Source organism: Mariniphaga sediminis, assembly GCF_003573545.1.
In the GTDB taxonomy this organism is placed as follows: Bacteria; Bacteroidota; Bacteroidia; order Bacteroidales; family Prolixibacteraceae; genus Mariniphaga; species Mariniphaga sediminis.
In genome coordinates this window covers 57,672-115,342 of record NZ_QWET01000014.1, presented here as the reverse complement: position 1 = coordinate 115,342, position 57,671 = coordinate 57,672, and the positions used below count along the sequence as shown (strand labels likewise).

General features: G+C 42.7%; 33 protein-coding genes (2 of these 33 cut by a window edge). 32 read left to right on the top strand and 1 reads right to left on the bottom strand.

The annotated features are described in order from the left end of the window. Nucleotides 1-2,758, top strand: the 3' portion of a protein-coding gene (gene porW, locus D1164_RS16960; protein ID WP_147372213.1) for a type IX secretion system periplasmic lipoprotein PorW/SprE. 923 nt of this gene lie to the left of the window's left edge; 2,758 of the gene's 3,681 nt are visible here — the last part of the coding sequence; the start codon falls outside the window, past its left edge; it ends in the stop codon at nucleotides 2,756-2,758. 83 nt (nucleotides 2,759-2,841) lie between these two features. Next, entirely contained in the window at nucleotides 2,842-4,398 is a 1,557-nt protein-coding gene (gene porX, locus D1164_RS16955; protein ID WP_119351085.1) for a T9SS response regulator signal transducer PorX, read from the top strand. A 97-nt stretch (nucleotides 4,399-4,495) separates the two neighbouring features. On the opposite strand, the gene D1164_RS16950 is transcribed toward porX, so the two are convergent. Beyond that, entirely contained in the window at nucleotides 4,496-5,191 is a 696-nt protein-coding gene (locus D1164_RS16950) for a hypothetical protein (protein WP_119351084.1), read from the bottom strand. Nucleotides 5,192-5,797: 606 nt separating this feature from the next. Between D1164_RS16950 and D1164_RS16945 the strand changes: the two genes are divergently transcribed. The 30 genes from D1164_RS16945 to D1164_RS16800 all read left to right on the top strand — a co-directional run. After that, a complete protein-coding gene (locus D1164_RS16945) occupies nucleotides 5,798-6,394 on the top strand; it encodes an RNA polymerase sigma factor (protein ID WP_119351083.1) in 597 nt (198 codons plus the stop codon). 64 nt (nucleotides 6,395-6,458) lie between these two features. Continuing rightward, on the top strand, nucleotides 6,459-7,646 hold the full coding sequence (locus D1164_RS16940) for a FecR family protein (protein ID WP_119351082.1): 1,188 nt from the start codon (nucleotides 6,459-6,461) through the stop codon (nucleotides 7,644-7,646). A gap of 93 nt (nucleotides 7,647-7,739) precedes the next feature. Beyond that, on the top strand, nucleotides 7,740-11,027 hold the full coding sequence (locus tag D1164_RS16935) for a TonB-dependent receptor (protein WP_119351081.1): 3,288 nt from the start codon (nucleotides 7,740-7,742) through the stop codon (nucleotides 11,025-11,027). A gap of 28 nt (nucleotides 11,028-11,055) precedes the next feature. After that, nucleotides 11,056-12,663 carry a RagB/SusD family nutrient uptake outer membrane protein gene (locus D1164_RS16930; RefSeq protein ID WP_147372212.1) on the top strand — a complete coding sequence of 536 codons (1,608 nt, stop codon included), beginning with the start codon at nucleotides 11,056-11,058 and terminating at the stop codon, nucleotides 12,661-12,663. A gap of 131 nt (nucleotides 12,664-12,794) precedes the next feature. After that, nucleotides 12,795-15,074: a GH92 family glycosyl hydrolase gene (locus D1164_RS16925; protein ID WP_119351079.1), complete on the top strand. Its 2,280-nt coding sequence runs from the start codon at nucleotides 12,795-12,797 to the stop codon at nucleotides 15,072-15,074. A 415-nt stretch (nucleotides 15,075-15,489) separates the two neighbouring features. Continuing rightward, entirely contained in the window at nucleotides 15,490-17,751 is a 2,262-nt protein-coding gene (locus tag D1164_RS16920; protein ID WP_172594501.1) for a GH92 family glycosyl hydrolase, read from the top strand. Between the two features lie 160 nt (nucleotides 17,752-17,911). Continuing rightward, entirely contained in the window at nucleotides 17,912-20,953 is a 3,042-nt protein-coding gene (locus tag D1164_RS16915; protein ID WP_119351077.1) for a DUF4091 domain-containing protein, read from the top strand. Nucleotides 20,954-20,992: 39 nt separating this feature from the next. Further along, a complete protein-coding gene (locus D1164_RS16910) occupies nucleotides 20,993-22,552 on the top strand; it encodes a glycerophosphodiester phosphodiesterase (RefSeq protein ID WP_119351076.1) in 1,560 nt (519 codons plus the stop codon). A gap of 35 nt (nucleotides 22,553-22,587) precedes the next feature. Continuing rightward, entirely contained in the window at nucleotides 22,588-23,637 is a 1,050-nt protein-coding gene (locus tag D1164_RS16905; RefSeq protein ID WP_119351075.1) for a metallophosphoesterase family protein, read from the top strand. 42 nt (nucleotides 23,638-23,679) lie between these two features. After that, a complete protein-coding gene (locus D1164_RS16900; protein ID WP_119351074.1) occupies nucleotides 23,680-25,260 on the top strand; it encodes a solute:sodium symporter family transporter in 1,581 nt (526 codons plus the stop codon). 67 nt (nucleotides 25,261-25,327) lie between these two features. Continuing rightward, nucleotides 25,328-26,116 (top strand): SDR family oxidoreductase, encoded by a 789-nt coding sequence (locus D1164_RS16895; RefSeq protein ID WP_206611046.1) that lies wholly within the window; start codon nucleotides 25,328-25,330, stop codon nucleotides 26,114-26,116. A gap of 188 nt (nucleotides 26,117-26,304) precedes the next feature. Next, nucleotides 26,305-27,648: a glycerol-3-phosphate transporter gene (glpT, locus tag D1164_RS16890; protein ID WP_119351073.1), complete on the top strand. Its 1,344-nt coding sequence runs from the start codon at nucleotides 26,305-26,307 to the stop codon at nucleotides 27,646-27,648. Then, complete coding sequence (locus D1164_RS16885; RefSeq protein ID WP_119351072.1) at nucleotides 27,645-28,427, top strand: glycerophosphodiester phosphodiesterase; 783 nt, start codon at nucleotides 27,645-27,647, stop codon at nucleotides 28,425-28,427. Before glpT ends, D1164_RS16885 begins: the two co-directional genes overlap by 4 nt. A 109-nt stretch (nucleotides 28,428-28,536) precedes the next feature. Then, nucleotides 28,537-29,376, top strand: a complete 840-nt coding sequence (locus tag D1164_RS16880) for an endonuclease/exonuclease/phosphatase family protein (RefSeq protein WP_119351071.1) — start codon at nucleotides 28,537-28,539, stop codon at nucleotides 29,374-29,376. 160 nt (nucleotides 29,377-29,536) lie between these two features. Continuing rightward, on the top strand, nucleotides 29,537-31,750 hold the full coding sequence (locus tag D1164_RS16875; protein WP_147372211.1) for a hypothetical protein: 2,214 nt from the start codon (nucleotides 29,537-29,539) through the stop codon (nucleotides 31,748-31,750). Nucleotides 31,751-31,860: 110 nt separating this feature from the next. Beyond that, nucleotides 31,861-32,517 (top strand): DUF2490 domain-containing protein, encoded by a 657-nt coding sequence (locus tag D1164_RS16870; protein WP_119351069.1) that lies wholly within the window; start codon nucleotides 31,861-31,863, stop codon nucleotides 32,515-32,517. Next, nucleotides 32,514-33,872, top strand: coding sequence for a hypothetical protein (locus tag D1164_RS16865; protein WP_147372210.1), 1,359 nt, complete (start codon nucleotides 32,514-32,516; stop codon nucleotides 33,870-33,872). Before D1164_RS16870 ends, D1164_RS16865 begins: the two co-directional genes overlap by 4 nt. 41 nt (nucleotides 33,873-33,913) lie before the next feature. Continuing rightward, entirely contained in the window at nucleotides 33,914-34,585 is a 672-nt protein-coding gene (locus D1164_RS16860) for a lysoplasmalogenase (protein ID WP_119351067.1), read from the top strand. A gap of 10 nt (nucleotides 34,586-34,595) precedes the next feature. Further along, nucleotides 34,596-37,337: a glycosyl hydrolase gene (locus D1164_RS16855; RefSeq protein ID WP_119351066.1), complete on the top strand. Its 2,742-nt coding sequence runs from the start codon at nucleotides 34,596-34,598 to the stop codon at nucleotides 37,335-37,337. Between the two features lie 2 nt (nucleotides 37,338-37,339). After that, nucleotides 37,340-39,109: a beta-L-arabinofuranosidase domain-containing protein gene (locus D1164_RS16850; protein WP_119351065.1), complete on the top strand. Its 1,770-nt coding sequence runs from the start codon at nucleotides 37,340-37,342 to the stop codon at nucleotides 39,107-39,109. Between the two features lie 9 nt (nucleotides 39,110-39,118). After that, nucleotides 39,119-41,950 (top strand): alpha-L-rhamnosidase, encoded by a 2,832-nt coding sequence (locus D1164_RS16845; RefSeq protein WP_119351064.1) that lies wholly within the window; start codon nucleotides 39,119-39,121, stop codon nucleotides 41,948-41,950. An 18-nt stretch (nucleotides 41,951-41,968) separates the two neighbouring features. Continuing rightward, nucleotides 41,969-44,155 (top strand): MGH1-like glycoside hydrolase domain-containing protein, encoded by a 2,187-nt coding sequence (locus D1164_RS16840; protein ID WP_119351063.1) that lies wholly within the window; start codon nucleotides 41,969-41,971, stop codon nucleotides 44,153-44,155. Nucleotides 44,156-44,213: 58 nt separating this feature from the next. Continuing rightward, nucleotides 44,214-46,376, top strand: a complete 2,163-nt coding sequence (locus D1164_RS16835) for an MGH1-like glycoside hydrolase domain-containing protein (protein ID WP_119351062.1) — start codon at nucleotides 44,214-44,216, stop codon at nucleotides 46,374-46,376. Nucleotides 46,377-46,446: 70 nt separating this feature from the next. Then, on the top strand, nucleotides 46,447-47,754 hold the full coding sequence (locus tag D1164_RS16830; protein WP_119351061.1) for a glycosyl hydrolase family 28-related protein: 1,308 nt from the start codon (nucleotides 46,447-46,449) through the stop codon (nucleotides 47,752-47,754). A 33-nt stretch (nucleotides 47,755-47,787) separates the two neighbouring features. Next, nucleotides 47,788-50,358, top strand: a complete 2,571-nt coding sequence (locus D1164_RS16825; RefSeq protein WP_119351060.1) for a DUF4838 domain-containing protein — start codon at nucleotides 47,788-47,790, stop codon at nucleotides 50,356-50,358. Between the two features lie 21 nt (nucleotides 50,359-50,379). Continuing rightward, the gene (locus tag D1164_RS16820; protein WP_119351059.1) at nucleotides 50,380-50,712 is read left to right on the top strand and encodes a hypothetical protein; all 333 of its coding nucleotides are present in this window, start codon (nucleotides 50,380-50,382) and stop codon (nucleotides 50,710-50,712) included. Between the two features lie 17 nt (nucleotides 50,713-50,729). Beyond that, on the top strand, nucleotides 50,730-54,065 hold the full coding sequence (locus D1164_RS16815) for a family 78 glycoside hydrolase catalytic domain (RefSeq protein WP_119351058.1): 3,336 nt from the start codon (nucleotides 50,730-50,732) through the stop codon (nucleotides 54,063-54,065). A gap of 18 nt (nucleotides 54,066-54,083) precedes the next feature. Beyond that, nucleotides 54,084-55,487: a Gfo/Idh/MocA family protein gene (locus tag D1164_RS16810; protein WP_119351057.1), complete on the top strand. Its 1,404-nt coding sequence runs from the start codon at nucleotides 54,084-54,086 to the stop codon at nucleotides 55,485-55,487. A gap of 568 nt (nucleotides 55,488-56,055) precedes the next feature. Further along, complete coding sequence (locus D1164_RS16805) at nucleotides 56,056-56,652, top strand: RNA polymerase sigma-70 factor (RefSeq protein ID WP_172594500.1); 597 nt, start codon at nucleotides 56,056-56,058, stop codon at nucleotides 56,650-56,652. Between the two features lie 205 nt (nucleotides 56,653-56,857). Then, nucleotides 56,858-57,671 carry the 5' portion of a FecR family protein gene (locus D1164_RS16800; protein ID WP_119351055.1) on the top strand. Its footprint extends 197 nt past the window's final position, so only the first 814 of its 1,011 coding nucleotides appear in the window; the start codon lies at nucleotides 56,858-56,860; its stop codon lies off the right edge, out of view.

Here is a 57,671-nt window from a genome sequence, read left to right as displayed (position 1 = left end):
CGACAAAAAGAATGTGGAATTTCGTGACCAGATTTATTATGCGCTGGGGAATATATTTTTCAGGGAAGGCAGCCGCGATTTGGCCATTGAAAATTACAGTAGTTCGGTAGCCAGTAGTTACAATAACCCGTTTCAAAGGGCGCAGTCGGCCATTACCGTGGCTGGTATTCATTTTGAAGATCAAAATTACAGGGATGCACAGGCGTACTACGACAGCGCCATGATTATCATTGACGATACGTATCCGGATTATCCCAAACTTTATTCCCAGTACCGCAGTCTTACAAATTTGGTTGAGAATGTGCTGACTGTGGAACGCGAGGACAGTTTGCAACGCATTGCGAAAATGCCGGAAATGCAAAGGGAGGCTTTGATTGCGAAGTTGATGAGGGATGAGCAGGAGAAACAGCGTAATCTGGAAAGCCTGGCGCTACAGGGACAGAGAGAGCAAGGGTATTACCGTTCCAACCGCTACCGGATGGGTATGGGAACCGACCAGCAGGGAGCTGGATGGTATTTTTACAATCCGCAAACAGTGGCCTACGGGCAGGTGACTTTCCAGCAGCGTTGGGGAAAACGGACTTTAGCGGATAACTGGAGGAGATCAAACAAAAGTACCATTTCAATGGATGACATGGACGAAATGGGCGAAGCCGTTGATTCTTCTCTAATAGTTCAGCGTGTGGAAGACCCGCTTCAAAAAGAATATTACACCCAGGATTTGCCGCTTACCGACTCATTGATGAAGATTTCTCATGATCGGATAAGAGACGCCCTTTATAACGCCGGGAAAATTTACAAGTCGGAATTCTCCAACTACGAACGTTCGGCCAAATCATTCGAGGAACTAATGGAGCGCTATCCCGGTAATATTTACCAACTTTCGGCTTATTTCGATCTTTATGACTTGTACGAATTGATGGGGGATAAGCAAAAATCGAATTACTACCGGGATCTCATCATTTCCAAATTCCCCGAAAGTAAATATGCGCAATACCTGGTGAATCCCAACTTTTTTATTGAGATGGAGGCCCGCACCGACAGCCTGAACCGTCTTTACGAAGAAACGTTCCGGAATTACCGTTCCGGCCATTACCAAAATGTAATTGGACTTACAAAATCAATGAAGGGAATGAAACCCGACAGTCTGATCATCCCCAAAATTGATTTTATGGAAATGATTGCATGGGGGACTCAAACTGATATTCATAACTTTGAAAGGTCTCTGAAAGAGTATATCGAAACATGGCCCAAGGCGGAACCCACTCCTCTGGCAACGGAGATTCTGACCCTTATTCAGGATAGTACACTGGCCGATTACCAGAAACTGGTGGATATGGGATACATTAACGAAGAAATTCAGAACGAAGAGATTCTGTTGGCCGAACGGATGGAGAATGATGAGTTTGGAGGTAGATTTTCGTATGATGAAGATTTACTTCACTATTTTGTTATTGCATTCCCCCTCCGGGCTGAAGTGGATTTGGACAGGTTGAAATTCGATATTGCCAACTACAACATCGACCACTACACTAAAATAGATTTCGACATTGAAACCGAAGCATTGAACGAAAAAACCAACCTGGTGGTGGTACGTTCGCTCAATAACAAGGAAGACGGGGTTATTTACCATCGGGCTATTATTCGAAATGCTCCTGTTTTCAGGACTTTAAATGGGATTGATTATGTGAATTTTGCCATTTCTTCAGCCAACTACCGGCAAATTCTTTCGGAAGGTTCGATGGCCGATTACCTGAAATTTTTCGTAAAAAATTACAGCCGCTATGTGGGTCCCGACTTTAGCGATGAGGAACCGGAGATTTCGCCGGAAGAATTGATGGCACGGGCCCGGGAAGAGGAACAAATGTTGCGCGAACGGGGTGAGTTCAGGGTTGTGGAGACCGGTGCAAGCTCGCTGTTTGAGACTGATATTGATACAACGCAGAATTTTGTATTGGCAGTAAAAGATAAGAAACTTTCCCTTCGTCAGGCGATGAACGGATTTGCCCAGTTTAACCGCAGTGAATTCAGGGTGTGGAACCTTGCACTCCAGATAAAACAAGTTGGTGATTACCAGTTAATGGTGGTACAGGGAATACCTTCTCTGAACGAAGCCATGTCATATTTCAGGAAAGTGGTAATTACGCGCAGCCTTTTTGAACCGTTAGGGCAAACTACCTACCGGAATTTCCTTATTACAGGGGAAAATCTTCAAAAGCTTATCGAAGAAAATAAGGTGGAAGATTACATCAACTTCTTCCGTAGTAATTACATTCAGCGGGGTACTGCCCCGCAACCAGCCACCCCCCGGCAGGAGGGGCAAACGGCTCCGGCAGAAAGCCAGTCCGGGGTAGAAGAGGAACAGGAGACGGCAGAATCGTATTCGGGTCCTTACAGCACGGACATAGAGAAACCTCACTATTTTGTTTTTGTGATTCCTGCTGAAGGAGTTGATAAAGCATCGTTTATTAGCGGAATAGAGCAGTTCAACACGGCAGGCGGAGGAACATCCATGAAAATAGAAGAAATGCCTGTTGATGAATTTAGGGTTGCCATTGTAGTTTCAGGCCTTCCGGACAGGGAAGCGGCTACCCGCTATTCACAAACGGTGGTGCAAAACCGTGATCTCTACGCACCGCTTGGATCGGCCAGCTACCGTAATTTTCTGATTTCGACCGGGAATTTTGAGGTGTTCCTGCGCGAAAAGAATATTACTGACTACATGAACTTTTACAAACTTACCTATTTGAACGAGTAACGGGTTAAAGTTTGTTAAGCCTTGCCCCCACTCTTATTTTGTTTGTAATTTTACCACAATCGAAAACAATTAATAATGTGAATATGAGGAAGCCACGAATACTTTGGGTTGATGACGAGATTGATTTGCTGCGTGCACACATCATTTTTCTGGAGAGTAAAGATTATGAAGTGGAAACAGCAAACAACGGGCTGGATGCAGTGGAACGGGTGAAGGAGAAGTTTTTCGATACTATTTTTCTTGATGAAAATATGCCGGGAATGACCGGGCTGGAAACACTCACTCAAATAAAGGCCCTGGCACCTAATACACCGGTGGTAATGATTACCAAGAGTGAGGAAGAAAATATAATGGACGAAGCAATCGGTTCAAAAATTGCCGATTACCTCATCAAACCGGTTAATCCCAAACAGATTCTCCTTTCTCTCAAAAAAAATATCGACCAGAAACGACTGGTTACACAGCAAACAACTTCGGCTTATCAAATGCAGTTTTCACAAATTGGCATGCGAATTAATGAAAGGCTCAATTTCGATGAATGGCTGGATGTTTACAAAAAACTGGTTTTCTGGGAACTTGAACTGGCCGGTTCGGAAGACAATGCAATGGACCAGGTGCTGGCCATGCAAAAAGACGATGCCAATAAAGCATTTTTTAAATTCATTAAAGAAAATTACCTCCAGTGGTTGAACAAAGATTTGGGTGAAAGACCGATGCTTTCTTACGACGTATTTCAGCATAAGATATTTCCCCTGCTTGATAACGGGCAAAAGGTTTTTGTACTTGTGATAGATAACCTGCGTTTTGACCAGTGGCGCACCATTAGTCCTGTGTTTGAAGAATATTTCAGGATTGATTCGGATGAACTTTACCTGAGCATTTTGCCCACAGCTACCATGTATGCGCGTAATGCCATGTTTTCCGGCCTTCTGCCGGCAGAAATCGAAAAAGTATATCCTGAGTTATGGGAAGATGACGACAACGAAGGGAATAAAAACCGGCATGAGGAAGAATTGCTGCGAAAACAGTTGGAACGCCATCGCCGGAAAGAAAAGCTTTATTTTGAAAAAGTTTCGGGAATCCGACGTGATAGGCAGACCTCCGAAAGCCTCAACAATATTCTGGACAGCGACCTTTCGGTGATGGTTCTCAACTTTGTGGATATGATTTCGCATGCACGAACCGAAATGGAAATGATCCGTGAGCTGGCCAACAACGAAAAAGCTTACCGATCGCTGACACTAAGTTGGATCAATCATTCTGCATTACGCGAACTCATCCGCAGCCTGGCCGGGAATAATATTAAACTGGTGTTAACCACCGACCATGGCGCTATCAGGGTCGATAACGCGGTGAAAGTGATTGGCGACCGGGAGACCAATACCAATCTGCGTTATAAGCTGGGAAGAAATTTAAATTTCAAATCGAAACACGTGTTTGAAGTGCGCGATCCGCGGTTGGCGTTTCTGCCTTCACGTAATGTAAGCACCAGTTACATCTTTGCCCACAACAGCGACTTTTTCGCTTATCCGAACAATTATAACTATTACGCCAACTATTATAAAGATACATTTCAGCATGGGGGCATTTCCCTGGAAGAGATGATTGTCCCGCTTGTTACCATGGTGCCAAAAGGGTGAAACGAGCCATGAGAGAAAGGGGCACTTTCGCAACATTATTTATGGTGCAGGGTTCATATTTTTCCGTTGAAAGCCGGCAGTTATAAAGAAATGAGAATTAGTAAAATTCGACCGTTACTGAATTATAATAGATGGTGGTGGTCGCTTCAAACCCTGATTCGGTTCCTACGATGACCCACAGTGTTCCGTTTTCGTCAGTACTTATACCGAAGGGATTTTCGTTGGTAACGGTTTTTAATGTGTAAACCGCTTCTTCGGTGTCGTTGGAGAAATCGCCGATTACCTTCATGTTCTCGCCGTCTTCGTTTTGGTTGGCCTTATCGATGTTCATGCGGTAATGATTGTTGTCTTCAATCATTTTTTTGGGTTCTAATGGTGCTCCTCCGACTTTAATATAAACCGATTCCCCCGGACTGCCACCTACGCCTGCCATTCCATCAGGGATATTGGAAGCAAATTCGACGGTAAACGTTGTATAATAAACCGTGTTTGGCTCCAGGCCTGTTACCTTCTTTTTAACGAACATAAAAAGATCGTCGCTATGGTTATTGCCCGACAATTTTAGCGCCCATTGGTTTTGTTCGAGTGGCCCGGGAAGGGTGTCACGTTCAAACGTCAACTCATAAAATGCTTCTTCTCCCGCCGGGTAATCGGCAAAATCACCGATCCATCCATCGCTGTCGGCTTCAAAGTCCGAGGTAAAACTCATGGGGTCAGGTTGGTTCATGTTTTTATCGTTGCAGGAAAACAGGGCAAACAACATGGTTAATGTTATTAATACCAGATTTTTCATAAATGTCAGTTTTATTCAATTTTTTCAGGTATTCTGCATTCCTTGAATGTAACATAGAGGTTTGAAAACAAAAAATGAATACGCCGAAATTACGAAAATTTGCCTTATCTAAAACCATTCACAGGATCAATGCATCAAAATTATCAAGTATCTTTTTTTGACTTTTGTATGTACGGTAGTGTTTTTAGGAGAAGTAAACAAATTAATCAAAAGTGGTAAAAGCACTGGTTAATTATTTTTTGAACGGGAATACTGTGAATGAATGTAACGGAAGTGTCATATTTCTGTAGCTGCCATTTAACAGCATTGGCGTACTTTTGTATTGAGGAAACCATTTAATTATTTGAAAATGAGAAGAATTAATTTGAGTGTAAATGATGATGAAGGAAGGGAAGCTTTTAAAAATCAGATGCACAGATACTGAGTATGAAAATGAGATTCTTTTAAAAATCGTGTATAATTTCTGTTTTATTTGCGTTGTTATTCATGAAAATATGGATACAAACGTTGAATAAAATGCTTTTTGATTAATATTGAAGGATATTTTCTGACAGGAAGGTTTTTTACTAATTTTGAATTCAAGGAATTATTCTAATGGCCTAAACGATGACATTGATACATTCGGAGAAGCACGACTGGAAAACAATTTGGGAAGAGTTCAGAAAGGGAGACAAGGGAGCCTTTCAAAAAATGTACAATGCATTTCTGGATAAACTTTTTGCTTATGGTTCAAAACTTACATCCAATACATCGGTAGTTGAAGATAGTATTCAGGAATTATTTCTGGAAATGTATACCCACCGGAAAAATCTTTCAGAAACGGATAATCTGGAATATTACCTGCTTAAAGGATTACGCCGGATAATTTTTCACAGACTAAGAAAAGAAAATCGTTTTCACTCTCTGGAAGACGACAATACGGCAGCTCAAAATATTGTTTTTGAAGTAGAAGAAAATACCCCTGTTGATTTCAAAGAAGAAAAAATAGAACGTGTCAAAAGATTATTGTCTGCATTAAGTCCGAAAAATCGTGAAATTCTTTACCTGAAGTTTTACCAGGGACTCAGCTATCATCAGATTGGGGAAATGCTTAAAATAAAGCCAGATTCGGTAAAGAAACAGGTGTATCGGGTTATGTCGGGTTTAAAGGATCATGTAAAGAATAAACTATGGGAATTTTTCCTTTTATGTTTTAGAGCATAAAAAAAAAGAATTTTTATTGTCCACTTTTCAGGTCTGTGTCCCATTATATAGAAACGTGAGCCTGATGAATAAATGGGAAGACTATATTGAAGATCAAAAGTTTGTCAAATGGGTATTTGAACCCGACGAAAATATAAACAGGTATTTTGAAGATTATTTAAGAAATCACCCTGAACAAAAGGAGGAACTGTTCCGGGCTAAAGAAGAACTTCACCTGTTATCAATTTCCAACCCCAAAATCTCTTTTGAAAAAGGTTTACAACTCTATCAATCCATAATGAATCAGGTAAGTGTTAAGGATAAACGTACATTCAGGATTCGCCGGATGGGAGTTTTTATGCGGTATGCAGCTATCGCTATTCTGTTTTTAGCGATTGGGTCAATGCTGGTATATTTTCCAACACGAGGCAGAATGGACTTAAAACTTGCAGAAGAACTTTTTCTGAGGGACGCACAATATTACCCGGTTTTGTATTTTGAGGATGGCTCCAAACAGGAGGTTCTTTCAGAGAATAAATACATTGACCTTTCTGTACCAGGGAAATTGATTATTGGAAACGATACACTCAGTCAAAACAATGTAACGGCTGAAAAAAAGCTTCCCAATTTATTTATTGTTCCGAACGGACAAAGGCTGAAGGTTTGTCTCAACGACAAAAGCGAGGTTTGGCTTAATGCCGGAAGCCGTTTAATCTTACCCAAATCATTCAGTAAAAAGAAACGTGAGGTTTACCTGGCGGGGGAAGCATTTCTCGATGTATCCACAGATCTTCACAATCCTTTCATCGTGAATACTTCTACGATTGCAGTTAAAGTATTGGGTACAAAGTTTAACGTTTCGGCTTATCCTGAAGATAATGAGGTGTTAACAGTATTGCAGGAAGGGAAAGTTCAGATTCTGGATAACAATGCATTTTTTTCTGAAGTGAAAGCTGAATTGTCTCCAAATGAGATAGCCCGTTATAATAAAACGGACAAGCAACTGGATGTTCATGTCACTAATCATGAGCTATATACTCAATGGAAAGATGGCTCTCTGCGGTTTGAATACCAGCAGGCCAGTGATATGATTCGAAAGGTTGAAAGGTATTTTGATATCCGGATTTTATTAAAAGATCCGGCAAAAGGGGATGAAAAAATAAACGGGAAGCTGGATTTGAACGTAAATATGGATGAAGTATTGGAATATATAACAAAAATTACGCATGCAGAAATAAGGCAAATTGATAACAAAACCTATCTCTTGGAATAGAAAAAGAACCGGGAAATGGTGGCACATTTCCCGGCTTAAGTCAAACTGTTTCAAGAGTTGAACCAGTTTTATTAATTATAAACATTCAAAAGTATGAAAAAAAAGTTATTAAAGCATTTTCCTTCGTGGGAAAAGGGTAAACAATTATGGAGGATTATGAGACTAACCGTATTACTATCATTTTGTTTTGTTGTTTATGTGTCAGGTAATACCTACTCGCAGACAACAAAATTGAGCTTGAAACTAACGGACTCAACCATCAAAGAGGTGTTAGACCAGGTTGAGAAAAAAAGTGAGTTCTTCTTTCTGTACAATATCGATGAATTAAATGAAAAACAGAAGGTAGATATTGACGTGAAGAATGCCGGTATCCGGGAGATCCTGGATAAAGTATTAAAAGGACAAAATGTTGTCTACGATATTTATGACCGTCAAATCATCATTCGCAGAGAGATGAGAGATCGGCAACTGGCATTAGGGGACTTTGGGATGATTGAAGTTGTTCAGAACCAGGCAAAACAAATTACAGGAAAGGTTACCGATAAAGACGGACAGCCATTGCCCGGCGTAACGGTGGTGGTAAAAGGCACCACACAGGGAACCGTAACCAATGCCGACGGGGAATATTCGCTGATGAATGTTTCCGGGGATGCTACGCTGGTATTTTCGTTTGTAGGGATGCAAACACAGGAGGTAGCTGCCGGGGATCAGACCAACATTAATGTAACCATGGTAGAAGATCTAATCGGGATTGACGAGGTGGTTGCAATTGGGTATGGTTCTTTAAAGAAAAAGGATTTGACCAGTTCGGTTGTAACTATTACCCCCGAAGAAATGAATAAAGGGGTTATCCAGGATCCGGTTTTGGCGCTTCAGGGGAAAGTTCCCGGGTTAAATATTTCGAAGGATGGTAGTCCTTATGGGGGAACAGCCGTTCTTTTGCGAGGGGCTTCAACGTTGCGTGGTTCCCAGTCACCTATTTATGTTGTTGACGGGATGACAAACGCTGTTATGCCACCTATTGACGATATTGCTTCAATTGACATTCTGAAAGATGCGTCGGCCACAGCCATCTACGGATCGCGTGCGGCCAACGGGGTAATATTGGTTACAACTAAGAGTGGGAAGTCAGGAAAGCAGGTTATTTCATACAATGCCTATGTGGGCGTTGAAACCATTTCAAATAAAATCGATATGCTTTCGGCTGACGAGTATCGTTCTTATTTGTCAAGTAGCGGTTTGAGCCTTAACCCGGAAGATGAGATGGATGCCAATACAGACTGGCAGGACGAGATGACCAGAATGGGGATCTCCCATAAAAACAATATATCAATCAGTGGAGGTAATAACAAAACAACTTATATCTCAAGTATTGAATATTTGGAACAGGAAGGGATCATTATTGGTACCAGTAACAACCGGCTCAATATGCGCGGAAGGATTGAACAGTACGGGTTTAATGACAAGCTGAAATTACAATTCCAGTTGGGTGGAGTGATAAGCAATTCAGAGAGGCTTCTTGACGAAGATGAAACATTACTTAATATGCTTCAGTTCCAGCCAACCTATGCGGTTACAAACCCGGATGGTACCTACGCCGAAAGAGTATCAACCTCTCCGTACAATCCTGTGGCTATGGTCAGGCAGCATGATTATGATGTTATCAGTAAATCGATTTTTGGTAACGCCCGGGCTGAACTGAATATTATAGAAGGGCTGGATTATGTGCTCAACACATCATACAGAACCGGACAATCCAATGCCGGACAATATTATTCCAAATATTCCCGGCTTGATCAGGGGAGCAACGGTAAAGCCATACGTTCTTCTTACGGAAGCGAAAGCAAGCTTCTGGAAACATTTGCCACCTACAGCAAAGAATTTGAGAATCAAAGTTTCAAGCTCATGGCTGGTTATTCGTGGCAGGAGGATAAAACAGGAGACGGATTTCAGTCTTCTAATATCAATTTTGTTTCAGACGATTTGAAATATAACAACCTGGGGGTTGGTAGTGGTCATGACGGTTATGTAGTGGAATATGGTACTACCACTATGAGAACTTTACGGATGATCTCCGGTTATGCCCGCCTTAACTATGAGTTGAAAGACAAATACCTTTTGCAGGCCACAATCCGTCGTGATGGTTCGTCTGCTTTTGGTGAAAACGAACAGTGGGGTACATTCCCTTCGGCATCCATCGGATGGAGGATAATGGAAGAGCCTTTTGTTAAGAATATGAATATTTTTGACAATCTTAAGTTGCGTGCCGGGTATGGAGAAAGCGGCAACTCCCTGGGATTTGATCCGCTAATTAGTATTTTGCGATATGGCTCAGGCGGCAGTTTTTATTATCAAGGGTCCTGGCTGACAGGTATTACACCCACACAGAACGAGAGCCCGGATTTGAGATGGGAACGTACAAACATGCTTAATTTTGCTGTTGACTTTGCTATACTCAAAGGAAGGGTTAGCGGTACCGTGGAATATTACGATAAAATTACCAAAGATCTGATTTGGGATTATAATGTTCCGGCAACACAGTACTATGTGAATTCAATAGTCGCCAATGTGGGTGAAATTCAAAATAAAGGATGGGAAGTTTCGCTTACAGCCACCCCGGTAAATACCCGGAATTTTAGATGGAGTACATCCGCAAATGCAGCTTTTAACAAGAATGAGATTGTTTCTCTGTCGAACGAAATATACCAGGTGGAGTATGTTGACATATACGGAGTGGGGCAGCATGGTCAATCCGGGAACCTCGCTTTCAGGGTACAGGAAGGGTATCCAATCGGGCAATTCGCTCTTTGGGAATATGCCGGTGAAAACCAGGATGGAATTTCGCAGTTTGTAGATAAAGACGGAAACCTGACGATAAATCCATCGTCGCTTGATAGGAAAGTAACATCGGAAAATGCACAGCCTAAAGCCGTATTTGGCTGGAATAATACGTTTTCTTATAAGAGTTTCTCTCTCGACTTCCTTTTTAGGGGTGTAACCGGTAATCACATATTGAATGTAACCGCAGCAGACTTGAATTACCCTTCAGAAGTTGTTCGTTACAATGTATCGAAAAGAACCCTTAATGAATCGGTGAACAATACGCGGGCCAATTATACATCCACCCGCTATCTTGAAAAAGGAGATTACCTGAGGTTGGATAATGTAACCTTGTCGTATTCACCGAAGCTGTCTTCTGCCTATCTCAATAAATTAACCATCTACACCACGGTTAGCAATGTTTTTGTGCTCACTGATTATTCCGGTGTTGATCCTGAAGTGGGGATAACAGGGCTTACTCCCGGTGTCGATGATTCAAATAGTAATCCACTATATCCGAAAACCCGTTCCTTTGTTTTGGGAGTAAGTGTTGATTTTTAGTTTTTGTAACATTAAAAAATTGAATGAGATGAAATACATAAATAAAAGCATTTATTTCGTTGCTTTAACATTACTGATATTAATCGGGTGTACAGATCTGGATGTCCCGGTCGAATCCGAACTGACTGCGGATAATTTTCCTAATACTGAAGAAGACTTTATTGCCATTTCGGGCCCTGCATACAGGTTTCTGCATTATAAGTTTTTCACCATTAATCAAATAATGGTACAGGAGCTTATGGGTGATATGGCCATATTGACAGCGAATGGAGGTAACTGGTACGATGACGGCAGGTATCAAAATTATCACATGCATACTCCAACAGCCGATCAACGGTTTCTCCGGGAATCCTGGGCTGCCTGGTTCAATGGTATTTCCAAAATAAACAGTATCCTTCCGTTATTTGAGGAGAAAGAGGCAACTGAGGCAAGGGATTTGGCCATTGCTGAATTGCGTGCTTTCAGGGCATACCTGTATTTTATTCTGCAGGATAATTGGGGAGGAGTTCCTATTGTAACAGATTTTGGGCCGGAAGTTGAATTAAAAGGCAGAGACAGCCGGAAAGATGTGTGTGAGTTTATTGAAAATGAAGTGTTAGAAGTGTTGCCCGATTTAAGCGCTGAGACTGGTGTGGCAACTTATTCGCGTATGAATAAGTGGGCTGCTTATGCACTGTTGGCAAAACTTTATATGAACTGGGAAGTATATACCGGTGAGGCCGGTAGGTGGAATGATGCGGTAGCAGCATGCGACAACATCATCACGGAAGCCCAGACAAACGGAACGATTGCCCTTGATGAAGATTATCTTCGTATGTTTTATCCCGACAACGGTCCACATATTAAAGACTTTTTGTTTGCCATTCCATGCGACGGGGTACATATGAAGGAACATATACCTGCCCGCTACTGGCTTCACAGGGCTCTCCGGCAAAAGTATGAGATACCTTTTAACCCAAGCGGAAGTGTTAAAGCGTTGCCGGAGTATTACGATAAGTTTCTTGCCTGGAACGATGACGATGTCCGGAAAGAAATATGGCTGACCGGCAAACAGTACATGTTCGATGGTACTCCTATTATCATCAACACAACCAATGCCGGTTTGGATGAAAGGTATGACGGACCGGATCCGGATGCCCCGGTTGAGTTCCATTTTGAATTTACACGCGAGATAGAATTCCGTAATCCTGAGACATTCGATACAGGGAACGATGAATTGGGTAAAGCAGTCGGTTACCGGTGTAACAAGTTTTATCCGGACAAAAATTCGATTACCCGAAATCAGAACAATGATTTACCGATTTTTCGCTATGCGGATATTCTGTTACTGAAAGCAGAGGCCATATTAAGAGGGGCTAATGCAACCATGGGGCATACTGCGGTTTCTCTTGCCAACATGGTGCGCACACGTGCCAATGCAACCCCGTATACAACTCTTGATCTTGATGAATTGCTGGACGAGCGTGCCAGGGAGTTTGCTTACGAAGGGTGGAGAAGGAATGACCTGATAAGATTCGGAAAATTTGAAGAGCCCTGGGGGGTTAAAACTAGTACTGACATAAGAAAACGGATACTCCCGATACCTCAGGAGCAGATAGACCGTAATCCTTTACTGGAACAAAATCCTTCTTATTAACAGGATACCTTTTTTAAAATTTGATTGCGATTATCATGGCCGGGGGAGGTACATTTTTGGTTTACCTGTCCCGGCTCTTATACAGCTTTTGAGAACTGTAGTACGCTATTGTTAAATCACGAATTTGTATAATGAGACTAAATATTATTGGCCAATCTATTGTTGTTTTGTCATTCCTTTTTAGTTGTTCCGGTCCTCAGGAAAAAACGAATAGTGGAATTGAGTCTAAAACAGATTTTGTCGACCCGTTTATTGGTACAGCAACAGTAGGGCATACCTATCCTGCTGCCACCCTCCCGTTTGGAATGGTTCAGGTAGGTCCTGATACCGGAAATAAAGGATGGGACTGGTGTTCGGGGTACCACTCTCAGGACAGCTCTATTCTGGGTTTTTCACATACCCACCTTAGTGGAACAGGTGCTGCCGATATGGGCGATATACTGTTTATGCCGGTGGTGGGCGAAACTGTTTTTGATGCCGGCGATAAAGAGAATCCCGCTTCAGGTTATCGCTCACGTTTTTCACATTCCTCGGAAACAGCTAAACCGGGTTATTATTCGGTAAAACTGGATGATTACAATATTTTTGCTGAAATGACAGCTTCCCAACGGGTTGGTTTTCATCGGTATACTTTTCCCGAAAGTAGTCAGGCAGGTGTAATTATTGATTTGGAGCATGGCATGGAAGATGTCACACAGGAAAGCTCTATCAGGGTTGTCGATAATCAGACCATTACAGGATACCGGAATTCCAGCGGTTTTATTAAAGACCAGCATATTTACTTCTGCGCCCGTTTTTCAAAACCATTTGAAACCGTCACTTCTTACATTGACGGAGAAGAAGGAGAGGAGCGAAATTTCTCCGGAAAAGTGTGCAAGGTTTTTCTCCGGTTTAAAACAGAACCTGATGAGAAAGTGTTTGTGAAGGTTGGTCTTTCTGCTACCGGTGAAGAAGGCGCCATGAAAAATCTGCAAAAGGAAATTCCGGGTTGGGATTTTGAAAAAACCATGGAAGAAGCGAATGATCTTTGGAATGAATATCTTTCTAAAATTGAAGTAGAAACAATTAATGATGAGCAGAAAACTATTTTTTATACCGCTTTATATCACTCCCTTGTTTCTCCCAATTTGGTAACCGATGTGGATGGCTCATATCGCGGCTGGGATGGTGAAGTTTATAAGACGAAGGACTCACAGGAATTGTATACCAATTTTTCGTTGTGGGATACCTACCGGGCCATTCACCCGCTTTATGCTTTGTTGTTCCCGGATAAAAATGTTGACTTTATCAATTCAATGTTACAGCGATACAATGAGATCAATCAATTACCCATTAATGAATACGGGCAAAATGAAACGTATTGTATGATTGGCTATCATTCTATTCCCGTGATTTCAGAAGCAATTTTAAAGGATCAGGAAGGGTTTAGTTACGAGCTGGCGTATAAGGCAATGAAAGAAAGCGCAATGGATGATAGTCGGGGCGTTGGGTATATGAAAAAATACAAATATATTCCCAGCGAACTCGAAAGTAACTCTGTTTCCAAAGTGTTGGAATATGCTTATGATGACTGGTGTATTGCCCGGGTTGCCAAAAAGCTTTGGAAGATGGATGATTACACATACTTTATCGACCGGGCAAAATTTTATGAAAATCAATTCGATCCTTCAACGGGTTTTATGCGGGGCCGCCATGCCGACGGAAGCTGGGTTACTCCGTTTGATCCAAAGTCCGTTTCCATTCTTAACCAGGGAGATTTTACTGAAGGAAACTCCTGGCAATATACCTTTTACGTGCCTCAGGATGTCAATGCACTGATTGAACTGATGGGAGGCGATGAAGGATTCTGTACCAAACTGGATACCTTGTTTAATACCGATCCTTCTATTGATAACGAAAGGGCCTGGGATGTAACCGGGCTGATTGGCCAGTATGCGCACGGAAATGAACCCAGCCACCATATTGCCTATCTGTATAATTTTGCCGGGGAACCCTGGAAAACACAAGAGATGGTTCACAGAATTAAAACCGAGTTGTATTCAAGTGGTCGCGATGGTTTGTGTGGGAATGATGACTGCGGGCAAATGTCGGCCTGGTATATATTTAGCGCTTTGGGGTTTTATCCCGTAACTCCCGGAATGGATTATTATGTTATCGGGAGCCCATCCATAAAAAGTGCGAAACTTCATTTACCAAACGGGAAAGAGTTTGTGGTAAAAGCTGAAAGTGCATCCGACAGTAATTATTATATCCAGTCTGCTATGCTCAACGGGAAAAACCATTCCAAATCGTTTGTCAAATACGAAGATATACTGAAAGGCGGACTCCTTGAATTTAATATGGGAAATACACCACAGACTGATTGGGCGACGAAGTTGAACGAACGCCCTGCTTCCCGGATTAACGATTAGACCTTCCGTGGAGATCAGGTTCAGTGCAGTGGCTTACAAGGCTGTTAGTGATACTGTTAAAATTGACTTTCAATAAAAGATGGTTTTCACTTATTGGATTACAGACAGTTTGGTTTTGGGCCGGTTCTGGTTTTAAAGAAAATAGAAAAGATAAAAATCGCCGCATGTAATAATTGGGAGAATGGTTTAGCGGTGCGTGCTATGGGATTGTCTGAAATATCCCATTCAGAACTGTTCATGGCGAAGGGGTAACAGGGATATAGGATTAAACATCCTGCTCTGTTTACGATTTGGCTCCTGCTGTTTTTATCTGTTTGTTTTTGAGCCTGATTCATAGACAACCGGCGCAGCGCTGACAGATGTTTTTGAATAGAATGAATAATGTTTCAATAGATAAGAGATGAAAAGTGAGGTAATGAAAAAGTACAGTTTGATAACGTTGATATTAGTTTTTTCAATTTCTATTTTGTGTAATGGACAAAAACCTGTTGATTATGTCGATCCGTTTATTACTACCCAGGGGGATCATGGGCACTGGCATCCGGCGGCATTGGTTCCTTTTGGATTGGTAAAACTGGGACCGGACACTTACCCCGGTAGTTTAACAGCCGACGGGGATTTCGCCCATTCCGGTTATGATTACTCGGATAAGCAGATACGCGGGTTCAGTCATTTTCGAAAAGGAAGCTCGGGGGGAACTGCCATTTGCGACCGGGCAGGTTTGCTTTCGATTATCCCGTTTGCCAACGGGCACAACGAGTCTTTTTTTAAAAGCCCGGTTGCGGATATCGATAAAACTTCAGAAAAAGCAACACCAGGATATTATTCGGTACAGTTGGATAAGGAAAAAATTCGGGCAGAATTGACATCTTCAATACATGTCGGGTTACATCGTTATACCTTCCCAAAAGGGAAAAATGCAAAATTGTACCTCTACGAAGGAAACCAGGAGCGGTCTGTAAATATTTCCGGGGCCCCCAAAGGGGCGCATGTTATCGAGGGGGAGCAACAAACCTACTATGGGTCCATTTTTTTTACTGTCCATTTTAACTTGCCCATAGCCAATACAAAAGCCTGGTGTGCCGAAACAATAAAAGATACGGACAAGCTGGACAAACAGGACGCAGGAGGGTGGATTCTTGACTTTGGCGATTTAAAAGGAAAACAACTCCTTGTAAAAGTGGGTGTTTCCCACACAAGTATCGAGGCAGCCCGGAATAATCTGGAATCAGAATGTTCCGGATGGAGTTTTGCTTCATTGCAAAAGAAATCAAACAACGATTGGAATGAAGTACTTAAAAAAATTATTGTTGAAGGGGATAAAGAGTATAAAACCATTTTTTATACGGCGCTTTATCATACCTGTTTCTTACCTGTAAACATGACGGATGTTGAGGGGACTTACCCCGGGCTTGATCGTAAAAACCACAAAGCCGACGGGTATATTCATTACGACAATTATGCTTTCTGGGATTCCTTTCGGACTAAATATCCACTGTACAGTTTGTTTCAGCCTGCTGTTTACCGGGATATTGTTAAGTCGCTGAGTAATATTTATAAACAGGCAGACAACTGGGATCCATTCCCCGACAGTGAGCATCCTCCACATGGAGAGAAAAGTTTTCTGGCACAAGGAAAGGACGGTTACCTGGTAACAAGTACGTGCCGGCATGAGCACATGATTATGGTTATGGTAGACGCCTACTTTAAAGGATTGTTTGATGTTGACATTCAGGAGGTATATCCTTATTTGAAACAGGAAGTATTACTCCAGATGCCTGAAAAGTATGATAAAATTGGCTTCATTCCTAAACGTCCTGACCAAACGGGCGAATATTGCTGGGATAACTGGTGCCTGGCCCAGGTGGCTAAAGATATTGGGAAACAGGAAGATTATCAGTATTTTATGAAGCGGGCTGATTATTGGAAAAATACCTGGGACAGTTCCATCAAATATTTCCGTGCGCGGGCAGCTGATGGTTCCTGGCTCGATTTTCCTGAAGACCCGGCAATGAATCGTGAAAAATACACTTACGAAGGATCCAAATGGCACTGGCGTTGGAATGTATTGCACGACATGCCCGCGTTAATCAGCGCTTTTGGAGGGGAAGAAGCTTTTGTAAAAGAATTGAGCTATTTTTTCGATAACGATTTATATACCGCCGGAAACCAGATTGATCTGCAGGCCCCTTTCCTGTTCAATTACAGCGGGGCGCCCTGGCTTACCCAGAAGTGGGTTCGTAAAATTCTTACGGAGCCCATCGTTCAAAAATACGGGACACATGATTTTTTCCCGGAGCCCATTTTCGACAGGGTATATAAAGCTACTCCGGATGGGTACCTGGAAGAGATGGATGACGATTACGGGTGCATGTCGGGATGGTTCGCAATGAGCGCCATGGGACTGTTTCAGGTTTGCCCGGGAGATCCGGTATACCAGATTACGGCACCCATCTTTAAAAGTGTAAAGATTGAACTGGATGATCCTGTTTATCCGGGTAAAGAATTTATAATCAAAGCCGCAAAACTGAGTAAAACCAATATGTATATCCAATCGGCCAGACTGAATGGGAAGCCATTAAATCGTTCCTGGATTTCCCACGAAGAACTGGTAAACGGGGGAGAGTTGATTTTTGAAATGGGGCCTGAACCCAATAAAGCGTGGGGAACAGACTAACAGTTATCGTGCTTTGATTTACGTTTTGGGAAGAATGACTTTAGGAAAGGAGAAGAGTATGGAGGGCCGTATGAATGTTTCCACCCGTCGGGACATAAACAAAATGCCGTTTACCTGACCAGTGTAACATGCCCGTATATCGTTTTTAACCAGATTGTTAATGAATAAAATCAGAGGTATGAATGTTAAAAGGATAATTATATTACAGCTAATCATTGTGTTGGGGGCTTTGTCGCTTCCCAAACGTGCTGAATCCATAGTATCTAATCCGCTGATACAGGTTGTTCCAAACGAATTCATTAAAGAGTGGATACTATGCGGGCCATTTGCGCCTGATTTTGACGGAAATGACAAAACCGGCCAGATACGTTACACAACCGACTTTTTGCAAGCTGCTGGAGGGGAAAAAGTGACTGGTTTTTTTGAGGGGCAGGAACTTTCTTTCAATGGGAAAAAATACCAGTGGAAAGAGTTTCATTCCTCTGAGCCTTATGTTGACCTGAGGTCGGTTTACGGAGAGTGCCCGTTTACAACGGTATATGCAGCTTGTGAGATTGAGTCTGAAAGTGACCGGGAGGCCTGGTTGGGAGCCGGGAGCGACGATGGCATAAAAGTCTGGCTGAACGGCGAAATGGTTTGGGAAAACCAGAGCAACCGGTTTGCCAGCCTTGACGAAGATATGTTTCCGGTAAAATTAAAAAAGGGCAGGAATTTTATCTTGCTGAAAATTATCCAATCTACAGGGGGCTGGGGTTTTTATCTGCGGTTTATTGATCCTGAATTGCGTCTGGCAGAACTGACCTCTATGTCGTTACCCGGCGTTAATGTAGAAGAAACAGAAAAGGGCACACTTCGGGTGGTTATAGGTGAAAAATCCATTTATGCCGCGCAGGGACACAAATTCGAATCCGATGTTATTCTTAAAGATACGGAAGGAAATATTCATGTTTCTGAAAAAGTGGGTATAGGCCAACCTCTTGAAATCCCGGTAACAGAATTAAAAGATGGTTTGTATCATATCCATGCAGACTTTCATTTGGGAGCTAAAAAACTGCCCCTTGAAACGATTTCCTATTACCATGGACAGAAAAGCATCCGGTTGGCGGGCTACGAAGGAGACGGGCAAAAAAAATGCTTGTATGTGAAGGTTTTGGATAAAAATTTTAATGAGATTGAAGACGCTTTAGAAGAACTGAATTCGGGAGAATATACTTTTTTAAGGCCGAATATCCTGGATGTCCGGTTTCAGGTATTATTGGATGTGCCGTCATTGGGACGACGGTGGTTTCTCGTTGATAATAAGGGACGGGGATATAATTTTTCGGTAGAAGAACCCACCCGTTTGGATTTACCGCTGGAAGCGTTAAAGGGTCTTTCTTTTAAATTAGAAAAGGCATTACAAAATCCGGAAGAACTACCGGAGTGGTATGAAAATTTTCTGAAAAACAAGCTAAATTCTTTTGACCCAGGACAAGTAAATATCAGTCCGCAGGAGGTTTATGCGGCTTTGGAGCGGTTATCTGGCTGTAAATATAAACTCTCTCAAAAGTCGGGGGTAAATATTTGGGCGGCTTCGGCAATGGAAAAAATAGGCCGGGAAGAGCCTCTTCCGGAGGATGAACTGGATGCTGTGCATGTGGCATTGGCTAAAAATGAGTACGAAGCAGTTCAGGTGATCATTCGACCTGAAAAAGAGATGAGCGGATGGGAGATAGAGGCTGGCTCTTTCACTTCTAAAAATGGGGATGTGCTGGATGCATCGAACATATCTTTCAATGTGGTGGAATATGTTGAGGTGGAAATGCCGTCAAATGCAGCCGTAACTGTCCTTAACGATAAGTACATTAAAATTGCTAAGAATGAGGAATCATTCGGTACTCCCGGAATGTGGCCCGACCCATTGCCGGTTATGGATGGGGCGTTTGATGCCCCGGCAAACAAAAATACACCGGTATGGATTACCGTTTATGCTCCGGCAGGTCAGCCGGGCGGTGTTTACAGCGGACAGATTGTAGTCAAATCAAAGGGGAAGGTGGTTTCAACGGTTCCCCTTGAGGTGGAAGTTTTTGATTTTGTATTGCCAGAGGCAACCAACACAGCAACAGCTTATGGAGTAAATGTTAACGGGCAATACCACGGGCCGCTGACAAGCGAACAAAGCTCACAAGTTTACGACCTGTATACAAAATTTTGTGCTGCGCACCGTATTACGCCCTATGCCCCGCATCAATACGCCAATTTTAGTTATATACTGGAAGGTACACCCAAAATGGCAGTCCTTGATTTTACAAAATTCGATGCGGCTATGACAACCTGGCTCGATGAGTTCAATTTAACATCATTCAATATGGGCGGATTACCGGGGGCTATTGATGGCCACGCCCGCTACACGGATGAGTATAACCGGTTGTTTACAGATATATATTCACAGGTGCAGGAGCATTTACGTGAAAAAGGGTGGCTGGAAAAGGCTTACTGGTACTGGACTGATGAACCGGCTAAAGATAGTTACGCTGAGGTTAAAAAAGGGCTGGAACTGTTAAAGTCGGCTTGTCCGGATATTCGCCGGTTGTTAACACTTCACCTTGAACCGGCTCCGGTCAATTATTTTTATGGCAACGTAAACCTGTGGGTTCCCGTAATGGATTGGTACGATGTACAAAAAGCCCGGGCCCGGCAAAAACTTGGGGAAACGGCATGGTGGTATGTTTGCTGTGTTCCCAAAGGGCCTTATCCCGGTAATTTTATTGATCACCCGGCTATTAATCATCGCATACGATATTGGATGATGGACAAATATGGCGTTCAGGGAGATTTATATTGGCGTATAACTTATTGGGATCGCCACAATCCCTGGGATCAGGCTATGTCTATAAATGATAAGGGTTCCGGAATATGGGGAAATGGCGACGGTATTTTGGTTTATCCGCCTCGCCGGGAAAAATCGTCGGTGCCAATTATTGAGCCGCCCGTTTCCTCCATTCGCCTGGAATGTATTCGCGATGGTCTGGAAGATAAAGAATATTTATTCATGCTTTCGGATATTGTTAACACTCGCTCACAAAACAGTAACAGGGCAAAATCAGTCCTTCAGGATTCGCACAATGATTTAGTACAAAGTATGACCTGCTATGAACAGAACGTGACGGTATTGCAGGCAATCCGCTACAGGGCAGCACATATCATAGCAGGAGATATCTGAGGTTAATGATGATAAAACATAATCGAATAAAATAGAACGATGAAAAACTGTAGTTCAAAAATTAACCGGGGAAATAAGCTTATTTTATTAGCTGTGGTCGTTATTTTAGGTGCTTGTCAACCTGCAAAGGATAATAGCTCCGAAGATTCCAGGGGCAATATTGTTGTTGTCAACCACCGCGGCGCCAATCGTTTAGCTCCTGAATGTACTTATGCGGCGGCAAAAAAATCAATAGAACATGGGGCTACTTATATTGAGATTGACATACGCCGGAGCAAAGACGGTGTCTACTATATTATACATGACCGGCAACTTGATCGAACCACAAACGGTTCCGGGTTAATTTCTGAAACAGAATCCGCCGTAATGGATACGCTTGATGCAGGGGCCTGGTTTGCCCATAAATATAAAGGAGAAAAAGTTCCGCGTTTAAGGGAATTTCTTCAGTGGGTAAAAGGAAAGGCAAAGGTCTATTTCGATGTAAAAGATGTGGACCTGAAAGATTTTATCCCCATTGTGTATGAGTATGGTTTTGAAAATGAATGCTTTTTCTGGTTCTCTGATTGGGCTCTTGCTAAAGAATTCAGGGGGTTGCATCCGCACCTGGCATTAAAAGTAAATGCATATTCTGTGGAGGCGCTTGATTCATTGAAACGAATCTATAATCCGCAAATTATTGAATGTTCTGTGGATAATCTAACGGAAGAGTTTATGCATTCATGCCGGGAAAAAGGGATGAAGATTATGACCTGGATTCCGGGCAATGATTGGACCGCTTACCGTATGGCTATTGACAAGAAGGTTGATATGGTAAACATCGATAATCCCGATGTTTTTGAAGGGATGCTGAAAAATAACGGAGAGGTAAAAGGGCATAAGCTGATTGCCCACCGGGGTGGTATTGTAGAAGGGAAGTACAATGAATTTGATCCTGCTTCAATTCAGGCTGCCATTGATCAGGGATATTACATGCTGGAAATTGATGTCAGGGAGACAAAAGACGGGGAACTGATTGTTAACCACGACGATAATTTTAACCGGTTTTTTAATGACCCGCGCAGGGTAGGTGAGATGACCTGGGCGGAAATCCAAAAATTAAAATCGGAAAACGGAAACTATCATCCGCCATCCTTTGAACAGGTGGCAGAAATGTGTGCCGGAAAGGTAGAAATGATGATAGATGTGAAAGCCGATAACTCGTCCCCTGAATTTTACCGGAAGCTTGAAGCAATAATGGAGAAATATAATTTGCTTGAAGGAGCATATTTTATCGATAATGAAGCCAGAAAATATTTCTGGGGGAAAGCCAAATTTATGATCCGGGCTCCCGAGGCCGGTTTAATCCGTGAGAAATTTGAGAGCGGAGAAGATGTTTCCTGTCACTATTTCCTGTTCGACGCAGGAACCCGGCTCACCTCTTCGCTGGTTAAAATGTGCCAAAAAGCAAATATAACCGTGGTCCCTTCAGTGAATTTTGGCCACTACCATTTTGAAGATGTAGGAAGGGGGGCCAAACGCGACATTGAATTTTTAAAAGCCTGCGGGGTGACGGAATTTCAAATTGATTCTGACTTTGATGATTGGCTCCCAACTAAATAGGACTTCGAAATAATAATAAAATAAAATTGAAAGACATGAAAAAGACGATTGGTTTGTTCGGGGCGATAATGATAATGTTTTCACTGCTTTCGTGGGGACAAGATATTATGTCAACCCCTGTCCTAAGGTTTAATGAGGATGGAAAATTCAAAATAGTTCAGTTTACCGACATACATTATCAATATAACTCTTACAGGTCAGACAGTGCCCTGGTATTGATGAAAACAGTATTGGAAAGGGAGAAGCCTGACCTGGTGGTGCTGACCGGAGATATTGTTTGTACAACGAATACAACCCTTGCATGGTTGGATCTATCGAAAGTACTGATTGATGCAAAAGTCCCCTGGGCAGCGGTACTGGGCAACCATGATGCAGAATTCAAATACAATACAACGAAAGAGCAGATATTTGAAACCATGGTCGGGCTACCCTACAACCTTACGCAGGGAGGTCCTGAAGATGTTTCCGGAGAGGGGAATTATGTGCTGGAAGTAAAATCTTCAACATCAAATAAAAATGCGGCTTTGTTTTATTTTTTCGATTCCCAAATGGGTTTTCATCCGAAAGGAAATATGGGCAGTTATGAGTGGATTAATTTTGACCAGATTGCCTGGTACCGGGAGCAAAGTCGTGACTACTCCATGAAAAACGGGGTGAGTCCATACCCCGCCCTTGCCTTCTTTCACATTCCTTTGCCCGAGTACAAAGAAGTAATCGGGAAAAGTACAACGGTAGGTCTTCAGAAAGAGACGGTTTGTTCTCCCGATCTAAATTCGGGAATGTACACAGCCATGCTTGAGTGTAAGGATGTTATGGGCACTTTTGTGGGGCACGACCACAATAATAACTACATCGGATGTTTGCGTGATATATGCCTGGCTTACGGGAATGTAACCGGAAGGCAGTGCTATGGCGATATTGGCCGTGGGGCAAGGGTGATTGAGTTGTATGAAGGAGAACGGAAGTTTGATACCTGGATATTGAAGTTGTATGATTGTGACAGGGATAAAGATATTTGGACTCCCACCTATGATTACGAAAAGAAGTTTTTTGTCACTTATCCTGATTCTTTTATCGAAAAATAGAGCGGTTCCCCAAGGACCGGATATCAACAATAAAAGACAGATATGTGGACATTTATATCATTCATTAGTTTTACAGGATTTGTAGCATTTTTTGCATGGTGGCGACTGAGAAACCAAAATCTTCATTCGTCTGACGGTTACTTTCTTGGAGGCCGCAGCCTGAGTGCCATTGTGATTGCAAGCTCAATGCTTCTGACCAACATTTCTACTGAACATCTTATCGGAATGAATGGGTCGGCTTACAAAAACGGGTTGATAATTATCAGTTGGGAAGTAACCGCAACATTGGGGTTGATTCTGGGGGCGCTGTTCCTGGTGCCCCGCTATTTGAAGATGGGGCTGACTACCATTCCCAAATATCTGGAATTAAGGTTCGACAGGGGGACAAGAACCACTGTGGCAAGCCTTCTGATTCTCTCTTTTGTACTCACTTTGTTACCTATTGTTTTATATACCGGCGCCATTAACTTCGAGAGTATTTTTAATGTTTCAGAAGTTTTTGGAATTACCCGGCAGGAGGGAATATGGATTGTCGTGGTTGTAACCGGAGTTGTCGGTTCGCTTTACAGTATTTTTGGCGGGTTAAAGGCTGTCGCAGTTTCCGATTCTATTAATGGTGTGGGGCTGCTGATTGGCGGCCTGTTAATCCCGGTTCTGGCGCTGATAAATATCGGCGACGGAAGTATTATCAGCGGGATGGACAAGGTATATAAATTTGCGCCTGAGAAGTTCAGTGTTATCGGCGCTCCGGATTCGGTCCTGCCTTTTGGAACCCTTTTTACCGGGCTGGCTATTTGCCAGATATATTTCTGGAGTATGCACCAAACCATTATCCAGCGGGCGCTTGGCGCGAAAAACCTGGTAACCGCTCAGAAAGGATTGTTGCTCACCGGTGTTTTTAAAATTCTTGTACCTGTTATTATTGCCCTGCCCGGTGTTATTGGGTTTTATTATTTTGGCGATTCGCTCTATGATAAGCAGGACACCATTTATCCCATGATGATAAAAAAGGTATTGCCTGTCTATTTAATCGGTTTTTTTGCAGCGGTACTGATGGGCGCTGTGCTGAGCACATTTAACAGTGTAATTAACAGTGCCGCTACCATTTTTACAATTGATATTTATAAAGTTCATATTAATAAAAAAGCCAGCGAAGAAAAGATGGTACGGGTAGGAAAAAAGACCTCTACTATTCTATCTGTTTTTGCTATTCTGGTGGCCCCTTTCATGTCGAATGCCCCTGAAGGGCTGTATCAGCTGATGCAAACCTTAAATGGCTTTTTCTATATCCCGCTGGGAGCTGTTTTTATTGCAGGTTTTTTTCTGAAAAGGATATCTTCTACAGGAGTGAAAGTGGCACTGGCTGCCGGTCTTGTCTTCTATTCTATAACTACATTTATAGTAGATATCGGAATTCATTTTGTACATGTTTGGGGAATCATGTTTTCAGGCATGATTATCATAATGTACATTGTCTCTTATTTTTATCCGGTTCATTCCTATTTTAATATAAAAGATGCCCACGTAGTTGATTTACACGAGTGGAAATATGCAAAGCCTGCCGCAATTTTAATTGCCGTAGTTACTGTCAGTGTGTATGTATTTCTGTGGGGATCGTCATAGGTACTCCGCAAAATGTATAAATGAGTGGTGAATATTTTTATAAAAAAAACATTTAATAATTAATCGTATGATGTACAAAGACAAAATTGCTTTAATAACAGGAAGCAGTGTAAAGGGAAGCCTGGGAGCAACCATAGCGTTGAGATGTGCCAAAGAAGGGGCCAAAGGCATTGTTCTTACTGGTCTGGTATTAAAAGAAGATGATCCCGTTGAACTTGTCAGCGAAATAAAAAAAATAGGCGCTGAGGCTATTTTTATTCCGGCTAACCTGAAAAATCCGGATGAAATTACCTCCCTGATGAAACAGGCGGAAGAACATTTTGGCAGTATTGACGGATTGGTAAATGCCGCAGGGTTAACAACACGTGGCACTATTGAAGAATCGTCAGTAGAATTATGGGATGATCACATTGCCATTAATGCCCGGGCACCTTTTCTTTTAATGCAGGCTGCAATAAGGTTATGGCAAAGAAAGAAAATGCCGGGGGCAGTTGTAAATATTGTAACCCAGAGCGCCCATGGCGGACAGCCGTTTATTACCCCTTACTGTGCATCGAAGGGGGCACTGTTGACCCTGACAAAAAATGTGGCCTATTCTCAACGGTTTAACCGGATACGGGTGAATGCCATCCTGCCGGGATGGATGGACACCACAGGGGAGGCGGCTATCCAGAAAGAGTTTCATCATGCGCCTGATGACTGGCTGGAAAAGGCAGAATCCAAACAACCTATGGGGAAACTTATCAAGCCGGAAGAACTATCGTGGCTGGCCGTGTATCTTTTAAGCGACAACAGCGGCGTGGTAACGGGTTCCGCTATTGATTACGATCAGAATGTTATTGGAGCGTATGATTAACCATATCTGTTAAACCGGGAGCCCTGGGCTCCATATAAATAGGCTATTTCTTGTGTTGGTCTGTGGCATCATAAGTGTTTAAAGAGTACCTCTGCCGCTAAAAACGATGCAGAGAGGGAGCGAATTTTGTTGCTGACAAATTTGGATACATTGGAAATAGAAATATAAACTCATAGTATCTAAAAATTATGTTTCGTTTTTTAAGACCGCCTTCTCATAAACCTTTAATTGCGGAAGAGAAGATTGATTCAGTGTATAAACAGCACCGGATGAAGGTTTTCGCCGGTATTTTTATTGGCTATGCTGCCTATTACCTGTTACGTAAAAATTTTGCACTGGCTATTCCGGAGCTTATTAAAGAAGGCTATTCAAAAGGAGAGTTGGGAGTAGCATTTTCAGCTATTGCTTTATCGTATGGCATATCAAAATTTGTGATGGGTAATGTTTCTGACAGAAGCAATGCAAAATACTTTTTGCCATTAGGATTGATTTTGTCAGCCCTTACCATGTCCTTGATGGGAATAGCCGGGTGGGCCACATCTTCCATTACAATAATGTACATCCTTCTTTTTTTGAATGGATGGTTTCAGGGCATGGGATGGCCTCCGTGCGGAAGGGTTATGGTACATTGGTTTTCGTTGCAGGAAAGGGGCACAAAAATGGGTATTTGGAATGTGGCCCATAATGTGGGGGGAGGTTTAATCGGACCGCTGGCTATACTGGGAATAGCAATATTTGCAGACTGGCACAGCGTTTTTTATTTCCCGGCCATTATTGCTTCAGTTATTGCATTAATCGCATTGTATCTTATTACAGACACTCCGCAATCTGTCGGATTGCCGCCCGTTGAGGTATACAAAAATGATTTTCCGAAAACCACTACCGGAAATCCCGAAAAGGAATTAAAATCAAAAGAGATATTTCTGAAGTATGTATTTCCCAACAAATTCCTTTGGTACATCGCATTTGCAAACATATTTGTTTATATGATACGGTACGGCGTTATTGACTGGGCGCCCACATTTTTGTCGGAGGTGAAAGGATTTTCAACGGAAGAATCTAGTTGGGCCTATTTTGCGTACGAGTATGCCGGGATTCCGGGAACCTTGCTTTGCGGATATTTAAGCGACAAGGTCTTTCACGGAAACAGGGCGTCAGTCAGTATTATTTATATGGTGTTTGTATTGGCAGCCATATTGGTTTATTGGCTAACGCCGGCGGGTTATTTTTGGATTGATAACCTGGCGCTTATTGCCATTGGGTTTTTGATATACGGACCTGTCATGTTGATTGGTGTCCAGGCGTTGGATATGGTACCCAAAAAGGCTGCCGGCACTGCAGCAGGACTTACCGGAATGTTGGGCTACCTTGGTGGGGCGCTAACAGCAAATATTGCCATCGGTTATTTAGTCGATTTTTTTGGCTGGGATGGAGGGTTCATTTTACTACTGTCTGCCGGAATCCTGGCAATTGTGCTTACCGCATTAACATTAAAGCATGAAAGACAATTAACAGAAAGGAACTCAAAATGAAAACCAAAAAATTGATTAGCGTATTTATTATTTTGTTTTTTGTGTTATTATGCATTGCAGGAAGTGCCCAGGTAGAGTTTATTGCCCACAGGGGAGCATCTTACCTGGCGCCCGAGAATACCATTGCTTCGGCAAAACTGGGATGGGAATTGGGAGCAGAGTCTGTTGAGGTGGACATCCATTTATCAAAAAATAACCGGGTAATGGTAATCCATGATTCAGACACCAAAAAGGTTTCGGGAAAGTATTTGAAGGTTTCTGAAACCAAATCCAATGTTTTACGGAAGTTGGATGTTGGGTCGTTTAAAGATGAGAAATACAGCGATGAGATAATTCCTTACCTCGAAGAGATTATCGAAATCATTCCCGCCGGGAAAAAGCTGGTTATAGAACTCAAAAGCCGCAAAGAAGTTATTCCCTGGATGAAAAAGGCAATTGATAAATGCGACAAGTTAGATCAATTGATATTTATCTGTTTTGATTGGGAAACAATTATTAAAACCAAACAAATATTTCCGGATAATACATGCTACTGGCTTTGTAATGACCCGAATGAACTGGAGAAACGATGGGAAGATGTGGCGAAGTCAGGATTGGAAGGTGTTGACCTGAAGCATTCCATTATTGATAAAAAAGTGATGGAAACCGCGAATGAACTTGGTCTTGAAGTATGGACATATACGGTGAATGATCCGGCTGAAGCCCGGCGTTTGATAAATATTGGGGTTACCGGAATAACTACAGACCGCCCGGGGTGGCTAAGGAAAAATATTCATTGATGCTATGAGGATGAAAAAACCCATAACCGTTTGGCTGAAATTGTAAATACCGGACAGGAAGAATTAGATGGTGCATTTTTATTGATAATTCGTTAAAAATCATATTTCTATGAAAAAGGTTTTATTTTTACTTGTAGTTTTTATTGGGATAAATTCTTTTGCCCAGGACTTTAATGTAATTACCTTCAATATTCGTAATAATAATCCGAATAATGATGATGGTGAAAATGCCTGGCCGTTGAGAAAGGAGCTGGTTTGTCAGTTGTTGCAATTTCATGAAGCGGCAATTTTTGGCTTGCAGGAGGCGTATGACAACCAGGTACAATATGTTGACTCATATTTGAAAAAATTCGAATGGATTGGAGTAGGAAGAGACGACGGGAAAAAGGCGGGTGAATTCTCTCCAATTTTTTACAACACTGAAATATTTAAACTGGAGAAGAAAGGTTGGTTCTGGTTGTCTGAAACACCGGGAAAACCAGGAAAGGGATGGGATGCCGACTGTGTGCGTATATGTACCTATGGGAAATTTGTTCAGAAAGAAACCGGCAAAAAACTGCTGGTTTTTAATACCCATTTCGACCATCGTGGTGCGCAGGCCAGAAGTAATTCCGTTGATCTTGTACTCCAAAAAATAGAAGAGCTCAATGAGGAGGGATTACCCGTAGTATTTATGGGCGATCTGAATATGCTTCCGGAAGAGGCGCCGATAAAACGGTTGAAGGAAAATCTGTCTGATTCAAGGGAAGTAACCAGGGAATTACCCTATGGGCCTTATGGAACAACCAGTAACGGGTTTAATTTTTTAAGTGAGCTTAAAGATCGTATAGACTATATTTTTGTAAATGAGCCAATCGATGTGCTTAAATATGCGGTTTTGTCCGATTCGAAAAACAGGCACTTCTTTTCCGATCATTTACCCGTATTTGTAAAAGTCAGCTTAAAATAAATTGGACAAACGAATGTCTGCTTTTGCCCGGAATGTATTTATTATCAGGATGTAGTGTCGTTCGGGTTATTAAAAAACAGACATGTATTTTTTGAAGAGAGTAATTTAATAAGAACAAAGATATAAAATGATAAATTGTGAAATTATAATGATTAAAAGGATGACTTACAGAATCGTAATAGTGTGTTTGCTGCTGGCGGGCAGTGTGCGGTTTGCAACGGGCCAACCGGAAAATCGCAATGTCTCAGGCAGTAGTGAGAAGATGGAGGTTGACTTTGGCTATGCTTTTTCAACCCCACACCGGTTGACCGTGTCTATTCCAAATGCCAGTGATAAAACATTGGTCGATGTTTATCCCGACAAATTGCGCCTGAAATGGTCGTACGATAACCTGTTGAGCATTCCGGCAGGCAGTTTTTGTACACCGGACCCTAAATGGCATGTCTTTATAACAACCGAACTTGACGGGAAAGTATTTGAAAACGTTACCTGGCAGCGTGGTGAAGACTGGCTCCCGATGGTTGAAACGGTTTATTCAGAACAGGGAGTAACAACAAAAATGCAAATCATTGGGGCCGAATCAGCTGCCCTTGTTCGCATCGATATGGTGAACAACGATAGCAAAAAGCATAGTGTGACTATCAACTGTTCAAACGACAGGAAAACAACAACCTACAATCCCGCGTGGGTTCAGTCCGATTGGGACAGCGATGTATTGCTTGCCGGAATGGAAGACCGTGCCGACCGGGTGAACCTTTTTATGACAGGCGGTGATGAGCAGCCTGTAAAAGACATCACCACAATTTCACAGGTGTGGAACCTGGAGCCGGGTGAAAAACGGACAGGTTGGATTGTGCGCCCTTATGTTGCCTACCATTCACAGTTAATTACATTGCGAAAACAGGATTGGGAAAAAGAATTTAACCGGGCAAAAGAAGCCTGGTATAACCTTATGGAGGAGGCTGTTAAAGTTCATATCCCCGATCCGGCTGTACAAAATGCTTTCTATGCCGGGCTGGCCGATTGTTTTATTATGCGTGAGCCTGTGAGCAGTGAATATGTTGCCAGTACGCCGGGAACAGAGAAATACCGGGCTGCCAATACCGGAGAAGCATCTATTGTCGCCATTTTTTTAGACCAGGTGGGATTACACACCGATGCGGCGAAAGGCTTTCAGTTAATAGCCGATATGCAGGGGGAAGACGGAAACTGGAACGACCCCAAAGGTTGGGGTCATTACATGTGGGGCATGGCAGGCTTTAAATCCTGGGCGTTAATGGAACATTATCGTATGACAGGGGATGTCGACTATTTGAGGAGCCTTTATCCGAGAATGTTAGCCAGTTCGCGCTGGCAGGAAACGCAACGGGCGAAAACCCGGAAACCCGTTGATGGTAAACGCACTCCCGATTATGGTTTAATGCCAAGGGGTATGGGCGATTGCGGATTATGGGATGGCGACGACCTGTTTGGTGTGTTTCTCCCTCACAATATTTGGGCAGTATTTGCCGATTCGCTGGCACTTGAAGCTGCGCGTATTTTGGGAAAAGACGACGATATTAAAGAACTGGCGCAGATCCATCGTACGGCGCTGAATGATTTGAAGTGGTCTTTGGAGCACGGTGCTATATCTGAAAATGGTTATAGATGGATTCCCGGTGTCGCCAACAAAACAGACGGCAGCCGCTGGGGAGCCCTTTACGCCACTTATCCGTGTGCTACCTTGCCGCGTAAGCATGAATTGATAAACGGCACTATCAGCAAGATTGAATCGTTTATCAGTCCCGGCGGAATTCCGGTAAATACAGGTTGGCTGAAAGATGGTTTGTGGGTGGCCATCGCCCTGGATAACCTGGCTGAAGCGCTTCTGTACCGCAATGAAGGCGATAAAGCCATTCAATACCTGTATGCTACTTTGAACCATGCTACACCGTTGATTTCCTGGTGCGAAGAACGTGGGCAGGAACCCGGGGCAGCAGATGCCACCGGCGACCTTCAGCATTTGTGGACTCCCTTGTCGGTCGGACGTTTTTTACGCGATGCATTGGTTATGGAAGACCAGCAAACATTGCACCTGGCGCGCGGAACAGCCCGCCAGTGGCTGGAAAATGGCCAAAAGGTCAGTGCCCTGGACATGCCGACCCATTTTGGTCCGGTATCCTATGAATTGCAAAGCAGCAAAAAGAAAGTGACCGGCTACATCGATCTGACCAATAATAGAGCAAAAGAGGTGGTGTTGCATATCCGGCTACCAAAAGATAAAGACATTGTTTCTGTAGATTCAGATGTACATGTGGAATTGGATACCCGGGCACAGACCATTACAGTAAAAAATGTAAATAAAAAAATAAACATAAATCTCACGGTAAAATAGAAAAGTATGGTAAACCTTTCTGTGTGTGGTTGCTGATTTTTATTTTCGTTAAATAATTCTCGGCATTTACGATTGTCTGGCAGGGAAAAATTAAAAAAAAGGGATAGGGAATGAGAATGAATTGGGGCAAACTTGTATTTCTGTTATTGGTAATTTTATGTGGTAATGTTTCGGCGCAGGATGACGATTTTGGACTGTGGCTGGATGCATTTGCCAATAAAAAGATACAATCATCTGAGTTTTCATTGTATGGTGAGTTTTTTACCCGGAACAATAATCGTTCGATAGACAGGGTAAGTATTGGGTTGGAAGGAGATCGCAGTGTGTTCAGGTTTATGAAAATAGGATTGGGGTACCTGTTGATGAATAAAAACAAAACAGACGATTATGAGTTAAGGCACAGGTTTTATACCCATGCAAAATTTAAATGGGAGGTATATAAACTCCGGTTCTCATTAAGAGAACGGTACCAGGTTACAAGATACCCCGGATACAATCTTGAATCGCCGGAATATTTGAATTACTGGAGAAATAAAATGAAAATAAGTTATGAGATACCCTCCTGTAAGATAAAACCGGTCATTGGGGTTGAAACTTTTATTCTAACCAATAAACAAGTATCTGATCGTTTAGATGAGGTAAGATATAGCCTTTCAGCATTATGTCCACTAACTGATTCAACTGATATCGAATTGTATGGATTGCTGGCGCAAATGCATGATCTAAATCAATATATTATTGGTGTTTCTTATCAAATTAAACTATGAAATTCAAGGTAATAACATATTTTATAGCATTCGTTTTCTGCTTCATGCTTTGTTTTCAAGGCACATACGGAACCCCTATAATTCCCTTTAATGGTGATGAGCAAAAACAAAAGTTTGATATACCAACAATACTTAAATCAGCAAATGCTTCCATAAAATTTGCAGTTGAAAGAACGTTAGTTCCATACAAAACGAACCTCTGTTGCAAATCAAGTTTTGTTGATTTAAATGGAGAAGTAATGGAAAGTATAAAGTGGCATCCTTTTGCTGCACTTGAGGGACCTGGATGGGCTGCTAATGCTGTTGGTGGAGCTTACGAAATTTTTTCATTTGGGAAATACATTAACGATTCCTCCATGGTCAATAAAGCAATTATGCTTCTTGATCATGTGTTGGAAGATGGTTTTGTAAATTACAATACCGGTTTTATTACAGGGTATCGCAATGTTGATACTGATATCCTTTTACAAAACTATGAACATAATAATGATTGGTTTTGCCCTGGTTCCATGGCTAAAATTGCATATCAGCTTTTAATATTCAGTGATCATGTAGATGAAGAGCGAAAAACAAAAATGAGAAGTATTGCTATTAAAACTGCTAACTGGATTAATTCTAATGTAAAGTTAGCTTCTAATGGCTGGTATCCCAGGCGCAGTGCTCCTGATGGTAGTGTTTACCCGTATAAACCTGATGGAAAAGATGATCCATTGTTTGAGAAAAGTGGAGATGGACTATTTATTATTCAGCTGAATACAGAATTAACAAAACGAGGTTTGGCAGATTATACCATTAGTATTAAGGAGAAAACAAACTTGTTTATGCAAATGGGAGGTATTTTCGGTAGCATTAACCATGATACTTATGATGAACATGAAGGAGTTGCTTATTCAGTTGCTTTCCTTACTTTGTTAGAAGTGTCATATCTGTTGGATAATGAAGCTATTCGTCAGTTTGCATATGAAAAATGTTTAAAAGGCCTTGATCGGTTTAAAATTACAGAAGACAAGAATGGTGTACAGTGTGCCGGATTATTGATTATGGAAGAAAGTTGGGACACTGCATACCTGTGGGAAAATGCTGAAGCTACATTAGCCTATATAAAAGCTTTTAATGATACTAAAGAAGAAACATTTTTAGAGGAAGCGTTTGTAATTCTTGTGGCTATTTCAAAACATCATCATGGAGAACATGGATTTTTAACGGAAGGAGTTGATTGGAACAATCATGTGGGGGCACAGCATCATTTTGGTGGTGCAGAATTTGGTGATATACAATATACAGAACCTCTTTTAAACAATTTACATATTGTAGAACCGACACTTATGGTAATAAGTCTTCTTGAACCGAAATAGCAATGTTGAATATGATTGGTAGTTTCTAAAAATAGTTTGTTATGAATAAGTTACCTGTGAAAATTCCGTTCTTGTTACTGGCCATCCCGGCAATACTTATGTATTTTGCATGTAATGGCTATGGTTTTGTGTTTCGGGCTGCAGTTACCGGTAGTTGCCTGATCATTTCAGCCGTTTTATTTTATAAAAGATTGAGGCAGAACCCTGATGTTTGGTATGTTTTAGTCGCCTTTGTTTTTTCAATTATTGGCGATTGGTTTATGTCGCACAAGGGCTCCAGTTTTGTACTGTTTTCAAGTGGGGTGGGGGCATTTTTTCTGGCACATGTTGGTTTTCTGGTTTTTGCCTTGAAGAACGGCCGGATAAAAAAGGTATTTACGGCTGTGGTGCTGGCAGTTTACCTGGTTTTCTTTGCTTTTTGGCTGTATCCGGCCATTGAGAGTACTCTGTTATTGGTGTCAGTGTTACTCTATTTGTTGATTTCCTGCATTTCATTGGGAGCAGCGTTGGGTATCAATACTTCTCCGATGGTGAGATGGGGGTTTTTCATAGGGATTGCCTTGCTTTTTTTCTCGGATACAATCATCGCTTTCCGTGAGTTTGCTTCTCTGCCACAACTAAGTTTTCTGATTCTGCCAACCTACTTTGCATCACATATTTTTGTGACATTTGCTTTAATCCAAAAGGCGATAATAAATAAGAATGAAACGTAAATTATAATCTATGAACTACATCCATTCTCTATTCATCCTGTTCCTGTTCATCTGTCAAGGTTGCCAGGTGGCCACTGATTCAGAAAAGTCGGATAACATGTGTAAGCCCTGGGTTTATTGGTGGTGGATGGGAAGCGCTGTGGATAAAGAGGATTTGAAAATCCAGCTAAACGAGTTTGCTGAGTCCGGAGTGGGAGGTGTCCATATTGTACCTATTTATGGTGTGCAGGAAAATGACAGGAATGACATTCCTTTTTTAAGTGAAAAGTGGATGGAAATGGTTGACTATACCATTCGTGAAGCAAAGAAAGTTGGATTAGGTGTTGATATTACTTTAGGAACAGGCTGGCCATACGGAGGGTCGTTTGTAGAAAAAGAAAATGCAGCCAAAAAACTTCAGGTTGAAACGTATGATTTGGGGAACACGTCAAAAATCGTTTTTGGTATGGATTCCATCAACAGAAATCAGGAGTTTTACAAGTTGCAAAAAATATTTGCGGTGAACCAGGAGGGGGAATCCATTGATTTGGAGCGATTCAAATCAAAAGAGAAAATAGAATGTGAAGTCCCTTCCGGCTCCTGGAAACTGGTGTTTCTGGGTACGGGTTTAACCAAACAAAAAGTAAAGCGTGCAGCTCCGGGCGGCGAAGGACTGGTAATGGATTACTTTGACAATAAGTCCGTGAAAAATTATCTGAATCATTTTGATTCTGTCTTTACAAATTCTCAATTCGAAATCAGGCCAAGAGCGATTTATCACGATTCATATGAAGTGTACAGGGCAGACTGGACCACCAACTTTTTTGGTGAGTTTGAGGCGCTCCGGGGATACGATTTGTCAGATGTATTGCCAGTATTTCTTGATGAGGAACACCCCGAACATCAGTTTGTAAAATGCGATGTCAGGGAAACGCTGTCCGATTTGCTACTGACATCATTTACCCGGTCGTGGAGCAGTTGGGCGCGTAAACACAACGTTGAAACAAGGAATCAGGCGCATGGTTCGCCGGGCAATATTCTGGACTATTATGCCGAAGCAACTATTCCGGAAACGGAATCGTTCGGTTCCAGCCAGTTTTCTATCCCCGGTGTCCGGGTTGATGAGGATTATGAAGAAGAACGTTTTGGCCGCCCCAGTCCTTTGATGATGAAGTTTGCTTCGTCACCAGCGCATTTGTATGGTAAAAAACAGGTGAGTTCCGAAACTGCGACCTGGCTTGGAAATCATTTCAAAGTGGCTTTATCCCAGATAAAACCACAGATTGACGAGCTGTTGGTGTCGGGAATAAATCATATTTTTTATCACGGTGCAACCTATTCCCCTGTAGCCGAAGAATTTCCTGGATGGCTGTTTTACGCCTCAACCAATTTCGGCAGGAATGCTCATTTTAAAGAGGAGCTTCCCCGGTTGAATGAGTACATTTATAATTGCCAGTCGCTGCTACAGAATTCAATCCCGGATAATGATATTTTGCTCTACTTCCCGATACACGATTTATGGACCAAAGACGAAGGGGAGTTGTTGTTGCAGCTTGATGTGCATAAATGGTCAAAGTGGTTTGGTGAAACGGCTTTCGGGGATTTGTCAAAACTTTTATGGGAGCAAGGGTATTCGTATGATTACATTTCCGACAGGCAAATAGCGCAGCTTCGGGTAAACGATGAAAACAAATTGTTTTTGAACGGAAGCTCAACGTATTCGGTTGTTGTAGTCCCTGAGCTTGATTTCATCAGTAAAGAAACATTTGCTGAGCTGGAAAAACTGGCGCAGCAAGGTGCAACGGTTGTATTCGCCGGTGATTTGCCCAAACACTTTGCCGGTTACACAGCATATTTGCAAAACAGTCCGGGATTGAGCACAGCAAAACAAAGGTTGGCTCAGTTTCCGGATGTTTACGTTGGGAATGAGGGGGTTTTAACGGTACTGGATAAGCTAAAAGTCAGGAACGAAAAGATGAAGCTTCAGGGGCTTGATTTTATCCGGAAGAAAAAAAACGGAACGCCTTTTTATTTTGTGACAAACCTGTCTGACCGGTTTTATGAAGATTCTGTAAGTATTTCCAGCGCGTGTAACTTCCTTGAAATATATGACCCACTAGCCAATAAAAGAGGATTTGTTGATGTGAAAGGGACAAAGGGAACAGGCAAAATATTCCTTCAGTTGCCACCCGGGAAATCGTGCTTTTTATTTCCACACCAAACAAAACCGGATTTGGATGCATGGAAGTTTGCGCATCCATCAGATACAATTGTATTTTCAGAGAAGTGGAATGTAACGTTTATCTCGGGAAATACGGAAAAATTAGCAGAAGGGTATACCATTGATTCTCTTTTCTCCTGGACTGAATGGGGGGATTCCGCGCTCTGCTATTTTTCAGGGAAAGCCAAATATACCAGTACTTTCAGTTTAAAAGGAAAACCATCACCGGAATCTGCCTACCTCCTTTGTCTGGATGATGTAAGGGAATCTGCAGAGGTTTGGATAAACGGGATTAACATGGGGACAATCTGGAGTGTGCCTTTACAACTCGAAATTCCGGGTACTGTTTTAAAGGCAGAGAACCAAATTGAAATAATCGTGCAGAACTTATCCGCGAACAAGATAATAGCGATGGATAAAGTGGGAGCGCCCTGGAAGAAATTCAAAGAAATAAATTTTGTGGATATCAAATACAAGCCGTTCGATGCTTCGGGCTGGGAACCGTCGCTTTCAGGAATCATCGGGAAGGCCTATCTCACTAAAATCAATTAAACATGAAAGAAAGACGAGTAAAAGCGATGTCTTTATTATTGAATAACTTATTCATAGTCCTTCTTATTATAACAGTTGTTTCATGCACTGAGGAGAAACCACAGCCGGAAAAGACCGGCATACAGCCCATTGGTTATGGAAATGTGGAAGCAGGGGGAGTATTGTGGTCGCGGGCAGCAGCCAGCATGAGCCGCTTGGAGAAGGGGCGGTATTTGCCGGATACCTTGTATCGTATTCCTTACCAGTCGTATCATTACGATGAATGGCCCGGCGACATGCCCGGGCGGACACTGTTGGCATTAACCCTTCTGGAACGTGCAACCGGTCGTGAAGCCAGGTACCTGGATGAACTGATTGCTGATTTTCCAAACCACCTTAACGACAAAGGTTACATGGGGAAAGATTACGGAGAGCTGATTAGTGAACAGCAATTGGCCGGAAATAGCTGGATGTTTCGCGGGCTTTGTGAACAGTACCTATGGAAAAAGGACCCGGTGATATTGTCACTTTTAAAAGGATTTGTGGAAGGATTGGCTTTGCCTACTTTGGGAGCTCATAAAAACTATCCGATTGACCCGGGTCCCAGGGAACACGCCGAAGAAATGCTGGGGCAATCTACCAAAATGCTGGATGGTTGGGTTTTATCCTCAGATGTTGGTTGTGACTTTGTTTTTATGGACGGGGTGGTTCAGGCATACCGAATACTGAAAACACCGGAGTTGAAAGAATTAAGTTATGAATTGGCTAATCGTTTTTTTGAGGTGGACTTGTATGGCATCAAAGCACAGACTCATGCATCGCTGACTGCAATTCGGGGCATCATCAGATTGTATGAATTAACCGGGGATACCAGGCTACTGGAAAAAGCAATCGAGCGATTTCATTTATACAAAGCCAAAGGAATGACTGAAAACTACGAGAATTTTAACTGGTTTCAACGAACCGACACCTGGACAGAGCCTTGCGCGGTGGTTGATTCTTACCTGGCTGCCCTTTCGCTTTGGCAACATACCGGCAATACCCAATATCTTTCAGACGCCCAGTTAATCTGGTACAATGGAATATGCGTGGGGCAGCGCGCCAACGGTGGTTTTGGCTTAAGTACTTGCCTGAATGGAGACCACGTTAACCTCGAAGCGTTTATGTACGAGGCACATTGGTGTTGCACCATGAGGGGTGCCGAAGCTTTTGCAACCAAAATAAAATCGCTGTATTTTACACAAAACGATACTATCTATATTCCGGATTTGGCCGACTCACAAGCTAAATTTGAATTACCCGGTGGAGAACTGAAGTTATCACAGAAAACGGATTATCCTTTCGGAGACAACGTGACATTCACTGTGACGGAATCCTCTCCGGATTTAATTGCAGTAATGAAAGTTTTCATCCCGGAGTGGGTGAGTGACGTAAAACTGGAAAAATCCGGGAAAGTGATGGATTATCAGTTGAAAGAAAACTGGCTGACCTATTCCGAAACGTTTGACAAAGGAGATACATTTACTCTCTGTTATAAACAAACCCCAACCGCGATTGCAGCCAATAATCCCGATTATTTAAAAATAAGAAAAGGCCCTTTATTATTGGGAGTGTATAATCCGAAAAATGAAATTGAATTACGCGGTAATCCGGAAATAAAAGAATTGGCAGAAGGTAAAATCATAATTGATGGAACCAATGCCGAATTAAAACCAATTTATCATGTGATGGATGAAAAGATGGGGTTGCCGGGTCAATATAAAATTCAAACACTATTTCACAAAACTGAATAAGTCCATATTATGAGAAATCTTACCGGTTTTTGTTATCAGGAGAAAGCAATGTCTGAAAAACAAATTTTTCGAAATTTAAAAAAGAGAACCTTCCGGTTCGGCAGGGTGTTGCTGGTAGCATTGTTGTTGTCTGCACATGGTTTTTCGGGGAATCTGTCGGTGGAATACCTCCGCTGCGAATACCTGGTAAATCCATTGGGCATACAAAATACCACTCCTCGTTTGAGTTGGATACTTACATCCGAAGAACGGAACCAGGTTCAAACGGCTTACCGGATTCTGGTGAGTTCAACGCCCGAAAAACTTGCTAACAATAATGCAGACCTTTGGGACTCGGGGAAAATGGAATCCAATCAAACCAATCAAATTGTTTACAGCGGAAAGCAGCTGCAATCGCGGGATGAATGCTACTGGAAGGTCAGGGTTTGGGATAAAAGCGGAGCGGTTTCTGAAAGCAGTGTGGCATATTGGTCGGTGGGACTGCTAAATTACAGCGACTGGAAAGCAAAGTGGATTACACACAATGTAGAACCTTTTACAGGCGATAAATACGAGGAACTTTATTTGCCGCCTGCCAGGTACCTGCGGAAGTCTTTTAAGCTCGGTAAGCAAATAAAAAGCGCCAAAGTTTATGCTTCGGCACTGGGGCTTTACGAGTTGAGGTTAAACGGGCAAAAAGTAGGCGATGCCTGTTTTACTCCGGGCTGGACCGACTACAACAAGCGTGTGTACTACAACACATACGATGTAACGGACTTGCTGAAGGCAGGTGAAAATGCCATTGGCGCTATCCTTGCCGATGGCTGGTACGCAGGTTACATCGGTTATGCCTTGTTTGTAAAACTGGATAAGGTAAGAGGTTTTTACGGAGAATCTCCTTCGTTTATCGGGCAGTTGGAGGTAACGTTTACCGATGGCTCAAAGGAAATAATTGCCTCCAGCGAAGAATGGATGGCCGGGCTCGGTCCAATCAGGGAGGCGGACATCCTGATGGGAGAAGTTTACGATGCCCGGCTGGAAAATACCGGCTGGGACCAGCCCGGTTTCAATGCTGAAAATTGGGAAAAAGCAGATTTAGGGTTGAAGTTGTCGGGTGCATTGGAGGCATATCCCGGGGTGTTGGTAAAGCACATAGAAGAAATTCAGCCAATAGAGATGACGGAGCCCGAAAAGGGGACTTACATTTTTAATCTGGGGAAAAATATTGCCGGAATCGTACGGCTGAAAGTGTCCGGAGAAAAGGGGGAGGAAGTCACCATTCGTTATGGAGAGATGCTTCATAATGACGGCTCGCTGATGACTGAAAACCTGCGAAAAGCAAGGGCTACCGATACCTATATACTAAAAGGCGAAGGTGTTGAAATTTGGGAACCCCGCTTCACTTATCACGGTTTTCAGTATGTGGAAGTTACCGGATTGTCGCAAAAACCGGATTTGTCCACTATTACCGGGATTGTTATGAATTCGGACACCAGGCAGGCAAGTACCTTCACGTGCTCTTCTGAAATGAACAATCAATTGTATCAAAATATATTGACCACCCAGTTTGCCAATTTTTTTGATGTCCCGACAGATTGTCCCCAACGCGACGAACGCCTTGGCTGGACGGGGGATGCGCAGCTGTATTCTGTTTCGGCTGCTTACAATGCCGACGTTTCCGCATTTTTCACCAAATGGATGCAGGATGTTGACGACGGACAACTCTGGTACGGAGCATACCCGATTTTTGCCCCTATTCCTTACATCCGGCCATACCATGTGCCGCATTCACCGGCCTGGTCCGATGCCGGTATTATCATTCCGTACAATATGTACAAAATATATGGCGATACGCTTTTGCTTCGCCGGATGTATCCGGGGATGAAGCGGTTCATGGACTTTCAGCTTTCTGAAAGTAACGGTTTTCTGAGACCCGGGTCCGGTAATAATTACGGCGATTGGCTGAGTCTGGGCAAAGAAACCTCGAAAGATTTAATTGCCAGCGCCTATTTTGCGTACGATGCAAAAATGATGTCTGAAATAGCGCAATGCCTGAATCAGGAAGAAGATGCAGCGTACTATCAGCATCTTTTTCAGAATATAAAAAAGGACTATGCCCGGCAATATATGAATGAAGACGGAAGCTTGAAGGAACATACCCAAACTGCTTATGCTTTGTCGTTATACATGGGCTTGTATCCGGAGAATCTGAAAGAACAGGGAGCAGCATTCCTTGCCAAAATGATTACGGAGAATGGAAACAGGTTTAGCAGCGGATTTATTGGTACCAAGCATGTTATGTTGGTTTTGTCTGACTTTGGGTACAATGATTTGGCCTATTCCCTGTTTACGCAAACGGAATATCCCAGTTGGGGATACTCGGTTGTGAACGGGAGTACCTCAATTTGGGAACGCTGGAATAGCTATACCAAAGAAACCGGTTTTCTAGGAGGTAAAACCCGGTCGGCGATGAACTCTTTTAGTCACTATTCTTTTGGCGCTGTTGCCGAGTGGATGTTTTCCAAAGCAGCCGGAATAGACACCGACGGCCCCGGGTTTCGGAAGATTATCATCAAACCCAGCATCGGCGAAGGGTTGCAGTTCATGAATGCCAGCTACAACAGCGTTAACGGGAGAATTGTATCTAACTGGAAAAAAGGAGATGACCGGCTGGAATTGCATGTGGAAATTCCGGCTAACACAAGTGCACAGATTTATGTTCCATCGGTGGAAAGAAAAAAGATACGTGAGGGAAAAACATTGATTGGCAAGTCGAATGATTTTTCGATTGTCGGAATAAACGGGACTTATACGGTTTTGCAAGTCGGTTCCGGAGTGTATGATTTTACTATTGAGAAATAGGTAAACGGAATAAAAAGGATGAAGCACAAAAAATACCGGATGTGGTTATTGCTGGGCATCGCTTTGGTTAGCCCGCGATATTTATATTCCATGAATGATAAAAGTTCCGGGGAAGAGGGACTCCTTCTTTATGAATTATCCGAACAACATCAAAACCTTCAGGATAATTTGCTCACAGTTGATACTTTCCCGAAAGAAATGTTTTGGGATTTTAATGAGTGGAATGATTATGACGAATGGATTGTTCCGGACCCCATTAGACGGGGAATTACAGGAGGTGCCCTCTGGATTTCTGTTGAAGGGGGAAAGTCCGGGAAAGACATGGATTCATGGGCTTATCAGGTGTGGGGAAGCAATCCAAAGTATGATATTGTCTCTCCCCAAAGATTAAATGTAACTGCTGAAAAATACAATATAATTCAAATGCGCATCCGTAATCTGTCTCCGGAAACCGATGGTTTAATCTTTTGGAGAACCCGCGATGATTCGGAGTCGGATGCCGGTCAGGTGCATTTTTCGATGAAGCCGGATTGCCCGGAATGGCAGGAAGTGACCTGTTACCTTCCGGATTCATGGCGTGGAACGATTGACCAGATACGAATCAGGCCGGCGCAAATGTGGATGAGGGGCGATATTTGGATTGATTGGATAAGAATAGGGCGTGGAGAACCAGAGGAGAAGTTACCTCGTCCCGACCTTTGTAGTGAAAAGGTGTTACCGGAGATTCACCTGCCCGGTATTTCGCAGGAAGATTTCCGGCAGGCCTTTGTGGTGCTGGATGAATGTTTGGTTACCGACGTTCCGCTGAAAGGCTTCAATTTTCCTTTTCTGGCGCCGGGAGGAAAATACGGCCAGTCGTGGTGGCAGCTCGATGCAAGCCTGAATATTGCGGGGGCAAAATGGGTGAATCAGGCACTTGTTGAAAACATGATGAGGGGGTTTGCCGGAGTTCAGGCGCAGAATCCCGATGGGCGCATTGACCTGTGGGGGGGGAGTCCGATGCGAGGTATGCCGGGAAATGTGAGCAGCCTTCCCCGATTTTTTGAGGCTGCTTTTGATGTGGCAACCCGAACCGATGATCAATCCTTGCAACACCTGATTCTGGAAGTTATGAAGAAATACCTCGCCTATTGGTTTTCTCCCGTTAAGAGGGATTCCGAAAGTAGATTGATTACCGCGGTGTTTGAGGAAAGTTTCAGCGATAAATCGTTTGGCGACCGGAATGCCAGGCCGGGAACACTGGCTCCTGTTGATTTGAATGTGGCCGTGGCCGTGGGTTGTTATAATACTTCGAAGTTGGCCCGCTATCTGGGCAACACAGAAGACGCGAAAATGTACTCCCTTTTGTTTGAGCAACTTTCTGCTGCAATTAATACGCATTTATGGAATGAAGAAAAAAAGGGGTTTTACAATTATGATGTCCGGGAAAACAAACAAAAGGACAGACTTATCTGCACCACGTTTGATCCCATGCGATTGGGCATTGCTCCGGAAGAACGAATCGAAAAAATGATCCCTACGCTCCTGAATCCCGACATTTTTAACTGGGGAACCCGACCGCTTACAAGCATTGCCAAAACAGATCCTGACTTTGTGGAGGCTACCGGTACTTACGACGGGACAGCGTGGTTTGGAGATGTGTGGACACTGCGCAACATGTTCATTGTGGCCGGACTGGAAGATGCAGGGAAACATGATTTGGCTGCCGAATTAAATTGGGCAAACATCAAAATGTTCAACAACAACTACAGTGAATACATTGCTCCGGGAACCGGTTCAGGAGAGGGGGTTAAACGTTACGGCTGGACTGCTTCCCAATATGTGCAGGGGATTATTGAACACCTTTTTGGAATTCAATACAATCATTTTGAAAGCCGGCTGTATATTTTTCCTCACATTCCGGAAGAACTCAAGGGGCAGGTTATTTCCATCCGTCGCCTCAGCATTCCGGGTAGTAACGACCTTCGGCTAAACCTGACGGTAGATTGTACATCCTCAGAAAAAGTGCAAATACAAATTAAGTTTGACGGCCATGTGCCCGATGGACGGGTGTGTGTCATGTTGCCTGACTCTGGCGGGAGAAAGTTCAGGGTGCAAAATGGAAAAAATAGTATGCCGCCACCTTCTGAAATCATTCAGGACAAAAAGAATTGTATGGGAATAGACATTCCGTTTCAAAATTTAATACGCCTGGATTTTGAGTAGATACTAATGCGATTTAAAAGGATAGGAACACGATAGATATTTTTTACGAAAACGAAAAATGAAACGAAAGTTTAGCTTGCTATTTATATTGCTGTTATTCAGTTGTGTGGATGTTTATTGTTCGAGCAGGACCGGAGACACCCTGGTCTTTCCAATCTATAAAATATGGCATTTTCACCAGAATGACAGCAGCGAAGGATGGCACTTTCCTGAAGAGCTTGGCGGGGTGGTTCATGGTGGGGCTGTATGGTTATCTTTTCCCCGCCCCCGGATGATGCAAGAAAACAGATTGAGTCTCAAAAATCCGGAATTGTATTCTATTGCTTCCCCCGGTTCCATTGGTGTTCCATCAGCCAAAGCACAAAAGCTTCGCATGCGCATTCTTAACTTGTCGCCGGAAACCAATGGGGAACTGTCATGGAATACCCGGGAACGTCCTGACGTTTTTTTTACGGTACCTTTCTCTGTGGAGCCGTATTCAGCAAACTGGCAGGAAGTTGAATGTCATTTGGATCAGGTACATTGGGAAGGGCACTTAAACCAGATAAAAATTAAGCCTGGGTTATTGGGAATGAGGGGAGACATATACATCGATTGGATTGCCATCACCGGAGGACATCCTCGTCCTTCAAGTGTAAAACCGGTAGTAAATGCGCCGGAATTGGTCCCCATAATTGAAATTCCTGGAATAACACAAGCTGATTTTCAAATGGCTTTTGATGTGCTAAATGATGCGATAATCTATGAAAACCTTCCGGTAAACGGCTTCAAATACCCGGTTGTGAGCCCTGGCGCTTCGGGCGAAGGGTATGGCTCAAACTGGTGGTTGTTGGATGCAATGCTTACCATCCCGGCCTTGAAATGGGTGAACCCTGCATTTTGCGAGAACATGGTACGGGGAGTTCTTGACGTGCAATCCCAAAATCCGGACGGACACATTGACCACTATGGAAGCACCCGGTACAGAGGAGCTCCATCTGACGTGAGCGTTCTTCCGCGTTGTTATTTTGAAGCGGGAAATCATGTTGCAATGGCTACTACAGATTCTGGTTTTCAGGAAGAAATTTATCATTCCCTGAAATCCTACCTGGACTGGTGGCTGACGCCTGTGAAGCGAAATGAAAAGTTTGGGCTGGTAACCGGCTATCACGAAGAAACTTTTTCGTGGCCATACTGGAGGGATCGGGAGAGTTTTTCGGAAAAAGGGAAAGAACAGATAAATTTTCCCGGCGAAGTGGCGCAGGTTGATTTGAATGTTTCGGTTGTTATGGGCTGTGAGATTGTGGCCGATTGGGCTTTGAAATTAGGCCGGCAGGACGAAGCTGAAAAATATAAAACGCTCAGTCATGATATCCAAAAAGCAATCAATCAATACATGTGGAACGAAGAAAAGGAGGCCTATTATTCCTTTGATGTGAAAGGAGGGAAGCAGGTACAATCTTTAATCAGTTATACATTCGACGTTTTTCGGTATGGGATTGTCCCGCCATCGAGAATTGAAAAGCTGGTGGAAAAATTAACAAACCCTGAATTGTTCAACTGGGGGAATATCCCGTTAACCACCATTGCGAAAACCGACCCTTTCTATGTTGAATGGACAGGGGATTATGCTCAACAGGCATGGGATGGAGATGTTTGGTCGATGAGAAACATGGTGGTTATCGACGGGCTGAAAGACATTGGGAAGAATAAGTTGGCCGCTGAACTGAACTGGAAAACAATTCAGATTTTTAATGCCAATTATGCCGAATTTCTGGAACCGGAAAAGGGCGAAGGTTTTGGGGTTAAACGTTATTGTTGGACAGCAGCCCAGTATATCCAGGCGATTGTTCAAAATCTTTTTGGCATTGAATATAGCCGTTACGAGAAGCGGCTGTTTATTTTTCCACATATTCCAGAAGAACTCCAGGAGCAGGTTATTTCCATCCGTCGCCTCAGAATTCCTGGCAGTAACGACCTTCGGCTAAACCTGACGGTAGATTGTACCTTATCAGAAAAGATGGATATAAAAATCGAAATTGACGGCGACCTTCCTGATGGTCGTATTTCGGTGATGTTGCCTGAAAACACAACAAAAACATTAAAAAGAATGAATGGCAAAACGACGGGGTTGCCAGCACTTAAAGGAGCAGAAAATAAGAAAAACTGCAAGGAGTTGGATATTCCGGTTCAGAAAGAAATTGTACTGACCTTCGGGGAAAAGAATGGAGACAATGAATAGTAACCCGAAAAAAGTATGGATGAATAAGATTTTAAACAGCTGAATAATAAATTTTTTAAACCGAATTAAAATGAAAAAAATTAGATCAATAATTCTTCTGTTCATAGTTCCTGTTATGTTGTTTGCCGAAAATTCCCATTACAATGTGCTGGATTTTGGGGCGGTTGGCAATGGCGAATTTGATAATACGGAGGCTTTTCAAAAAGCATTGGACAAAGCGGCCGAAACAGGCGGGATTGTGCATGTTCCAACAGGTAAATTTCGTTTTGACGGGGTTATACAAATTCCCCGTGCTGTTTCATTGCAGGGGATTGCTGCTGGTCCAGGTAATTTGTACTACGACAAAGGTACTGTGCTTATGCCTTATGCAGGACGGGACGATGAAAACTCGGATCCATTTATCAGGCTGGAAGCAAGCAGCACGTTAAAAGGACTTGGCATTATTTACCCGGAACAAAAACCACACGATATTCACCCGTATCCATATTGTATTCAGATAGTAGGTTACCGAAGTAATGTGATCGATGTGACCATTGCCAATGCTTACAATGGTATTGATTGCGGTTCGGTTTATCAGGGAGCACACAACCTGCGCGATATTAACATGTGTGCTCTGAGGCGGGGGATTTATGTAGATCGGACTACCGACATTGGAAGAATTGAAAACGTTCACATCCACAGCGTGAACTGGTGGGAGGTAAACTATCCCGACGGTATGAAAGAAGAAATTGATATTATAAATAAGTATACCCTTGAAAACCTGGAGGGTTTTATTATTGGCCGATGCGATTGGGAATACATGGTGAACTGTTTTGTGATCTGGGCAAAAGTTGGTTTTCGCTTTATCGAAACCCCAGGTGATCCCCGCGGGAACGATCCACAGGCCAATATCCTGATTACGCAAAGTGGTTCCGATGTGGGTCCGTTGGCCGTGCTGGTTGAAAAAACACAATACCATTGTGGAATTGCATTTTCCAACTGCCAGTTTATGGATGGGATACTGATTGAAGAAGAAAACCAGGGGCCGGTAAAACTTGCGAATTGCGGCTTTTGGGGTTGGGCTGAAACGCTGGGCGGAACGCACATTGTGAATAAAGGAAAGGGAACGGTTTACCTGACTGCCTGTAATTTTAACGCCAAAAACTGGGTGGAATGCCACTGGGAGCCGGAAATTCCATTCATCAAAATGACAAACGGCACCCTCCAAATGATGAATTGCCGTTTTCAGGACAACGGGAATGCGCCTGATGCACACATTGTTCTGGAAGAAGATGTTCGTGCCGCAGTTATTATGGGAAATAGTGTGGAAGGAGGTACCCTGCATGTTAACAATAGTTCGAAAGGAGAAGTGCAGATTTTTGGGAATGTAGGTGAATAAAAGAAGGAATAAATCATATTTAAATTATCAACCATGAACAGATTAAAACTTTTTACCCCCGGTGTAATCCTGCTTCTTTTTGTTTGGCTGTCGTTGAGTTCCGCAGCGCAAAGTACAAAACTGAAAACAGGAGAATGGCTGCGCAGCTGGTATCTGGCAGGACCCTTTCCGCTGGTTGAAAACACAAATGAAAACAAGCATTTGCCTGACTTTGATGTTGATTTTTTGAAAAAAAGGGGTGGTGAGACAAACCCGGCTGTTACAGAAAGAGCACCGGTAAAATTTAAAGGCACCACTGTTCGGTGGAAGAAGCATGAAAGTCCGGACTCGCTTGTCAATCTTGATATGGAAATTACACGTGTTCCTTATGTAACAGCGTACGCCTATACCGAAATTGAATCGGATACCGAAGGTATTTACATCTTTTCACTGGGAACCGACGATGGCGGACGACTGTGGGTAAACGGGCAGCAGGTGTGGGACTGTGTAAAAGCGCGTGGTGTAGCCCCTGATGACGATTTAATTCCTGTGCACTTACAGAAAGGGAAAAACACGATTTTGCTGAAAATTGAAGAACGGACTTCGGCCTGGGGATTTGTGGCCCGGTTCTTACCTTTTAATTTGTCTGATTTTGTAAACGGGCAGCAACTGTTTCATTCATCTGTTCGGAAAGATGGCAGCGTGGTGCTAAAATCGTCTGTCCAAAAGCCGGTTCTGGAATTGTTGTTTAAAGCCATTCAGGTTAAAGTGACCAGCGAAAACGGGAAAGAGGTGGTTTGGCAAGGGAACTGGGAGTTCGGGCAAGATCTTGTTTTACCGACGGGCAACAATGGCTATCAAAAGAATGATCTCACCATCTCCGCTACTCTGGCGGATGGAAGCCCCTGGCAAAAAGAAATTTCATTTTATTCGGGAATTCCTTCCATTTATACGCTTTTTAAAGATGGGAAAACTCCATATCGTATCATTGTTGCAGCAGATGCCTCCGAAAGTGAACAGTGGGCAGCTCAGGAGTTTCAGCATTGGCTGAAAAAAATAAGTGGAGTAACATTGCCAATAAAAACTGACGACGGGGAAATGACCGGACACGAGATAATTGTGGGATACAACAAACACTCGCTGGCACTTCTGGAATCCGATACGGAAAAACCTGCCGAAACGGATGACAGTTATTCTTATAAGAACATAAACGAGAATATCCTTTTGCTGGGAGGAAAACAACGGGGAGCCATGTACGCTGTTTTCTCTTTTCTTGAAAATGAATTGGGTTGCAGGTGGTTCACCTCCTCTGTCAGCGTTATCCCTCAGCGAAATGAATATACGTTTACATATCTGAACCACACAGAATCTCCTTCTTTAAGGGTCCGGAACGATTTTTATTACGAAGCGTTTGAACCCATATGGGCGGCCCGTAACAAGGTGAACGGGGCGATGAATTTCAGGGAGCAACATGGCGGGGTTGAAGGGTACTGGGGAGTGCATACATTTTATCAGTTTATGCCCCCTTCTGAGTTTTTTGATACCCACCCGGAGTATTACAGTCTGATAGGCGGAAAGCGGACACATGACCGGGCGCAGCTTTGCCTGACCAATCCCGATGTACTGGAAATTATTACGGAAAAATTGAGAAAGGTGATGCGTGAAAATCCGGAATACCTGATCTATTCGGTTTCTCAAAACGACTGGTATGGTGCCTGTCAGTGCGAACATTGCCAGGCTATGGTGAAAGAAGAAAAAAGTGAGGCCGGATTGATGATTTGGTTTGTTAACCAGGTGGCAGAAAGGGTAAAAGATGAATTCCCCGATAAATATGTTGGCACCCTTGCTTATCAATATACCCGGAAACCTCCGGTAAATATTAAACCGCGCGAGAATGTTGTGGTGCGTGTATGCAGCATCGAATGTTGCTTTGCGCATGACTTTAAGAGCTGCCCGCAGAACAAGGATTTTCTGGAAGATCTGCAGGGATGGGCAGCCATTGCACCCCACATGTATATATGGGATTATGTGGTGAGTTTCACTGAATATATGTTGCCTTTCCCCAATTTTAATGTCCTTCAGTCAAACATCAAAACGTTTCGGGACAACAAAGCCATTGGGATTATGGAACAGGCTGCATACCAGAGCAGGGGCAGCGAGTTTGCCGATTTGCGTGCATACCTGATTGCCAAATTACTCTGGAATGCAGAAATAGATGTGAACAGGGTGATTGACGATTTTATGTCGGGATATTATGGACGCAGTGGTCAATACGTCCGTTTGTATTTTAATTTGTTGCATGGGTTAATTACACCCGAAACTCACTTTGGCTGTTTCCTGAGACACGACAACAACCTGTTTACAGATGAATTTATTGTAGAAGCTGAAAGAATATTTGATGTGGCGGAGAGTGTCGCCGATAACGATGAAATTTTGCAACGGGTGGAAGTGGCACGTTTACCTGTGATGTATCTGAAATGCGCAAAAAGGCCGGTTGAAGCAAGAATTGACGGGACTTATGACCGTTTTTGCCGAATCGTGGAACGCGAAGGATTTACTTTTTTATCGGAACGAGGAGAATCTTACAAGAAACAATTTCATAACAATGTACAAAATGCCGAATAAAACAGGTGAGGTTATGACAATTTGGATGAAAAGACTAAAAAGAAACAATGTTGTTTATTTGCTTTCCTGGATGTTTGGGATAGCTCATTCGCTCCCGGTTGTACCATTGATGTTCCGGTTCATATTATTAACGATACCTGTGAAAAGTGGAACGGATTTATTGAATTATCAGTTATGTTTGAGGGAGAAAAGGTGAACAGACAAAATATATCATGTGAGTTGGCCGGGTTGGGAAAAGAAGTGTATGAGGAGAAAATGAAGCTGCCTTCTGAAAAGGGAAAATATGAACTCGTCGCAGAAATAACTTACAACAGTGAGTCTGTAAAAAGTATCAGAGATTTTAAGATTAAATAATTTATAAAGAGACCGATATGAAAAAAATAGTATGGATATTCCCCGTTTTTTTATTGTTGGTAGCGGGTTCTTGCAGAGATAAAATTGCAGCTGATTTTCATGTTGTTAACCTGAAGTGTGAATACATGGCTGATGCTGTTGTTGTTAAAGATGCTCCCCGTTTTAGCTGGGAATTGCAGTCGCCGGAGGAAGGGCAGTGGCAAACTGCCTGGCAGGTCCTTGTTAGCGATGACATGGAAAAAATAAAAGAGAACAAGGGGACAATATGGAATAGCAAAAGAAAAAAAGGGGAGCAGAACTTTGGAATTAAATACCAGGGTGAAAAATTCCAGTCTTTCACTAAGTATTACTGGAAAGTCAGGGTTTGGGACCAAAACGGGAATGTTTCCGACTGGAGTGAGCCGGCCAGTTTTATTACCGGGGCATTCAATGAAACAGACTGGGAAGCTGAATGGATTGGCGACAAGCCTGAAAAGCCTCTTCAATATCCGTTATGTTATAAGCATATAGGTTATCTGAGTTCCTATACCGACAACGAAAACGAAGAAAAATGGGTACAGGTTGATTTGGGTGAGGTAAATGATTTTGATAAAATCAGGCTATATCCTTCCTTCAATAATAAGAAAGAGATTAAAGATTACTATTATCCTCTTGCGTTCCGTATTGAAGTAAGTGACGATGGGAATAACTGGAAAGAATGTGTAAAAATGAGCAGCGTGCAGGCTCCTGGCGGGAAGCCGGTAGAATTTTCTGTAGATAAGACGAAGGGGCGGTATGTCCGGTTTATTGCTACTAAATTGCAGCGGTATAATTTCCGAATCCACGACTATGAAGATCAGGGCGACAAAAGTAAAATGTTTGCTTTTTCCCTTGCCGAGCTCGAAGTACTCAATGATGGCAAGGTCTTATCGTCTGGATGTGAGGTAAGTTACAAAGATGCTTTAATAAAGATTGACAGGGAAGATGGGTATGATCCGGATATGCTTACCGATGGAATATTGGATACCCCTTTGCCTCCGGAAAGAAGGTCCATTCCTCCATCTCCGTTACTGAGGAAGGTGATCGAATTAAAAGGAAAACCAACAGAGGCATTGGCGTTTGTTTCCGCTTTGGGTGTTTATGATGTTTCATTCAATGCCCAATCGGCTGATCACCGGGTTTTGGCCCCTGAATGGACGGATTACCACAAGCGGGTGCAATACCAGGTGTTTGATGTCAGCCATTTGCTAAAAGAAGGGCAAAATGTGATTGGGGCGCAGTTAGCTGATGGCTGGTATGCCGGCATGCTCGGCCCAACGCGGTGGAGTCCGTATTTCCCGAGACGGGGTGCGTATGGACTGGACCGGCGGCTTTTTCTGCAGATGGAAGTGAAATATGAAAATGGAGAGAAAGAAACGTTTGTCAGCGATGGTTCCTGGAAAATGTACACCGATGGCCCCATTCGAATGGCAGATATTTTTTTGGGAGAAACATATGATGCCCGAAAAGAAGTACCGGGGTGGCAAACCACCGGTTTTAACGATGCCGAATGGAGTAGCGTTGTGGTGGATACTCAGGTTGATGTAAACCTGGAGGCACAGACGAATCAACCCATTAAAACGGTTCAAACAATGCCGGCCAAAGAAGTTACAAAGTCAAAAGATGGTCATTACATTTTCGATGTGGGAGAGAATATTGCCGGGTGGTGTAATATCAGGCTGGAAGGTAAACCGGGGGATGTAGTTGTATTGAGGCACGGTGAAATTCTGGATGAAGAAGATGAGCTGTACACCGAAAACCTGAGAGGGGCGCCTCAGATTGATTCAGTGATTCTTGGCAGTTCCGGCCAGTTGACATACGAGCCGCGGTTTACTTATCATGGGTTCCGGTATGTAGAAGTGGCAGGATTACGGGGCATACCCGATAAAAATATCCTGAATGCAAAAGTAGTTGCTTCAAACCTTCCCCGTACCGGGCATTTTGCCTGCTCAAACCCGATGCTCAACCAGCTGTACCGCAATATTAACCGGTCGCACATGGGTAACATGCACGGGGTGCCGACTGACTGCCCCCAGCGCGATGAACGCTGCGGCTGGATGGGAGATGTATATATTTTCGCCCAAACTTCCATGTTTAATCGCGATATGGCTGCTTTTTACAACAAGTGGATGGTGGATGTCCTGGATGCCCAATCTGAAAGGGGTACATTTCCTGACATTGCCCCTCATCCATTTGCAAAAGAAAAGCATTTTACCAATGCGCCAGGCTGGGCAGATGCCGGAATCAGGCTTCCATTTCTTATGTACATAAACTATGGCGACAAGGAAATTCTTGAAGAACATTTTGACGCCTATGCCCGGTACATCGAAAATATATGGAAGAACAATCCTGATTTGATCTGGAGAAGCGGGCTTGGCCTGAATTACGGTGACTGGTTGAATGGAAATACCATAGATGCAGAGGGTTTCCCGAAAACAGGCGCTCAAATTCCGTCGGAAGTGTTTTCCACCATCATGTTCTACAATTCTGTAAATACGATACGGAAAATGGCACAGGTTATTGGCAAACCAAAAGAAGCGGAATATTATTCCGGTTTGGCTGAGAATATTAAGGAAGCTTTTATCAATGAGTTTGTTGATGCGGAAGGAAGAATAGAAGGAGATGCCCAGGCATGTTATGCGATGGCACTTTTTTATGGATTGTATACCGAAGAGTTGGAGCAGCCGTTTGAAAAGCGGATGATAGAAAAATTCATTCCGTATGGCGGCCGGATGAATACGGGTTTTCATTCCACTTTATGCCTGATGAAAGAGCTGGTAAAAAGGGGATATTCGGAAAAAGCCTATGATTTACTTGAAAGCAAAGAATTTCCGTCGTGGGGGTACTCCATTGAGCAGGGGGCTACTTCTATGTGGGAACGCTGGGATAGTTATGTGAAAGGGCGCGGACCAAACAGCTCTAGTATGAACTCATTTAACCATTATGCCTTTGGCGCCATTGGGGAATGGATGTATGAAAATATTCTGGGAATACAACCTGACAGTAGTTCTCCCGGATACAAACATTTTATTTTGAAACCTTTACCCGGAGGTACGCTTACGTGGGCAGAAGGAAGTTATCATTCTGTTTCAGGAGAAATTGAGGTCAATTGGAAATTGGATGGCAACCGGTTTGTTTACCATTTTACCATACCCGCCAATACTTCAGCATCTGTTTATATGCCCGGGAAAAATATTAAACGATTTGAAAAGGTGAATGGTAAGCTGGAAGAGAGTACGGTCTTGCACGATTTTGAATATAAGGACGGCTACACGTTTTTTAAAGCTGAATCAGGTAGTTACACATATACCTCAGAAATTAATGAAGAAATTTAATCATTTTAAAATAGTAATATGATAAACAGGAGAAAGTTTTTGGCAACAGTGGGAACAATAGCGGCAGGAGCAGCCATTCCAAATCCGTTGAAAGCAGCAATACATGCAAGCGGCGAAAAGTTAAAAGTGGTTTTAATTGGAACAGGCGTTAGAGGAAACGGATTTTGGGGAAAGAGGTTGGTTGACGAATACAATGATATTCTTGAATTTGTAGGATTGGTTGACCACAATGAGAGTCGTTTAAAATATGCTGCAACATTTATTGGGGTTGGAAAAAACTGCGGATTATATACCAATTTCGAGGATATGATTGCAGAACAATCGCCGGATTTGATCATGGTAACGACTACCGATGCCACCCATCACATTTATATTATTAAATCGCTTGCCAGCGGCGTAGATGTTTTGACGGAAAAGCCCATGACAACAGATGAAGATAAGTGTCAGGATATCCTGGACGCTGAGCGCAAGTACAAGCGAAAAGTAATTGTAACTTTCAATTACCGGTGGAGCCCTTACAACACTAAAATCAAGGAAATGCTCATGAATAAAACAATCGGAGATGTTGTTTCTGTTGATTTTTCCTGGATGTTAAATACAAGCCACGGTGCTTCATATTTCCGCCGGTGGCATGGGCAACGTGAGCACAGCGGAACACTTTTGGTTCATAAGTCGACACATCACTTCGATCTTATTAACTGGTGGCTTGATTCTGACCCTGCAGAAGTTTTTGCCTATGGCGATCTGGAATTTTATGGAGGGAGGCCGGAAAAGAAAGGAGTCAGTTGCCGGAGTTGCGATGAAAAGAACTCATGTAAGTTTTATTGGGACATTACAAAAAGCAAAGATGACTATGAAAGGTACGTCCAACACGAGCATGTTGATGGCTACATTCGCGATAATTGCCTGTTCAGGCCTGAAATTAATATTTATGATAAAATGAATGTTAATATTAAATACGCCAATAATGTGTTTGTGAATTATATGCTCACCACTTATTCACCCTGGGAAGGCTGGCGTGTTGCATTTAATGGGACTAAAGGACGCCTGGAAGCATTTCTGGATGTACCTTATTTAGATGCCAATAAATTGTCGCAGGAAGAACTTCATGCTGCTGAAATGAACCAGCAAACTGACGGCGATCATGAAATGAAACCCATTATTTCTCATAAGTTATGGGAAGAGCAGGAAACAGTGTATGTACCATACAGCCATGCAGGACACGGAGGTGGTGATACAAGACTGCACAACCAGATTTTTGTACATCCGGAGAAGGAAGATATATACAAGCATATGGCCGGTGTCCGGGATGGGGCAATGTCTGTTCTGATTGGGATTGCAGCCCGGAAAAGTATTGAGTCAGGAAAGCCTGTGAGGGTTGCCGAACTGACACAACTTCAACCAAGGGCGAAAAGAATATAAACGATTCTTTTAATCATCCAAAGCATGAGATAGTCCCTGTATTGTCTTGTTTTTGGAAGGAATAAAAACCCCCAAACATTTTTTTCTTTTTAAAAGCAGGTAATTCTAAACGGTAGTTAAAGTCTGATAATCTGTCTGTAACAGCCTGTAGGTTATATTCGTGTTAAAAATGTATTGTGGTCTTACTGCATACTCCATTAAAATTAGACAGATTCCATTTTAGATCAAATATTTTTAAATTAGAATACCGAAAGGTATATTTGACCTTTGAAGATATTCATTTCAAAGGAGAGAAATCACGATGTATGATTTTTGCGACAAAAGCAAAATTGTAATACACATTTTTGTATGTGCGGAGGGTCAGAAGTCTAAACAATACCGGAAACGTTTATGGAAGTAATACAATATATCTTGGGAAGAAGGGAAAAGTTTTCGGTGGTGTTTTAATGAAAGACAGTAAAACCGGATAATTTCAACGAACGAAAAAGTAAACTAATGCGAATCAATATATTTTAAGTATTCGGGCATATTTTTTATGCAAAATGACGATGAAAAAATATGGAAAGGGTTGAAACAAAAGGACCTTAGTGCTTATCGCGAACTGTTTTTTAAGTACCATGGCCGCCTGGTTCTTTTTGCCCATAAATTTACCGGTGATTTACAAGTGTCGCAGGATATTGTACAGGATGCCTTTCTGGCCTTATGGGAAAAATCGCAGACCCTTAAAAATATAAAATCCCCCAAAACTTATTTGTTCCAGTCAGTCAGGAACAATTGCCGGAATTATCATCGCCATCTTCAGATTAAAAATACTGCAGAAGAGAAACTTGCTTCTCAGATTGATTCTTTTGAACTGGACGCTTTTTTCAATTACAACGATCCTTTGCATAGTTTGCTGGAGATGGAGATGGAGCAGAAAATTGAAGAGCTTGTTCAGTCCATGCCCGAAAAATGCCGCATGGTATTTCAAATGAGCCGCAGGGCGCACCTGAAAAATTCGGAGATTGCTGAACAATTGGGTATATCAATAAAAATGGTGGAAAAACATATTTCAAAGGCGTTGTTAATTCTACGTTCGGGTTTGTCCGATTATTTGGGGGCAGTCCTGTTTCTGGTTTTTGGCCCTAAAAATTCAAAAATATTCCTCCCCCATAGCGAGGATTAAATAGGGATAATTTTTTCAAGAAACGAGTTGCTCCGAATCTGGTTTGGAGTAGGTATCCTTTTGCATATAGCCACATTGACGGGGAAAGGAGTTGACCGGAGTTTAAAAATCTATGAGCAGTTCAGGTAAAAAAAATAATTTTTGTTTGTTCGGGAGGTAGGGTAACGATGGGCTGAAGTGTCTAACCTTTTGAAAGAGCAAATAAATGAGATCTAATAAATCAATTAAGGCAATCATTATTAACCATCTTGAGGGGAGCCTGAGTGGCGAAGAGTTGAAAAGACTTCATCAATGGCTTGCCCGTTCCGATGACAACCGGCGTTATTATTCCCGGATAAAAGATTTGTGGGAATCTTCTGTTTCAGATGCTGATCGGTTTGCCGAAACAGATAAAGAGTGGGGACGTTTCCTTGCCAGGGTTACCGAAAGCTACCAGTACAACATTTTTAGATTTAAAACCAACTTTCAGATTTTTTATCGTTTTGCAGCGATTCTGATTATTGGACTTATCGTGGGAGCGCTGGTAATGAACTATATTCCTTCCGGGGAACCTTTGCATATTTCATCAATGGCACCAAAAGGTTCCATTTCGCAAATGGTTCTTGATGACAGTACCATCGTATTTTTAAATGCTGATTCAAAGATCAGATATTCTCGTGGCATCCGGAAAAGCGAGCGGGAAATATTTTTAGAAGGGGAGGCATGGTTTAATGTAGCAAAGAATAAAAGCCGAACCTTTATCGTCCATACTTCCACCTACGATGTTCAGGTTACCGGAACAAAGTTTAATGTGAAATCATATGAGGAAGAGAATAAGGTAATTACAACACTGGAAGAAGGCAGGGTGGTTATCGCTTCATCAAAAAACTGTCAGTTGAATGAACCTGTAATCATGAAACCGGGCGAACAGGTGGTTCTGGATAAACTCTCTAATGAAATCTCTGTAAGAAAGGTTGACCCGTCCGTTTATTCTTCCTGGAAAGATAATAAGCTCATTTTCCTGAATATGAAACTGGATG

What these genes read in the sequence shown, in the direction of transcription:
- porX (WP_119351085.1), top strand. Translation starts at nt 2,842, where the DNA reads ATGAGGAAGCCACGAATACTTTGGGTTGATGACGAGATTGATTTGCTG.
- D1164_RS16950 (WP_119351084.1), bottom strand. Translation starts at nt 5,191, where the DNA reads ATGAAAAATCTGGTATTAATAACATTAACCATGTTGTTTGCCCTGTTT.
- D1164_RS16945 (WP_119351083.1), top strand. Translation starts at nt 5,798, where the DNA reads ATGACATTGATACATTCGGAGAAGCACGACTGGAAAACAATTTGGGAA.
- D1164_RS16940 (WP_119351082.1), top strand. Translation starts at nt 6,459, where the DNA reads ATGAATAAATGGGAAGACTATATTGAAGATCAAAAGTTTGTCAAATGG.
- D1164_RS16935 (WP_119351081.1), top strand. Translation starts at nt 7,740, where the DNA reads ATGAAAAAAAAGTTATTAAAGCATTTTCCTTCGTGGGAAAAGGGTAAA.
- D1164_RS16930 (WP_147372212.1), top strand. Translation starts at nt 11,056, where the DNA reads ATGAAATACATAAATAAAAGCATTTATTTCGTTGCTTTAACATTACTG.
- D1164_RS16925 (WP_119351079.1), top strand. Translation starts at nt 12,795, where the DNA reads ATGAGACTAAATATTATTGGCCAATCTATTGTTGTTTTGTCATTCCTT.
- D1164_RS16920 (WP_172594501.1), top strand. Translation starts at nt 15,490, where the DNA reads ATGAAAAAGTACAGTTTGATAACGTTGATATTAGTTTTTTCAATTTCT.
- D1164_RS16915 (WP_119351077.1), top strand. Translation starts at nt 17,912, where the DNA reads ATGAATAAAATCAGAGGTATGAATGTTAAAAGGATAATTATATTACAG.
- D1164_RS16910 (WP_119351076.1), top strand. Translation starts at nt 20,993, where the DNA reads ATGAAAAACTGTAGTTCAAAAATTAACCGGGGAAATAAGCTTATTTTA.
- D1164_RS16905 (WP_119351075.1), top strand. Translation starts at nt 22,588, where the DNA reads ATGAAAAAGACGATTGGTTTGTTCGGGGCGATAATGATAATGTTTTCA.
- D1164_RS16900 (WP_119351074.1), top strand. Translation starts at nt 23,680, where the DNA reads ATGTGGACATTTATATCATTCATTAGTTTTACAGGATTTGTAGCATTT.
- D1164_RS16895 (WP_206611046.1), top strand. Translation starts at nt 25,328, where the DNA reads ATGATGTACAAAGACAAAATTGCTTTAATAACAGGAAGCAGTGTAAAG.
- glpT (WP_119351073.1), top strand. Translation starts at nt 26,305, where the DNA reads ATGTTTCGTTTTTTAAGACCGCCTTCTCATAAACCTTTAATTGCGGAA.
- D1164_RS16885 (WP_119351072.1), top strand. Translation starts at nt 27,645, where the DNA reads ATGAAAACCAAAAAATTGATTAGCGTATTTATTATTTTGTTTTTTGTG.
- D1164_RS16880 (WP_119351071.1), top strand. Translation starts at nt 28,537, where the DNA reads ATGAAAAAGGTTTTATTTTTACTTGTAGTTTTTATTGGGATAAATTCT.
- D1164_RS16875 (WP_147372211.1), top strand. Translation starts at nt 29,537, where the DNA reads ATGACTTACAGAATCGTAATAGTGTGTTTGCTGCTGGCGGGCAGTGTG.
- D1164_RS16870 (WP_119351069.1), top strand. Translation starts at nt 31,861, where the DNA reads ATGAGAATGAATTGGGGCAAACTTGTATTTCTGTTATTGGTAATTTTA.
- D1164_RS16865 (WP_147372210.1), top strand. Translation starts at nt 32,514, where the DNA reads ATGAAATTCAAGGTAATAACATATTTTATAGCATTCGTTTTCTGCTTC.
- D1164_RS16860 (WP_119351067.1), top strand. Translation starts at nt 33,914, where the DNA reads ATGAATAAGTTACCTGTGAAAATTCCGTTCTTGTTACTGGCCATCCCG.
- D1164_RS16855 (WP_119351066.1), top strand. Translation starts at nt 34,596, where the DNA reads ATGAACTACATCCATTCTCTATTCATCCTGTTCCTGTTCATCTGTCAA.
- D1164_RS16850 (WP_119351065.1), top strand. Translation starts at nt 37,340, where the DNA reads ATGAAAGAAAGACGAGTAAAAGCGATGTCTTTATTATTGAATAACTTA.
- D1164_RS16845 (WP_119351064.1), top strand. Translation starts at nt 39,119, where the DNA reads ATGAGAAATCTTACCGGTTTTTGTTATCAGGAGAAAGCAATGTCTGAA.
- D1164_RS16840 (WP_119351063.1), top strand. Translation starts at nt 41,969, where the DNA reads ATGAAGCACAAAAAATACCGGATGTGGTTATTGCTGGGCATCGCTTTG.
- D1164_RS16835 (WP_119351062.1), top strand. Translation starts at nt 44,214, where the DNA reads ATGAAACGAAAGTTTAGCTTGCTATTTATATTGCTGTTATTCAGTTGT.
- D1164_RS16830 (WP_119351061.1), top strand. Translation starts at nt 46,447, where the DNA reads ATGAAAAAAATTAGATCAATAATTCTTCTGTTCATAGTTCCTGTTATG.
- D1164_RS16825 (WP_119351060.1), top strand. Translation starts at nt 47,788, where the DNA reads ATGAACAGATTAAAACTTTTTACCCCCGGTGTAATCCTGCTTCTTTTT.
- D1164_RS16815 (WP_119351058.1), top strand. Translation starts at nt 50,730, where the DNA reads ATGAAAAAAATAGTATGGATATTCCCCGTTTTTTTATTGTTGGTAGCG.
- D1164_RS16810 (WP_119351057.1), top strand. Translation starts at nt 54,084, where the DNA reads ATGATAAACAGGAGAAAGTTTTTGGCAACAGTGGGAACAATAGCGGCA.